Here is a 42,475-nt window from a genome sequence, read left to right as displayed (position 1 = left end):
TGAAAAAGTCTTGAAATGATCTTCAGCCTAAAGAATGGGGAAACATTTCGAATCGTAAGTTCTTGATACACGTCAGGTCACAATTTTGTTTTCACAAAATCAAGACCTGCCGCAACACCCGAAAGGGGTTTATCAACAAGCCCCAAGCAGCGGGACACCTGTGCTTTCGAGATATGACCTTCTCTTAATACACCAGTGGGACGCACACCGCAGGGCCCTGATATCCTTAACTATACGTTGGTCTGGGGACACCTATAATGAGTCGTACAGCTGGATGCAACAAAGCTTGTCGATTTAGCCGAATGGATTGTCTCTTAACGAATCGAACCCAAACAATCTACGAGTGTCGTTTCTACTGTGATATTTTATAGATTTGCATGATCTATCAAATATTTATCAATAAACAGATAATCGATTTCAGAATTTCTGAAACAATTCCATGCATCATTTAAGTCACAAACAATAGGCTCGCCTTTCCTATTAAATGAAGTATTAAGAAGGACAGGAATTCCTGTAAGTTTTTTATAATGCAGAAGCATATGAAAGAGACCGGGATTCATTCGCTCATCAACAGTCTGAAGCCTTGCTCTGCCGTCTACGTGAGTAACAGCCGGGATTTTCTTTCTAAATTCTTCTCCAACTCGAAAAGCAAAACTCATATTAGGTGAATGATTATAAGTTTCAAACCATCCGGGAGCATCTTCTTTTAATATTATTGGAGCAAAGGGACGGAAATTCTCTCGGAATTTTACTCGCTTATTGATAATTTCTTTCATTTTTTCAGGAAATGGGGGGGCGATAATGCTCCTTGAGCCTAATGCTCGCGGACCGAATTCCATTCTGCCCGTGAACCAGCCAATTATTTTCCCACGGGACAAAAGCTCCGCGGCTCTTTGTTCAGGATTCGGGGCAATAGAGAACTTAACATGTTTGGATAAAAGGAATGATTTGTATTGATCCTCATATTCCGGACCCCATAATGGAGCCAGATTTTTAATATCTGGTCGATGACCATTAAATTTATGAAACAGGTAAAGCGCCGCTCCAAGAGAAACTCCTGCATCTGACGGAGCTGATGGAACGTAAATATTTTCAAATGACGTTTTTTCCTTGATTTTTGCGTTCATCACACAATTTAAGGCCACTCCGCCTGACAAACATATGTTATCCAACCTTGTTTTTTTATGTAAGAAATCCGTCATTCGAATGACGATATCTTCAACTACCGACTGTACACTGGCGGCAATATTTCTATGACGATCATTGAGCTCTTCTCCCGGTATTCTCGGATCGCCGAAAAGATCCAGAAATTTCGGGGGAAACTCGCGTAAGAGAGAAGATGAATAATCGAAATACTTGGGACTAAGAATAAAGTGGTAAGATCTCTTATCAAAATCAATTAGGTTTGCTATTTTCCTTGCATAGGTTGGATTTCCATAGGCGGCCAATCCCATTACTTTGCCTTCTCCGCTATTGGGGGTAAATCCCAAAAACGATGTAAATACGCTGTATAAATGACCCAGGGAATCAGGATATTTATTTTGATAAAGTCTCTGTAGATGCCCATTCAAGTAGGTACCCATGGTACTTGTTTGATATTCGCCCGTCCCATCGAGCGTTATATAGGCGGCTTTTTCAAAAGGCGAAAGAAAACATGCGCAGGAGGCGTGGGCAAGATGATGATTCACATAATGTACAGGAAGCCGTTTGCCACCAAAATTAGATTCCAAAATTCGCCCTGCCAAGAGCTGTTCTTTGATCGTCTGAAAATATCCAATTCCTTTAGAAGCTTTACGCTTCCAGGATTGCTGTCGGACCGTTAATATCAATGAAGAAATTACGCGATGCGCAATACCTGAATAAGGAATCCATCCTATCGCAACATTATCGACATCGCTTATTTCGATGCCTGCGATCTTTAGACAATTACATATTGAATTTATTGGAAATGATTTTTCGTGTTTTTTTCTTGTAAATCGTTCCTCTTCGCAAGCAGCCAATATATCGCCATCACCAAGTATCACGGCTGATGAATTATCAAGATTGCTCAGGCCTAGAATTACCATTATTTTCCATCCCCTGCAATAATGTGTCCATATCAATGTCCTCAATTTTGGAAGAAAAAAAGCGATACGCATTTCTTTGATATTGAGGCAGGCCGAATAAAGGTTTATAATAAATTTGGGAATGCGCGTGAAGCAAAACTCCCAGCAAACAAGTGTGCTGGGTCGAGTATATCAAATGTTGCTGCTTAACATTCGGATTTTGAATTATTCCCATATCAAATAATATCTTATCTGTCCTGTCTTTTCGGTATACCGGAGTTTCATATGCGATACCATAGTTTTGGTATATCTTTTGAGTTCTCTCTATAATCTTAGGCATTTGAGCCGGAAAAATATGGGCCGATTCTTCATGCGCTCCGCAAAAAACGTGGCAAATATTATTGGAGCCACAAAACGCGATTGTTTTCAGGTGCATTGATAATTTGCAGGCTCCGCAAATCCACGGTATTACCATGCTTCCATATTTTTTGATATATGATACATATTTCCCAAAATACAGTCGCTTGTATAGGGAATTTATTTTTTCCTTATGATAAATAAAGTTACAATCCGGATATTTTCTCCTAAGCGCTGAAATATTTATATTTATTTTGTCATGGCGCAACATAAACGGATGCTGAAAGGTGACAAGATATACTTGGCGGAATCGCTCGGCTGCAATAGCAGCCGCCAGAGTCGAGTCGCTGCCGCCTGAGAACAAAACTGCTATCTTATTATTCATCGACGTAACCCTCTTGGTTTATTTTACGAATAGAGAAAACAATAGCGGGCAATAATGAAAGAGTAATCACATTGTCAACATATAACTTATTTGCATCTACAATTGCGCGAACATCTGCGTCCCTTATGTAATAACTGTTGAATCCAAGAAGGATCTTTCCATTGGAGGTTAAAGCCTTTGGCACTTTATCGAGAAAATTCCTAATGCAATCAAGACCATCTCTGCCCCCTGACCATGTTTTAATCTGATCTTTCGGAGATAATGGCAATTTATTATTAATCCCTTGAATATTACCCCACTCTTCTGGAATATAGGCGGCGTTAAAAGCAATGATATCAAATATCTTACCCGGAATGCTATCGACAAAATCGCTCAAAATGACATCAGCCTTAACGCCGTTTCTCTCCAGAAAACCTTTGGCTGACTTTATGATATCGGGGATTATATCAATTGCAGTAATTGACCTGCACTTCATATGAAAAGCATACAGTGACAAAATTGCATGGAATCCGCATCCCATATCCAAAAAACTGTTTATTTCCAATTTTTCTTTTGATAGAGCTTTCCGGAGGCATAAGGTTACCCAATCCCAATAATATTTTGGGTTTGGATCAAACACTTTCACACCAAATACGCAACCACTGAGTATTTTTGATTTTCTTAAAGGTGCGATTATTTTTCGATAAAACGGATGAATTTTGAAAATATTTTTATTATGCAAGGATGTCAACTTTTCCCAACCTTATATTCCAATATCAGAATTTTGTCGAGTTTCTTACTAACGCTCGGAACACCGATCTACATTAATGAATTACATTTGTTGCCAGTAAGCACCAACAATCTTGTAGTAAATAACCAGATAATGACAAAACACACCCAATCTGCTGGATGCGAATCGGGTTTGTTTAATTACACGGAATTTTCGAAAGAAAAATGTGGGTGACCTATAAAATATTAAATCATGTAAATAACTCGTACAAGTACTGCCAACTACACATCCAGATTCCGGATGTAGGTTGCCGGGTGCCTTAAGTCATCAGGGCGTGGGATTCGTCCCATCACTTGTCAAATTGTAATCCAAACGTTTTGTTTATTCAACATTATCGCTGATATACATATACTATTTTCACTTGACTTTATATCATAATATCATTAACATAAATTATAAGTTTAAATCATCCTAATGAATTTTGTGCGCAACCTATTATCAAAATTTTTTCCTGGGGGAGATTTATGAAAACTGCTTTAGTCTTAAGCGGAGGGTCCATTAAAGGCGCCTTCCAGGCCGGGGCCATTCAAGAGGTCCTCGAATCGGGAATTAAGCCTACGGCCATTTATGGGATCTCTGTTGGCAGTCTTAATGGGGGTTTTCTCGCCGACAAAGCGGGGCGAGATTTTGCCCAAAGTCAGAGTATCGACTGGCCCAAAATTGGGGAAGAGCTGGCTGATTTTTGGCGAACGAAAATCACGTCGTTTGATAAAATCGGCAAAAAACACGGTTTTTTCTCACTCGCGAAAAGTTTAGTATTTTCAACATTTGACGGCATGATCGACACAAAGAGATTGCGAGATCTGATTAATTCGATCATGACTGAGGAAAATATCCAGAACGCTCCCATTATTTACAAAGCCGGCACCGTTAACATTGCCAACGGCAAACTTATTTTGGCCGATAAGACCACAACCAACCTGGTCAAATATATTATTGCCAGCACCGCGATTCCGGTTGTTATGCCGGTTTCGATGATTTCCAAACAACCGTTCGTGGACGGAGGGGTGCGCGATGTGGCAACCCTGAATCCAGCGATTGAGGATGGCGCCGATGAGATTATTTGTATTCTGTGTCAGCCCAAAGACCTGTCAGCGACCAGCATTAATCTTGGAAAACTGGAAGAATTTGCCGAACGGATTATGGAAATTGTCGTTAATGAAACCGTTAACAACGATATCGAATGGGCGCAGTATATTAACGAACACTGCCCCGAAGATGGAAGTCCCGTTACATCCGGCCCCTTTGAAGGATACCGCCATGTGAAATTAACGATTATCCGCCCCACCGGACCGCTCGATATCAAATTAACTGATTTCAACGCCAATGATATTAAGCGAATCTATGACAACGGTCGGGAAATTGCGAAAAAGGCACTCCATCCGGAACCCGTACCAATAGTTTGACAATTGTTGTGAGATTATCTCTGCATTGATACTTAAATGTATTTCTAATATTGATTGAATGTGAAAGCAGATTGGATGAGTGCACTCTCCAAATTCGATTGATGTCGCTTTACAATTGGTATATTTGTATCCCACCCATTGGGTTCGTTTTGTTAAAGAAAAGTTTTGACCCTTTTAAATCGATGGTAAATCGGAAAATATCCGTTTATTCTCCCCTTCTCCAATACATCCAAAAGTCAGTTTTATTTTACTCATCGCATCAATCCACCCTGTCTTATAAAATGTGTATTGATTCGGAAATAATGGCGGAGTTAACGGAATTTTGTAAAAACTACGCAATTTTAGGCCTAAAATGCCTTAAAATATGGTAAAAACCCGATAAGTGACAAATAAATTGGATATTTTGCTTGTTTTCTGCAAATATATCAGTTATTTTGACGATACACAGGAACAAATAGCATAATACGCGGGTAATATGTATAAATGCGTGTTTAGTTGTATGTGAGGATAAAATGATAATAGATTTCAAAGTGAAAAATTACCGGTCGTTTGCCAAGGAGCAGACTCTTAGCATGGTTGCGTCTTCAAATAAAGAACTCAAAGAGAATTATTGCGAAGTCGGCGATTTCAAACTTTTAAAATCTGCCGGTATTTATGGTGCGAATGCGTCCGGGAAAAGTAATTTGATCCGCGCTATAAAAGATATGCGTGCAATAATCTTAAAATCGGCAACTATAGAGCCAAACACCCCCAAACCAATTAAACCATTTTTACTAAATAGTAAACTCGCCAAAAAAGTAACCATGTTTGAAATAACTTTTATCCATGATGGTATTAGATATCAGTATGGATTTAAAACTGGTAAAATAACCATTCGGGAGGAATGGTTAATTGCTTACCCCAAAAATCGAAGTCAAATATGGTTCCAACGGATTTATGATAAGCGAAAACGGAAGTCTATTATTGAATTTGGTCCGTCTTTTAAAGGGGAGAAGCAAAGAATAAAAAGAGTGACCCGAAACGATTCGTTATTTTTATCCACTGCTGCTCAATTTGGGCATACTGCCCTTACTGAAATTTACGATTGGTTTAAGGTGAACTTAATTATTATCAACACCAATGACATGACATCTCCGCCTAAAGATTTCATCTTTGAACAAGATAATAAAAATATAGTATTGTGGAATATTACCAAAACTGAATTAACGAAGTTATTAAATGCCGCTGACTTGGGAATTGAAGGAATTCGAATCTCGCCAATAGATATAAATAAATATATTGAGAATTTGCCTGATGATTTTCCAGAAAAACTTAGAAAAAAAATCATTAATGAGTGGAAGGAAAATCCCCCCATTCAAATTAATACTATTCATAGAATGTCTGATACAGGCAATGAAGTTATTTTTGATCTTGATGAGGACGAATCGGACGGGACAAAAAGATTTTTTGATTTATTGGGACCTTGGCTTTTTGCTATAAAATATAATGCCACAATAATTGTTGATGAAATTGAATCAAGTCTGCATCCACTTCTTTCGCGAGCATTAATTAAGATGATTAATGATTCATCACGAAAAAATGGATCGCCCCAATTAATATTCGCAACTCACGATGTTACACTACTATCAAATGATTTGCTAAGACGGGATCAAATTTGGTTTGTTGAAAAAAATAAAATACAAGCCTCAGAACTAACACCCCTATTAGACTATAAACCAAGAAAGGGCGAAGCAATCTTTAAGGGTTATATGTCTGGTCGATATCATGGCGTCCCAAATATAAAGGATTTTGCGTTTGAAAAACGAGGGAAGTAGGCGAGCACAAAGAGAAAAAGACAGGCTCAGGAGTAGGGCTGATTTTGTCCGTAAACCAGGAAAAAAGAAACAGCGCCAAACAATCTTGATTGTATGTCATGGCCAAACTGAGGAAACCTATTTTAAGTATTTAAAAGAAAAACTTGATCTATATAGAATGGGAATTGTTGTAAAAGTTGTTGCGAAGGGGGAGATGGCTATAAATGTTGTCCAGCGTGCATTAAGTGAAAGAGAAAAACTTGCGAAGAGTTTTTATACTCCTTACAATTCTGTCTGGTGCGTGACAGATGTAGAGATTACGCCAAAAGATCATTCGATTCCAAGGGCTGCTTCTTTAGCCAAAAAAAATAAGATTAACTTTATACTGAGTAACTCATGCTTTGAATATTGGTTTATCCTTCACTTTGAAGAAACCGCAAGCGGATTCAATTATAATAAACAAGTAATAAGTCGATTGAAAACTCACCACGCCGGTTATACCAAAAAGGGCAATATAGAAAAAGTTGTAAAAGAGATTTGCAAATGCATCTATGATAAGACAGATTTCGCAATCAAAAATGCCAGAAAGTGCCGCAAGGCTCACAAATGGGGCAAAGACCTTACCGATCACAATCCATCCACAGATGTTGACAAGGTCGTTAAAAAACTGATTGCAATATCAAAAATGTAAATATCTCTTACAATCGTTACCAACTACACATCCAGATTGCGGACATAGGTCGCGTTTTCCTGAATGAACTTACGTCGGGGAGCTACTTCATCGCCCATCAGCATCGAAAACAGATGATCGCATTCGGCCGCGTCTTCCATTGAAACCTGAAGAAGCGTCCTCGTTTCCGGATTCATTGTCGTCCGCCACAACTGTTCCGGGTTCATCTCACCGAGACCCTTGTAACGCTGCATCGTAATCTTTTCGCCGCCCATTTCCTTGAAAATCTTATCTTTCTCATCATCGGAATAGGCGTATTTCTCTTTCTTGCCTTTTTTCAAAAGAAACAGCGGCGGTTGAGCAATATAAATGTATCCGCGCTCAATCAACCCCTTCATATGGCGGAAGAAAAATGTCAGAATCAGAGTACGAATATGAGCCCCGTCAATATCGGCGTCAGTCATGATAATAATTTTATGATAACGGGCTTTGTCGGTGTTGAATTCGGTCGTGCCGAAACCGCAACCCAAAGCGGTAATCAGCGATTTGATTTCCTGGTTGGCCAGAATTTTGTCAATACGGGCTTTCTCGACATTCAGAATCTTGCCCCGCAATGGCAATATCGCCTGAAACCGGCGATCTCGACCTTGCTTGGCCGACCCGCCCGCCGAATCACCCTCGACGATATAAATTTCGCTTTGCTCCGGGTCGGCACTGGCGCAATCGGCCAGCTTGCCGGGAAGAGCCGCACTATCGAGAGCGGTTTTGCGCCGCGTCAGCTCTCTGGCTTTTCGGGCCGCCTCACGGCTCCGCGCCGCAGCGAGGATCTTCTCAACGATTTTTTTCGCGACCGACGGCGTTTCCTCGAAATACTCCGAAAGATGCTCGCCAACGACTCGTTCTACGATGCCTTTGACTTCGCTGTTGCCCAGTTTGGTTTTGGTCTGACCCTCGAATTGAGGTTCAATAACGCGCACCGATATAACCGCCGTCAGCCCTTCGCGACTATCCTCGCCAATCAAAGACAGTGTATTGCCCTTGCCGTTTTTGCCGTTTTTTAAAAGTTTATTCTTTTGAACATAGATGTTTATCGAACGAGTCAGCGCTGTTCGGAAACCGACGAGGTGGGTGCCTCCTTCGGTCGTGTGAATGTTATTGACATACGAATAAACCGATTCGCTGTATCCGTCGTTGTATTGAATCGCCACCGAGACATCGACGTTGTCGAGTTCTTTCTGGAAAAATATCGGCTTTTTGAAAATGCTGGTTTTATTCTCATTCAGATATTCGACAAACGACGCCAGACCGCCCTTATACAAGAATGATTTTTCTTTCTCGCGCCCGGTCTGTTCCGATTTCAACTCGATTTTCAATCCGGGATTCAAAAAGGCCATCTCGCGCAGACGCCCCGCCAGTACATCAAAAGAATATTCAATCTTGTCGAAAATTTTGTCATCGGCCATAAAAGTTGTTTTGGTACCACTTTCTTTGCGCTTGCCGATTTTGTTGACCGGAGCTTTTGCCTTACCGATTTTGTATTCCTGAAAATATACTTCACCGTCCCGGCAAACTTCAACTTTGCACCATATCGACAGAGCATTTACGACCGATACTCCGACTCCATGCAAACCGCCGGATACTTTATAAGAGCTGTGCTCGAATTTGCCTCCGGCGTGAAGAGTTGTCATAACAACTTCCAAAGCCGATTTTTTCTGGGTGGGATGTATGTCAACCGGAATGCCGCGGCCGTTATCGATAACCGTTACCGATTGATCCTCATGTAATATTACCTGGATATAATCACATTCCCCGGCCATAGCCTCATCGACGGAATTATCCACGACCTCATAGACGAGATGATGTAATCCCCGGCTGGAAACATCGCCGATATACATCGCCGGCCTTCGCCGAACCGCTTCCAGTCCTTTAAGTACCTGTATTTTTGACGCGTCGTAATTTGTCGAAGTTTTCTTTTTATCAGTACTACTCGTAGTCGCCATTCTAATTCTCCCTGATACTGCCGGCCTTAAGAAATATTTTATCAACCGCTTTTCCTCCGCGGCGCCGACGGATCTTTATTAATATTTCTTCCCGCTGCATCTCCAATTCCTGCCGCCAGGCATCCTGCTCGACGATTACCGTCAGGATACCATCCTGAAATCTTATTGCCCGAGATATTTTCGCAATATCTTTTCCAACAATGTCCGGCCATTTTTCGACAACCTGCCAGCCATGAAAAGATTTTTTCAATCCCAGCGAGGCCATCAAATTATCGACAATATTGCCCAGCCGGTCAGGCTTTTGTTCCATAACGCCAAACTCCATTAAGGCGATAATCAGTCAAACTAATAAAATACAAATGTTTACGGCTTACGGCAAGAAAAAAACGCCTTTCCGCGAAAATAGTGATACTCGTAATTTCTTAATATACAAAGAATTAGCATGCTACCGCATATAGTTGCTTCAATATGTAAAATGGCAATCATGTAAAGATGTCATATGCTGCCGAATTTTGGAAATTTACACTTATTTCGGGCCCCAAAACAAGATAATATTAATCCTAATTAATGGGTAATATGCTCCATTTTCATCTTGACATTTTACTTTTGTGTCTGTATTATTAGATAGAATCGATAAAACAGATAAATTCGATATTTCATCAACAGGACAGTTTATGAAAACCAATGAGACATTTAATCTACCGGATAAGGAATATTTTACAACCGGCGAAACGGCGGCAATGTGTGCCGTTACGGCCAATACGGTATTAAAGTGGGTTGTTGCCGGGAAAATTCCGGCAGCGCGAACACCAGGTGGTCATCATAGAATTCCCCGAAGTGCGATAATGGAGCTTATAAAAAATAAGGAGCCTATTAAATCAATGGGCTCAAAAAAACCCGTTGTTTCCAGAAATAACAAAAAGGCGTTTCAATACTGTTGGGAATTTAATTCCCAAGGCGGAAAACTTCCCGAAGGATGCAAAAATTGTATCGTCTATCGGTCGCGAACCGGCCGATGCTATGAAATCGCCGGGTTGGGAACAGTCGCCGGTCATGCCGGAGTTTTCTGCCAAAACAGTTGCGATAAATGTGAATATTATGAAGCCGTTCGCAACAATTATTCTAATGTACTGGTTGTTACCGATAAGCCTGGAATTCGCGAAGCGTTGGAAGTGGATAAGAAACAGGCCAATTTCAAACTTGAATTCAGCGATTGCGAATACCGTTGTTCCATGATGGTAGACAAATTCGAACCGGATTATATTGTTGTCGATTGCTCTATGGGTCAGAAACGCAGCCGTGAATTTGCGCAACATCTCAGTGTTGATCCTCGGATTCCATACGCAAGAATCATTTTGGGGGGCGGGGAATCTGAAATTCCCTCGGAATGCAATCATTTGGTATTTGCCTTTTTGAAAAGGCCGTTTTCCATTAAAGCTATTTCTGATTTAATTGACGGCCTGCACAATGAGAATGAAAAGTAGATTGCCACGTTACAATATAATTTAAGGAGGATATATAGAAAAATCTCAGGGAGAAATAAAGGGCCCGACGGGTGTTCGTGCAAGAGTTCCCCGTCGAGCCAGACACCGGCTGGCCTGTCAATAAGGATTGATGGGCCCGCCGTGGTCTAACAATATATAGAGGAACGAAATTTCGTCAACCTTAAATTCCTCGAAATCTCCCAAAAATTGGATAGCGGAAAAAATGTTTTGATAACACGGATTTGATGCGTTGGTGATATAGAAAATGTCAATAATCCATAAAATCTGGGAGGACAACATGTCAAGATTAAAAGATGGTCAATCACATGAAGATCATGATGGTTTTCTGGTTGATATGGCGAATTGGTCCAGAGAAATTGCTAAGGAATTAGCCAGGAAGAATGATCTTGGGCCGCTTACCGAGGATCACTGGAAAATAATCGAATATGTCCAGCAGTTTTATCACGAGAATCACATTGGGCCGCCAATCGTCAAAATAAGTAAATCAACAGGCTTCACCAGCAAATATATTTGTCAATTATTTCCTTGTGGTGTGGCCAGAGGTGCTTATCGATTGGCCGGGCTGCCGCGTCCATCGGGATGTCTCTAATTAAAACAACATAAGAAAAACGAAATATGCCGCGGCGGATTCACAAGGGCGTCATGATGAAGGAGGATATGCTTTGAATTACTTTCTTTTCGTTATTTTGCCGTACATCGCGTTTGCGATTTTTATAATAGGCATGCTATATAGAATTAGAATATGGGCGAAATCTCCCATGCCAGGAGCTATAACCCTGTTTCCCGCCCCACAGCCGGGAGCAGGTTTATTTATGGGTGTCATAAAAGAGTCGTTCTTATTTCCCGGTTTGTTTAAAGGCGATAAATTTTTCTGGGCCACAGCCTGGTTATTTCATGTTTCTTTGGCGCTGATTATTGTCGGGCATCTCCGCGTCCTTACCGGTGTTTTTGATAAAATGTTTATCAGCTTTGGAATGAATCAGGAAGGGATCAACACCATGAGCTCGGTTTCGGGCGGTATCGCCGGTATTGTAATCATGCTGGCGGCTTTTATCTTGATTCTACGAAGGATGTCATCGATACGAGTTCGCGAAATATCATTGCCGTCTGATTACCTGGCGTTGATATTCGTTCTGGCCATTCTCATTACCGGTAATTTAATGCGCTTCGGAGCTCATTTCGACCTTGAATTAACGCGCGTCTATTTCTCCGGTATATTTTCGCTTTCGGCGACCGAGGCCACAATCCCTCAAAATGCAATGTTCCTTGTTCATTTCTTCCTGGTTCAAATACTGGTGATCTATATACCATTTAGTAAAATATTGCATTTTGGCGGCATCTTCTTCACCCAAACCCTGATTCAGAAATCATAAGAAAGGAAACGAGTTGTGGCACAATTAAGGACCTCAGAATCGAATAAAAATGTCGAGAAAAAAACCAGCGCCAAACCAAAAATAACTGAAGGACTACGGGAAAAAGTAATTGAAGCGTGTAAGGGAATTGATAATGGCCCTCGGGTGTTGAAATTATATATGGAAATGTGTGCCCGGTGCGGCACCTGCGCCGACCAGTGCCCGGTTTATCAAGGCGACCCCACCAAACTGCGCAATCCATCAATTCGCTCGGATTTAATCCGTTCAGTATTCAAAAAGCACAAAACACTTTCCGGAAAAATGTTTGGTTCTTTTGTCGGCGCCGAGGATTTTGAGGGCGATATGGAAAAATGGGTGACCGCATTTTACGAATGTACCGGATGCCGTCGCTGCGCCACATTTTGCCCGATGGGAATCGACAACTCAGTGTTGACCAGAAAGGGCCGAGGTATTGCCGACGCGTTGGGTTACACTCCGGAGCGTCTGGTCAAAGTCATCGATATTTCACTCGAGACCGGTAACACGGACGGAGCCAATGAGGTGGCCTTTGTTGAAGCGGTAAAGTTTCTCGAAGAGGAAATTAAAGACCATTGCGGCATTGATGTTAAGATTCCATATGATCAAGTTGGCGCCGAGGTCTTTTTTGTCCCGCCTTCGGGAGATCTACTGGTCAATCCCGAGGCCGTGATGGGTATCGCCAAGGTTTTTCACAAACTTGGCATTTTCTGGACATTGAGCTCAAAGGCGTTTGATGGAGCCAACTACGGCCTGTTTACCGGCGACGATCCATCGATGAAGGAAGATAATAAATTGTATGTGGAAGAGGGAAAACGCCTGGGCTGCAAAACATTGATTATGGGCGAGTGTGGTCATGCTCACCGAATCATGAAATTCATAATGGAAAAGGCGCAATGGTGGGGACCATTGCCGTTTGATATTACCAATGTCCTTCAATTTACGTCGAAAATGGTTGACGATGGAGCCATTACGTTCGACAAAAGCGCCAATCCTGATCCGGTTACTTATCACGACCCCTGCAATTTTGGTCGGAGCTGCGGCATTATCGACGAACCCCGTAATATTATGAAAGCGGCCTGCGCCGATTTCCGCGAAATGACTCCCAATCGCCATTGGAATTGGTGTTGCGGCGGAGGCGGGGGGCTCTCGGCTATGGATGATATATATGAATTTCGTATGAATATTTCAGGAAAGATGAAATTGAAGCAAATCGATGATACTGGCGCCAAGTTCGTGGCGGCTCCATGCTCCAATTGCAAAAGGCAGTTATTGCAATTGATGGAGTATCATAAGCGTGAGGTTGTCGTCGGCGGCGTTCATGACGCCGTTTTCAATGCCATCATCATGTGAGAAGGAGCACGCTTCCGAATGTATTTCTTGGGGGCAACCGGCGGGAGGGGTTTTCAGGAAACTCCCGCCGGATTTTATAAATTGAAATCACATTATATTAAATTGCAATCCAATTCATATTGTTCCATATTATATATTTGAGTAAATGAATGGATAGAGGTTTTACCGATGGAATACCAGAACAAACTCCTGAATAATAAGGAATATCAGTTGGATAAATTCGGTTTTCTTGACCCACCCCAACAGTGGGATGAAAATTTCGCCGAAAGTCTGGCGAAAGAACTCGGTATCCATGAAGGACTGACTGAAAAACATTGGGAATTTATCAATTATTTAAGGCAAAAATTCCTGGATGAAAATTCAATCCCCGTTATAGTTTTGGCCTGCTCCGAAAATAAAATCACTCTATCCCAGCTGCGGTCGCTGTTTCCAACCGGGTACCATCGGGGAGCCTGTAAAATTGCCGGCATCAACTTTTCTTTCATGAGCGATCTCAATATTTGGCTAACCTATGAAACTCCGCCACTGAAAGATGCGGAATTTAAGGTAAATCAGGTCGGTTTTCTCCTTGATTTCAGAAAATGGAATGAACGTTTTGCTCACCGGGTGGCCCGGCGTTGGAACTTGCCCGACGGTTTAACTGAGCTTCATTGGAAAATTATTCGTTACCTGCGAGACTATTATATCAATTCAAAAAACACCCCCACCGTGTATGAGCTTTGCATATTCAGCGAGATTACACTGGATCAGTTTGGGCAATTATTTCCCGATGGGTATCATCGTGGAGCTTGCCGCGCAGCTGGTTTACCGTTCGAATAATTTAGAAATCATCGCATTTTGGGGAAATCAAGTAGGATTAATTTGGAGATTTGACCTAAGCTCCAGGTGCTCCACGGCCACTAGTTGCGGTGGTTCCCGCGTTTTGATCAACTAAAAATTCTTTAATTTAATTGCACTATTTCCACTCAATGAACGTCTTAATTGGTGCAGGAGACTATTAAGGCAGGAGAAATCAATGATCAAAAATATAATGTACATGGCAGGTTTAGTGGTTTTAGCTCTGCCGCTACTATCTCATTCCCAGCAGTTCTACGGACCAGAAAGCGCTGTCTATGATATGCCCAGAGAGCGATACCTTATATCAAATTATTCCAACGGACAAATAATTGCCATGGATTTGAATGGACAGCGAAGTGTATTCGCCCAGGGTAAGAATTCATCCGCCGGATTGCATATTATTGACGATACCGTTTACGTTGGATGTGGAGGTCAGGGGGTATTGGCTTATAACTTGGTAACGGGGGAAGAAGTAATGGATCTTCTGATTCCGGGAAGCATTTTACTTAATGATGTTACATCTGACACTTCTGGAAATTTATATGTGTCTGATCCCTATGGAAATAAGATTTACCGGATCCAAATGGATGATAGATCATACTCCGTATTAGTAGATTATATTTATTGGCCAAATGGTCTATTGTTTGATAAAATAAATAACCGTCTTTTGGCATGCAAATCGACTACATACCGAATATACTCAGTTAATATGAGTGATGGATCGCTTACAGAACTAGTGAATGTGGGAGGGGGACATCTCGACGGCCTGGCTGAAGATAATACCGGTAACATTTATGTCTCTTCGCAAGGACCTGAGGCTGTATATCGTTACAATAATGATTTCACCTCATATCGTGAATTAGTATCGTCAGGACATAGTGGTCCCGCAGATATCTACTATAATAAATGGCTGGAGGTGCTTGTCGTACCAAATATTAGTAACAGTACCGTGGATTTTATTGATATGCCAAACTCTTTCAGTTTAATAGAATATAATTTTTCAGATGATACTTATGGGGATGGAGACGGCATTTTGGAGGGGGAAGAAGAAATTGAACTTACTTTTACTTTCGAGAATACTAAACCGGTGTCTGTGGTAAATACCTTCGCCAATCTTTATTGTGAAGATATATCACTTATTGTTAATAATGGCAGTGTTGATTTTGGCGAGTTAGCTCCCGAAGAGGTTGCTGACAATGCTTCTTCACCATTGAGATTTACCATTCCAGCTGATTATAAACCCCGCATCGATAGTTTTTATATCGAGATATCCTATTCTTTTATTGAAAGCGAAAGAACCGATACTTTTGTAATTTTACAGGGTATGGGCTTCCCTGATATTTTATTGGTAGATGATTTTGCAGGTGGGGAGATATCCGAATATTATAAAAGAGAATTGGATAATTTATTAATCCCATACATTTTGAGGGATGTTCAGTCAGAAGGAATACCTCAATTGAGTATATTAAATGAATATGAAGTTGTTGTATGGTTTACCGGAAACGATGGCGCGGATTCTTTTAATAGTGAGAAAATTTCGAGTCTGCGAGGATATATGGATGGAGGAGGTAATCTGTTTTTGACAGGACAGGGCATCACGGCCAATATTAATTTATTGGATGTCGGTTTCTTAAATGATTACCTAAAATGTGAGCATATATCGCCCTTGTATATTGCCATGCTAAATAACGCACCGACGTCTCAAGTTTTTACCGAGGGTGATACTCTTATAATTTCCATGGGAGATGGAGCGCCAGGTCAAACAAATACGGATCATATTTCCGCATTAAACGGGGGAGTAGAAGAATTCAACTATATAACCACTTCGAATTGCGCGGCAATTTCATTTAACGGGGTTTATAAACTGGTGTTGTTCGGTTTTGGATTTGAGGCTATCAGCAGCAGTGATAGCAGGTATTTAACGCGCAAAAATACTCTAATGAATATCTTGAGTTTTTTTGAATTTGAATATCCCAATAGCACTCCCACCGCGTCTAATTTGATTATTGAGCCGGGCGATCCAACTCATATGATAGACCATGCGCCAGAAATATCATGGATGTACGTGGATGATGAAATGTCCCCTCAGGCATATTATCAAGTACAAACAGGAGATGACGACGATTGGCTGGTGTGTGAGATGTGGGATAGCGGTCCCGTATCCGGCTCAGAAATTAGTGTCTCATATTCGGGCATAGAGTTAATCGATGGGGAAGATTATTATATACGTGTTCGATTGTCTGATGGCACATTATGGTCCGATTGGATCTATGGAACCTTTCACATGAACTCGGTGCCAATCCCGATTAATCTCACCCCGAATAACTCAGAAGAATTTGACGTTAATCCTCCCATATTATCACATGCGACTATGACAGATATTGAGGGTGATGCTTTGTTCTATGATTATCAATTATATGACGACATCGCAATGACGGAGCTAGTAGACGAAGCCTCCGGCTTAGATGGTGGACCGGGCGATAATACAACCTGGTCAGCCGGACCAGTCTTGATCGAATATGAAGATTATTATTGGCGAGTTAGATGTCGAGATATTTATGAAACCGGGGTATGGAGCGAATTGGCTTCATTTATTTTAATACCTGCTTATAAATGCGGCGACGCCAATAGCGACGAGGAAGCAAATGTTGGCGATGCGGTATTTATTATCAATCATGTTTTCAAGGGCGGCCCTGCTCCGGATCCATTAGACGCGGGAGATGCCAATTGTGATGGACAATGTAATGTTGGTGATGCTGTGTACTTGATTAATCATGTTTTTAAGGGCGGTCCGGCGCCATGCCAATTGTGTGAGTAGAAATTAATTAAATCCCATATTTCCGGCTTTCGGTATTGTGAGACGTAAGGCTCACAACAAAATGTGATCAAATAGCATATAGTTCGGTCGTAAATGACTAAGTTTTCTTTTGGTTTATTTAAAATTCCTACATTTTTCTCTTAACATCCACTGTTAGCCCACTGCAACTTGTGGCGGTGGGTTGCCGGGTTTCGATATAGATATGTTTTAGTCACAAATGTCGGCTTCAGCGCTTCGGATGATTGAATTGTCTGTGATTGTAGCTGTTGCGGCTGGGTATATATAAATCAGGGCCTTCTTTGCGGCGCATTCGAACGGTGTAATCCTGACACGATTGACATCTGCGGATTAAATGAGCGTCATTTTTCTTGACCCATCTTTTCTTAACGTGACGAGGGCCATGTACCGGCCGCTTGATAATTTCATAACCCTGAGTCGGATCATTATTATCAATATATTTGGCGCCGACCTCAACCTCATTGGAGTCCTTGTGGTACAGTGTCGCTCCCGGACATTCAATTAGTACCATATCCGAATTTTGGGCAAAATCGTTGATAGCCGAAGTCAGCGAATTATAATATTCACCGCGGTTATCATTACATTGGGGGCAAATCGGTAAACCACCAATAACCTCCAATGGATTTCCGCAGTGATCGCAGAGTCGCTTTACATTACCCATGATATGACTCAGTTGATGCTCATGTCGGCGTTGCCGGCGTCACGAGCATAAACTATTTTCCCCCCAAAAGAAGTTGTTAGCTTATCAATAAGCTTCTTTTCCTGCCGGGTAGTAGTACCCTGGGAGTTGTAAAGAATTGCTCGCCCGCCGCAATGAACTATCGCCAGCAGGGAGGCGACTCCGGGGTAAAACAAATCACCGTTCCTAAAAATCTCAAATTTTGATAGATCAAATGCTACCGTCATGATAACTATTGATTGCAACTGTCATGCCTTTTTATGGTATAATGGCTAATTGTATAACCGTTAACAGGTTAGCTTGATTCCTACGGTATTTTAAATCTGGCAGGCGTGCTGAAGTTGTCGGATTGCCCCCACAAGGATGGACTCAAGCACATATATTGCGGATCGAAGAATTTGCTTGTCCAAAAAGGGCTTGCCCGCGCCTGCCGTATCTTCTATATTTTCAAATTGTATTTAAACTTACGGGGAACCACCAGTTGCCCTGTTAGTAAAATATCGACGGAAGCAAATAATCATTAGGAGTAATGAATGAAGCGCAAAATCGCTAATGAACTGATTTTCATACTTATCCTGGCCTTGACAATATCTCTCTCTGGATGCGGAAAAAATGAAAGTGAAATAGTCGCCCAAGTTGGCGACCGAGTTATAAAAATAAGCCAGATATTGGGACCTATCGAAAGATACGATGTCAAGTATATTTCTGCCGAGGCGGAACTCGAAACCAAAAGAATGATGCTCGATTCACTTATCAGTCGGGAGCTTTTGATTATAGCCGCCTATGAAAACAATATGGAAAACGAAAATGAAGTTGTCCGGGTTCTCGAAGGCGAATCAATCAAATTCCTGCTGGATGCCTTATTCGAAAAAGAGATAATTTCCAAAGCCAGGCCGTCGGAGGCGGAAATTAAGGATTACTATAACCGTCTTAGCGAAGAAATAAAAACATCACATATTGTCGTCGATTCATTGTCTGAAGCCAATGATATTCTGGAAATGTTGAAGCAGGGCGAGGTTTTCGAAGATCTCGCCGTCAAATTTTCCATTGACCCGACCGCCAAGCGAAACCAGGGTGATTTGGGGTGGATCAGTTGGGGTATGATGATTGATGATTTCCAGGAAACGGCTTTTGCTCTGCAGCCGGGAGAAATATCCGCTCCCGTCAAATCTGATTTTGGGTTCCATATTATTAAGTTAATCGATCGCAAACCTATCGAGCGCAGACCTTCATATGAGGAACAGAAGAATCAAATTCGTAACATGATTATAGAGCGCCGACGACGAGTACTGATGCGGGATTATGTGGCCGAAATGCAAAAGAAATACCCGGTTACGGTTGAGAAACCGACCTGCCAGTTTGTTTTAAATAAACTGGCCTATTTGTATCCCGATACAATCGGAACCCGCCCTCGCTGGAGAGACATTATCGATCCCAAGCAACTTGATCGGGATGAACAGGCTCTGGTTATCGGAAATTATGAAGGCGGCCAGTTAACCTTGGGTGAATATATTAAGCGGGCCGAGAAGATGCCCGAAAAGAATCGACCCGATTTTGATGACTACGATTCACTGGCAACCGTTATCTTCCAGATGGCCCTCTGGGATATACTTGGGGTTGAGGCTCGTAAAATGGGACTTGAAGAAGATGAGGATTATATTCGCAAGGTTACTCGCCTGCGAGAATTTGCTATGGCGGATTTGATGCTCAACGATTCAATTCCCAGCAAAGTTGAGCTGACCGAAGAGGACCTCGTTGAATATTATAACACGCATCCGGAAGATTTCACTTCCCTGTGTAGATACCATCTTCTGGAACTCCAGGTTGCCTCACAAGAAGAAGCGTTTAAAGACAAATCCACTATTTCTTCAGAGGAAGAATTTAAAAGACGAGCCGGTCGAAAAACATTACGCCCCGGTAAAAAAAGTATCGGGGGGGATCTGGGAATTATCGTTCGCGATCAATACCCGGAATTATTCGATGCCGCCGAAAAGGTATCGGTCGGTCGAATCACCGATCCGGTAAAAATGGGATCAAAATGGTCAATCGCCCTGGTCAAACAAAAATTCGAACCGGAATTGATAGATTTCGAATCAGTGCGTCTGGTAATTATCGATAAACTTACCAAGGAAAAAGGCGACGCCATTTACAGGGAATGGGTCGAGGAAATGAAAAAGCGGGTCGAAGTGATAATTTATGATGACGTATTAACCGGCACAATCGATGAAAGTATTTACGAAAACGTTGCCGATACCTCCCAGGCAGGATAGCCGCTTATGAAGAAGAAAATTCTATCAAAAACGGCTCTGATTTTATTCGGAGCCGTCCTTTTATGCAGCCCAATTAGGGGAGAAACTATTGAGGGCATCGTTGCGGTAGTTGGAGATCGAGCCATCTTATTATCTGAAGTCGCCAACCAGGTCCAAATGATCATGATGCAAATGGAGCCCGGAGTTGATGTGGATATTGATGAGTTAGCCACGGACGTTTTGAATCAAATCATAAACGACGAATTGATTCTCTCCGCGGCGCGAGAAGATACTAGTGTTACCGCGACTCCCGATGAAATAAAATATGAACTGGACGAGCATATTGCCTCGATCGTTGCCCGATTTCCTTCCGAGGGAGCGTTTTTGCAGCAATTATCCCAGGAAGGCCTGACCAAAAGAGCTCTCGAAAAACAGCTGCGGCCTGAAATCCGAGATCAGATTCTCAAACAGAAAATCATCGCCAATAAACTGGCCAACGTATCCATGGCTCGTAATGAAGTTGAAAATTTTTATAATGAAAACATCGATTCATTACCCGAAATTCCCGCTAAAATCCGACTAGCCCACATCCTCATCAAATTCAAAGTCTCTCCCAAAACTGATGACTCATTGAAAGCCGCCGCCGAAGCCGCCCGTGAAATTGCCCTGAAAGGACTCGAATTTGCCGAAGTTGCCGATAGTTTCGCAATCATCTCGCCGGGAGCTGTCGGGGGGCGGATAGGGTTCGTTAGAAGAACGGAAGTTGTCGAGGAATTCGGCCGGGCCGCTTTTGCCCTGCAACCGGGAAGTATCTCCGGACCGGTGCGAACCGAATACGGCTGGCATGTTATTAAAAATCATGCTCGAAGAGCCGACAGCGTTGACGTCAGTCATATTCTTTTCCCGACTATACCATCGGCCGCCGATTCTCTCTGGACAAGACTTGTCGTCGATTCGCTCCTAAATGAACTGCGTAACGGAGGTAATTTCAAAGAGTTGGCCAAACTCCACTCCGATGATGATGAGTCCCGGGCAACCGGAGGAGAACTTGAGGAGATGACAGTTGATCAACTGCGTCCGGAGTTTGTTGCGCCTTTGGAAGCGGTTGATGTGGAAGGTGTCACGCCGCCGGTAATTTCTCAGCTGGGCTTTCACATTCTCAAACTTCTGGAAAGAACGCCCGGCCGACCGCTGGATATTGATGAAGATTATGACATCGTCCGCAATTTCGCTCAACAGCAAAAAACGGCGACTTTGGTCGAAGAATGGGTCAATGATTTGAAAAAATCAATATATTTCGATATTCGGGAATTTACTCTGAAATAATGAGAATTGACAATTACATATCGGATCTCGGAATCATCAAGCGGCGGACAATCGCCAAAGAAATGGCTGACGCCGGTCATATCAAATTAAACGGCCGAAGAGCCAAACCGGGGCATAAAGTAAAACCGGGTGATATTATTGAAATAACCGGAAAGAGAAATCTAAAAATGAATATTCTAAAAGTTCCCGAAGGGAAATCGGTTCCCAAAGAAAGACGTCAGGAATATTTCGAAATTATCGAGGAAAGCCAACCAAAATTCGATCTCTGATTTTTCCAATAAATAAAAACCCCGCAAAGTTCGTTTGCGGGGTTCATCACATAGAAGTGCAGGTGATAGGGTTATTTTCCCAACAGCGTGCTAATGTTTTTCCTGCATATTATGAGCCATCATTTTTTCCATTTCATGTCGGGTCTTCTCGCTCCAGGACTGAAGACGCGAAATCGATTCGGAATTGTCGGAAGTCAACAACCAGATACTGCCGTGCCGAGTATTGACTTTTTCAGAGTTGACTCCCTTCTCGAAGATGGAGCCGAGATCGGAACACATTCTGCAAGAGTTAACCTTTTGACCGCTTTCGAGCTTTTTGGCGACCATGTCCATATCCATCTGAGCCTTGCGATACGCTTTCAAATGAGAAGGCTTAACCGTACTGACGGTCATAATGCCGTTATTGATCGAATGTTGCTCCCAGGTCATATTTTCCTTGAGACCGTCATACTTGTTGATCGATTTACACATATCGCAATTGTCCATGTCAAACCATGGCTTTTCACCGGCAATTACTACCGAAAAAGAGAGACCGAAGATCACGGCCATGCTTAAAAATATTTTAGAAAAAGTCTTCATTAAGTCCTCCTGGCGACAATTTGATTAATTTTCGGCGAGCCTTCAATATGGATAATTATAATCCATGTTGTTGGCCCGCCTTTATTCATTGTACGGATTATCTCTATTTACAATTGGCCTTATTTTTAATTTTCGATAGATATTGTGTGTTTTGCTCACTTGGATATAAGTCCGGCAACGGATTACCCAAAGCGAGTTAAATTGTTTATTCTTTTGCGGTTATGAAACACTTTCAGGATTCTCACCCTTTCTCTGATTAAACAATATACATTTGAGTCTCGAAATTACTCTCAATATCGGTCTCTCCTAAAGTTGTGCTGAGGTTAGTCGAAATTTTCTAATAATGGGAAAATAACCTTTTATGCTTGAGGTACAGTCATGTCCGACCGTTCACGATTTTTATCCGTTCTAATTTTGACGGCCTTTATTTGTATCCTGACAATCCCGGCTATGGCCGCCGATAAGCCGATAAGCGCTCCGTTGCCGGAACAGTATTCGGGTCAGATGCCCGAGGGGCGCGGTTTTATTGCGCCGAGGCTGAATATGTCTCATATCGTCAGCGAGAAACCGACGCTGAAATTCGCCACCGTTGATGTTGATACGATTGATCAGTTCGATTGGCGCACAACCGGTAAAGTCACGCCGGTTAAAAATCAGAGCTTCTGCGGAGCCTGTTATTCATTCGCTTCCCTGGGCTGTTTTGAATCCAAAGTTCTGATCGATTCCAATGTTGTCTATGATTTTTCGGAGAATCATTCTAAGGAGTGCAACTATTTTGGTACCAGTTGCGGTGGAGGTAATTTCGATTACCTGGCCAGTCTCTATTCCATCGAAGGCACCGTATTGGAATCGTGCGATCCTTATGTAGCGTCCGATGTCGCCTGCAACAGCACCTGTGATATCCAGAAAGTTCTTCTGGATTGGCGGATCATCTCAACTACCAACATCCCAACGCCGTCGGCTTTGAAAAGTTACATCTATAATTATGGCCCGGTTTACACGGCGCTTTATACCGGCGACACCGATGACATCGCCTGGCAAAGCGAGTTTAACATTTATGACGGCTCTTATACTTTGTATTATAACAATTTGTCCTATTCTCCCAATCATGCCGTATTGCTCGTGGGCTGGGACGATAGTCTTTCACACGCGGGAGGCACCGGCGGCTGGATCGTCAAAAACAGCTGGGGTACGTCGTGGGGCGGTACCTGCGGTTTTGGCGGTGAATCGGGATATTTTACGATCGCCTACGGCTCAGCCAATTTCGGGCAATGGTCTTCTTATGTTCATGAGTGGCAGAATTACGAAGCTACCGAAACCCTTCTCTATTACGATGAAGCCGGCGCGACCCAGTACTGGGGCTATTCCAACGTCACCGGATACGGTCTGGCGGGATATACACCTTCATCCGACGGATATTTGACCCGCGTCGAATTCTGGACCAATGACGCCTGCACCGACGTGGACGTTTATGTTTATGATGATTTCACAACCGGAACGTCCAATCTCCTCGCTTCTCAGCTTGATAATTCTTATAACGAGCCCGGGTATCATTCGGTGCTGCTCGATTCGCCTCCGGCGCTGACATCAGGTGATGATATTTATATTGTTGTGAAATTAACAAACGTCTCTTATGGCTTTCCGATTGTGGGCGACCATATGAGCCCCAACGAAAGTTCGAAAACTTATATCAGCTCCAGCGGTCTGGCCGGAAGCTGGTATGAGATGGGAATAAATGAAGGGTGTGATATTGCGATTCGCGGACGCACGAGCCCAAATCTTTCGGTTGATGTCAATGATGACATTTCTCCCGGACCGGTAATGTATTCGCTGAAACAAAACTATCCCAATCCGTTCAATCCGAGCACGGTTTTTGACTACACCGTTGAAACTCGCAGTCATGTTACGATCTCAATTTTTAATATCCTGGGCCAGCCGGTTAAGACACTGGTGGATGAAGTCAAATCGGCCGGAACTCACAGTATCTCATGGGATGGCACGAACGAGGACGGCAAACCGATGTCAACGGGCATATATTTCTATCGCATCACCTCCGGTGATTATACCGAAACGCGCAAGATGATTCTGTTGAAATAATTGAATCGCAAATCACACCAATTAAACCCCCGGATGCACTTCCGGGGGTTTTTTTTGAACTGCTTTTTTTAATTGTGTGGATTTTGATCTGTCTCGGAGAGTTTTTTCTTAAATTGTCGAGAATCGATATTTTCGATGATTATTTGCCAACAGGAAGCGCTTTTTCAACCAATAAATGATACAATAAGAAAGATGGCGAGCCATCTTCTCGATGTTCATCGCAATCGCCGTCATCAAACATTGCTCGGTGACATTCTTCAACTCGCGATACCGAGCATACCGCAGACCATGCAACTCTTTGGCATCGGCAAAACAACGTTCTACTGTCTCCCGACGCTTCTGACGAAGATATTTACCCAATGGTGTTTTCCGTATCTGTTCCCGATATCTCTGCCAGACATGACCGGTGATAACTCGAACATGATTCCGTGACTCGGTGCATTCCGACAACATATGACATTTACAGCATAGCCTGGGATCGGAAACATACTCATACGAGCCGGCTCTGAGACGATTCCTGCCGTTGAAACAGTACACTCCTTAATTTATCTGAATTATAATATTGACTGTTTCTAATAATGAAGGAAAAACAACATCGATCAACTAAAAAAGGGTGTCGACTAACTTTGTCAACAGTCAGAGGCCTCGAAAACGAGGCCTCTTGAGCATTCAAATATACACAATTATTTATTTTCTGCCACAGGGTCCCGGACCTGACTTAAAAACATGCCTGATCAAATAAACCGCATCACCGACATCGCAGTCTGAATCGCAATTGGCGTCGGCCGAAATTATTGACGCCGGTTCCGGGCCGTTCCGAAAAACATAATTGACAATAAACACCGGATCGCCAACATCGAGATTACCGTCACCGTTGGCATCGCCCGCGACTTCTCCTCCAAATGTAATCGCACCGTTGTAGAATGCAATGAGTTGCGGATCATATCCGTCGTCAACAAATCCAATCAGATTTCCGTCAAGATCTGAAAATCCGGTCCATTGAGGAAAAGCATTGATTAAGACACCTACGGTAGTATTCTCAATCAAGTCGGGAATCTCGGCAGAAGTGTGTAAAATCAATCTCAACAATAATCCATTTTCCTGAGGAAAAATGCTGTTTGCAAATGGTGGTGTCGCATTGGCAAGAGCCACTATCTGGATATTATAACCTGCATGATCCGAAGTATGATAGCTGACAAATTCCCAGTTATCAATAAGGCTCCCGGTAATATCAATTGCCGTTGTATCGTCGGGTGACTTGCCAAATTTTACCAGGTCGGGATTATCCAATTGAATCAACATATTGAATCCCGGAATTGTATCGCGGAAATTTGTCATATATACATCAAGATGTATTTCTTTTTCCCCGGGCCGGGCGAAGACGCTATCGATTGAAACAACCAAACGCAGATTGTCGCCTGCCCCGATCTTAACACCCCCATTTTGGAAATCAATAAATCTCTCCGGAGAGTTTTCTCCCAACTCAAAGCAGACATCCGAAGCCCCGTCATAACTGGGAAAGCCCGTTTCGGGATTGGAAATATCCTGACCGTGAATATTATAAACATGGCGCGATAACGCCAATTTTTCGCCGACCGGACCGTAAGCGATGGCATTATCGCCGCATTCCATCCAGATAAATGAAACCGGAATAATAAGTCCGTTGTATGTCGGATCGGCGGTTATCTCACCTTCAAGCGAGAAAATCACCGTTTCATCCGGAATTTCTGTCCTCAAGGCATGGTGCGAGCCATTATTAGTTTCAGCCATGCCAATAACCCGTAATAAACTCGCCGTACAAATGGTATCGGGCAAATCGCAAGTCTCAAATCGATATGTGAAATATTCCCATTCATATTCACCGGGGATATCAAATGGAATTGCAGGAGTGACATGGGTGATATTCAAAATATTCGCGTCATAACCAATTAGAAAATCGAATCCGCCGATACCTTCCGAACCGGCTGTTTTCGAAACCGGCAATGAAAAGGCTTCGCCACCCGCCGCGACGTTAATCATACCGATTTTGATCATATACGGTAAGGTTAAATCATTACCGCTACTATCAATCTGAATATTAAATATATGATCGTTATAGTCAGCCGCTGATACACTAATTAACTGACCGTTGCCGGTATAGGAGAGGAAGGGCCCGTCAATTACAAAATGTGGCTTATGGGAAGTAACTTCCGGCAGGATTAAGATTCGAGTATGATTTTCCGAATATCCGTAAGCCCATATTATGCCGGGAACATTTATACTCACGCTTGGAACGATTTCGCCTTCAAACACAAGATGAACCGCAGCCAGTTCACCGGTATAATCCATTGATATTATTTTTGCGTCAATATCCTGAAACGCCGCCACAGTTATCGTTTCATGGTCAAATTCATCGACCAACGGAATCGCATCACCGATTATGATGCGATAGAGATAAATTAAATCTTCGAGCTGTAAATAGGTACCATCGGCATTAACGTCTGAATGATATTGACTGCATTCACCCATGTCCCCAAACGCCATCGAACCGAATAGAAAATAATTCGAAAGAACCACAAAATCAGCTATTTCATATTCCAAGCCATTGCAGTTGATATCGCCTCTTAAATTTACCATGGTATCGCAGGAAACTTCTACCCCGCCATTATATAAATCTAACATGCGAACGATTGACTCATTCGTCAGGCAATTATCAGAAACGCCATAAATGCCCGGAATCCCGTATCCATAATCACTAATTTCAGAATATTCGTTCCCGTCCCAATCATAAACGAAGCGTGATACTCCCAATGCCCCCGCCATGTCATTAATCGCCAGAGCATTATCCCCGCATTCTTTCCAGTAAAATTTAATCGGATTCCATGAGCAGTTCGATTCGGGATCGGCTCCAAAAACAAAATTGAGAGTAAATAAAACCGTGCCGTCCGGGATCAGATTTTCCAGGGAATGATGATCGCCGTCATTAATATCGGCAACCCCGACCGCTCTAACCAAGCCGGTCGATTCACCCTCGCTTCCGGAACGGGAATTAAAGTACTCCCATTCAAAAGACCCGGGGATATAAAATAATTCACCCGGCGTTACATCAATTAAAAATAAAGCCGTCGTATCGTAAAGCATTAGGAAATCGAAACCGAATAGTAAATCGTCTCCGGAAGTCTTAACAACCGGGACGGATACAACCGAGTCGGTGGTGACGTTTTCAAATTTCCCAATAGTTACCGTTGTCGCGGCAAAGGCAGTCCGTAAACAAACAACCGATGCCATAAATATTACGAGAAAAGCGATAAGAAACGGCTTGCGCAAGCTGTTGCTCCCAAACATAATTCCTCCTTTACTACTAATGATGGTGGTTTCAAGCATTTCCTTATCTTACGATTTACATAAACCTCCCTTAATAGCCGCATAAATCTAATGCACAATAAGTCTATATACCGGGCGAGAAAAAATACAGAGATGATACAAAATATATTCACGCCCCATCGCAATTCCCACAAACCACAAAATGATCCAGTTTGCTTTACAATCTCTAATATGTATATAACACGGCGTGAACAGTTGTACACTGACATAATAACCTCTTAACACAATTATGTCAACGATTTTTTTTATATTTAAATAATCAATGCGGAATCTGTATCTCTGCGGAGAGTTACTCAAAAGTCGACTTTTTAATCCAATCCGCGATTGACTGAAATGAAAAAATGACGTATTTTGAGCGATTAAAGTTACTCTAAATTCTATCGCACATCACGAAAAGGGAGTGACAACCATCAAGAATTCTGACAAACCCGGCTCAAATAATTTCCAGCCATATATTGGAAAAGAAGAATCAATCGCCGAATTCACGGTTAAATCGGTAATTGCCGGTATAATTTTCGGGATTCTGTTCGGCGCCGCCAATGCCTATTTGGGATTACTCGTCGGCATTACGGTTTCGACTTCGATACCGGTTGCGGTCATGACCGTTGGCGTGTTTCGATTGACTAAAAGACTACTCGGAAGTACAACTATTCTTGAGGGAAACACTTCTCAAACCATCGGTTCCGCCAGCTCATCGCTCGCTTCTGGTGTCATCTTTACTTTACCGGCTTTATTCCTATGGGGAATGAATCCTTCAATTTTTCAAATGGCGGGCTTGGCCGTTCTCGGTGGTCTTCTTGGTATTCTCTTTATGATCCCATTGCGACGATTACTTATCAAAGATGAGCACGGCAAATTGCCGTATCCGGAAGGAACCGCCTGCGCCAAGGTTCTTATGGCCAGCGACAAGGGAGGAGCCGGAGCCGGAAATATCTTCCTTGGTTTAATAATCGGCTTCTTTTACAAATGCTGCTACGCCATCCTTCATCTCTGGCCCAAAAGCGTTTCTGTACAACTGCCGTTCATTAATAAAGCTCAAATAGGAATCAAGACTTATCCCGTACTCCTGGGAGTTGGATATATCCTAGGATATCGCATCTCCGCTATCATGGTTGCCGGCAGCCTGGTATCATGGATGGTCTTGATACCGCTGATAGCATATTTTGGCGAAAACTTATCGCTCCCGTTATTTCCTGAAACTACTAAAATTTTGAGCGACATGTCTCCTGATGAAATTTGGAATAGATATATCCGATATGTTGGAGCCGGAGCCGTCGCCTTTGGCGGAATTACAACGATTATCCGGTCCATCCCAACAATGATTAAATCTTTCAAAATCGGATTTCGGGAAATTGGTACTCGATTTAGAAATAACACTTCAACGGAAACAAATGAAAACGAAACCAGGAGTCGCACCGATATTGATATTCCTCTTTTATATGTGATTATCGGAATTGTTGTAATCACAGGAGTACTGGCAATCATTCCTGGCATATTGAGCGGTTCGCCATCATTGACGATGAGATTGATAGCAGCCCCCGCTATTGCCATCTTTGCCTTTTTCTTCGTAACGGTCAGTTCGCGTATTGTGGGATTGGTGGGAGTCACATCCAACCCGACTTCGGGGATGACAATCGTAACCCTAATCGGCATTAGCCTTGTCTTTGTCGCCATTGGCTGGACTGATGCTCTCGGGATGGCCACCGTCCTGACAATTGGAACGGTCGTATGTGTCGCGGCATCAATTGCCGGTGACACATCGCAGGATCTAAAAACCGGATTTCTTGTAGGAGCGACTCCATATAAACAACAAATCGGAGAGTTAATCGGAGCTACCACCAGCGCTTTGGCGGTATGCGCTTCGGTTGTGATTCTGCATAATATTTATCAATTTGGCTCTCCCGATTTACCCGCTCCCCAAGCGACATTGATAAAAACAATTGTCGAAGGATTAATGCAGTCAGGTATTCCCTGGGGGCTTTTTATGGCGGGATTTTTCCTCGGAGCGGTAGTGGAACTATGCTCCCTGCCGTCGCTGCCGTTCGCGGTCGGGCTATATCTTCCCGTTTCGACTATGACTCCAATTTTCCTCGGCGGATGTATCAGGCAATATGTTGAAACGCGTTTTAAAAACGACGAAACGGAATTGAAAAACCGGAGAGAAAAAGGTATTCTTTTCGGATCGGGACTTATCGGAGGCGAAGGACTTCTCGGCGTTGGGTTGGCCCTCTATGCGTTCTATTTTGAAAAGCCGACCGGAATCGGCTTAGTCTGGCCGGAACCAATGGGCGAAATCGTCTCTCTGGCTCTTTTTGCCGCACTGGGATATTTATTGTATCGACGAACAAAATAGAACCTCTAAAAATTAATACTTTGATGTATTGAAATAGCCGTTTCCGTTTATTATCCTAACACACTAAATACACGGTAAACAATTTGGATTTATTTGAAAGGCGAAAATTGAATGCAAAAGAGAGAACACTTAAAATTTATACTGGAAAGGTGCAAAGGCGGCATTGACGCACTTTTAAAGAACATTACCGAAGAGGATTCTTTGTTTCGTTTGGACGGCTACCCCAATCATATACGCTGGGAAGTCGGACATATGGCCAGGGGACTATCTCAAATATTGAACTGCTTGACTGATGAAACGGATTTCCCCAAAAATTGGACCGAACTTTTCTCAAGAGGAGCCGTTCTTGCATCTGATTCGTCGGTCTATCCGTCATTGGAAGAGATAAAGCTCAAAATGGATTACCTGTATGATAAAATCTTCAGCGTCCTTGATAAAATTGAGGATGAAAAACTTGAAGAGGAAATTCAAATCTTTACCGAATGGAAGAACAGTCGCATACATGGAGCCCTATTTTTGTGCATGCATGATTTTCACCACGGTGGACAAATCATGGTATTAAGACGGGTAATTGGGAAAGAAAGAGTCTTTGGATAAAATAATGACCGAAACCATTATCTGAATAAACGTTAAATATTGTAATCAATTCGAAATGGTAAATTACTCCACTTCTTTCTGAGCTCTTCTGAAATTTCTACTTTCTCCCGATTAGTTCCGTCTTTTGATTTAGATTTTGGCTGTCCAATTGTACACCGATCAGGGGAAATGTCTTCAATTGTATTAAGCAATTTCTCGAGCACATATGCAGAAGTATTTATTCCTTTTATTAAGACAACATCTATCCATAATATGCCACGAAATTCCTTTCTGAATTGCTTTATGCTGTCAATTAACTCGTCAAATCGGAAATCCCGATGAGGTCTGCAAATTTTCAAAAGGATATCCTCATCAGCTGAATTTAAATTTATGATCACCTGATCAATTACTGAAATTTCCTGCCTAACCTCGCTCCTTTTGAGAAGAGAGCCATTTGAATACACTATTAGCTTTAGTCCCGGTATATTCGATTTTATGAGTCTGGCGAGACGCCCTAATCCAAGATATAACATCGGTTCGCCACTGCCGGTCAGCAAAGCGAATTCGGGCTGGCTGTTTTCATCAATCCAATCCCGTATTTCACCATATACTTCTTCGACGGGATAAAATTCCTGTCTAAGCAGCGTTTTATCGGTCGTGCGGCCGACACCGCAATAAATGCAATCAAAAGAGCATATCTTTTTAGGATTGAAATCGACAGAGAGGACGCTGCCAAGATTGTCGCTTTTACTTAATCCCTTGACATAATTATACGGCTTTTTGCTATTCATAAACGATTTTCCCTTTGCCTGCAAAAGTTACATAGCATCAAATGTCCGGCATTATGATGAACCTGCTTCTCACATAGGTGACGAGAAAATACGATAAATCGTTCAAACCTTTTAAATCATGATTATGAATAAATGTAAAACAAAAATATGAAGATTGTAAGATGCCATCGCTCAAAGAATCGGTATGTCGCGGTGTAATAATTTCGATTTGGGCATATCAAGTTATTAGTACTTAGTTCTGCCACTTGGTATTAGAAACGTCCCCTGTGGTACGTTTAGCCTCCTCAGGTACACTGAATATCAAAATCCAAATCGACCTACTTTTCAACCTGTTATCTCGCACTAAATTATGCATAACAAAAATCCAACTTATCCCGGCATAGAAATTGAATGCTGTTACTGAGTTGTGGTGTGAAGGATTCAGCGAAGTAACAATTTTATAGATTATCGTGAAGGGGGTTTATGACTATGAAAAAATTCCTGCTTCTATTTTGTTTGCTGCCCTGTCTGGGCTACGGGCAGTATTGGGGTGAACGAGTTACTGAAAAAAGTTTTGAGCAATCCAGCCTCTATTTCAAAAGTTATTTTCTCAATCCATACGGTCTGCACCGTTTCGGTGATGCCGCCGTAGGGCTAATAGACGACTCATTTCTCAGATTACATCTCAATCCCGCGAATCTACCGGAAATAGACGGTAAAGATTATTTGATATACCTCGATTTTCGAGGCGATCGTACTGAAGAAGAAGTCATTGGTAATTACTATGCCATGCCTGTCTACGACATGTATTATTATCCCGACCGAAGATGGTATAACATAACTCGGGACGAGCCGCAACCGACCCTGTCTTTTGGAATTCTATCGTATCCGATGGGCCGTAAAAGAAACGGTCCATTCCTGGGGGGAACATATCAGATGATATATAAGCAGGAAAAATATTACACTGTCCCAACCTGGAATTATATTTATCGTTTTGGATATGACGCCTTCGGTGAGAATACTCTTGTAGATGCTCCTATAATCCCGGTTGAGGATCGCTATTTCGGAAAAGATGAACTGCTGACTCAGGCGCATTTGTTTTCTCTATTTACCGGTTTCGCGCCATCCGAAAAGTTGACATTTGGCCTATCTCTGAATCGAACAATTCACAGCCGCGATGGCGGATATATCAATTCCCGCAATGATGAATACGGCGTATCTTACGATTATGAATGGCATCGATACGAAGAAGAATCACGCAATCAGGATTATGATCACATTGATATCAGCGGCGGGATCATATATCAATTTTCCAAAGAATTAACAGGCGGCGCCAAGATAGGGTATTTGTCCGGCTCCGCCGACCAGAGTTATCTGACCCTGGATTCATCGGAGTATTCATGGAATAACCCCGATGTGTCGACTCGTTGGGGATACAACATCAGCTCGTCGCGAACCGATAAAGCCTGGAACCGAGACGGAGACACCTGGTACGGTCGAATATCTCTGGAACGAAAAATAGATACGGATAAGAAAATCTCAGCCTATTATCGTTATGGCCGTTCCAATATAGATATAACAAATTCTTTGACAGTGCGTGACACATCATATTATGCTTCGCAATATTCATATGATATGATGACTTATAATCATGAAGGATTTTCCTGGACACACGATGACAGGGCCGGATACGGTTCCCGCAAGGAATATTCTCATCAGGCCATGATAAGCAATCAATGGAGACTCAAGAATAATCATACTGTTTATGCCGGTTCGTATTTCGCCCGTAACAAAACCGTTCAGCATAGTAATGAACCGGTTATAGCAGAACGATGGTCCGAATCTCAATATGAAGTAAACGGTAATCCATCATATTCATACCAGCGCGGTATGTTTGAGGATAAATTCCTGGTGTGGGAATATGAGTCAACCTATTGGACGTTACAAATTCCGGTCATGCTGAAAATTAAGACCGCGGATTTTTTACATATTACTTTTGGAGTTAATCGCATTCTGGAAGGCTGGAAAACCTCGGATATTACGACGGCCTACTTTACCCTCCGCGAAGAAAACGATAATGGAGCAATTGATTCGGAATCGTATTTCGGAGAAAGATATACCCTGCCCGAAGAAAACATTACCGAAGATGAAACAGCGATAATAACTAATTTTGACATATCAGTCTCGGATCAATTCAATATTCGCCTGCTTATAAATCCCGAAATTGAAGACGATTTTCGTATCGCTGAATGGTGGTTGAGTTTTCAGTTCAAACCGTAATTTTCAGATTAGAAAGTGATTTTTATAAAAAGCCCCGGTTGTACGGGGCTTTTTTTTTATTATTTGTAGCTGATGCGAATTTTCATCGCATGATAATAATGTCGATGCGGCGATTCTTTGATCGTCCTTCTTCGGTCTGGTTCGACGCGATGGGTCGATCACTTCCATATCCCATAAACATGATTTTATCCGCCGAGATTAACAAACTCTGCCTTAAATATTGCATAACCGCAAACGCGCGTTTCTCGGAAAGCTGCATATTGGACAACGGATCGCCGGAAGCGTCGGTATGCCCTTCGACCACCAACTCAGCCTCGGGAAACATCTTAATTATCTCTTTTACTTTTTCCAATAAGGGAATATGCTCATCTTTGATTTTACTCTTGCCAATATCAAATGACAAGCCCCCGAGACGCAGTACAACATCGTTTGAGGAATTAAATAAAACCTCGCCTTCCGAAGGATTTAGCAAGGTTTTGGCTTTTTTGAATTTTTCTTCCTGTTTAACTCGAACGGCCAAAGCCGCCTCGACTTGCTCATGACTTGATTCAAGTTCCGTCAATTTTTGCTGGGCCGAAACCAGTTCATCTGAGATACCGGCTTTATCCTCGAGCAAATTATCAATCGCTTCATTGACCGCTTGCGCCATGGGTACCGGATCGGATTGGTCGGATGATACTCCCAGTTTCGTTAGAGCCGAGCTTAATTGATCGTTGATACCGGAAGTGAGGTTTTCGCTGTTTTCTGAAAGAGACGAATTTCTATTTTCGAGCTCCGTAATCTTTCTGATCATCAATTCCGCCGCGGCCGAAGGCCCTTCGTCAAAGGGAAGAAAATCCATTCCCAATGACTGTCCCACCCGATTCATTTGAATTTCATAAAGCAACATCAGTTTTTCCCAGGCCTGGTCATTCCGATTCAATGACCGAACGGATAATGCGATATCCGAAGCGTGGCGAGCTTCATATTCGGCGCGATTCGCCTCCTCAACTGATTCTTTTCGATTATACCTGTCCCCGGAAAGTAAGGCATCAGTCTTTTGCCTTGCTGTTTGGGCTTTGTCCAGAGTTGAAAGGGCGTATTTGCCGGCATCATCCGCAATCGCTTTGGCTATAAGCTTATCGGCTTTCCCCATAATTTCAATCTTTATAGCTTCCAATTCCGCGACATCAAAAAGTGAATTCGATTTTTCAGCCTCCTTCAAAGCACCCTTAACATCGCCCTTTTCAGCCTTTAATGTCGCCTTGAGAAATTGTTGTTCCGCTTTGCTATAAAGACTCAGGACATGAATCGGCGCCTGAGCTTCAATCGCCTTGTTGCGAGGCTCCAGGTATTCCTTCAAAGTCAGCTTTCCGACCTCAGCGGCTTTGATTGCGTTCTCCACGTATTCGGTCGCTTTGGAAGTGTTTTTGTCAACCTCTTTCTGCTTTTTCCTCAAATCGACTGATTTTTTGGCCTTTTCGTATGATTGCTGAGCCTTCTTCCATACTTCGGGAGCGAAGATATTGACTTCATTGACCAATGCGGAATCCATCAATGCCGTCAGCTTTTCATATTGCTCAAGTTCCAGGGAATTTGCCGGACCGGCCAGAACTATGATTCCCAATAAAGTTAAAATAATCGGTTCGAGAATTCTAAATTTGATATTACCGGATATCATGATAAACCTCCAAAAGGTAAACAAGGGATTAGTCCGGTTGAATGTGCAAGAATTCTGTTATCAATATTAATTTCGACAGCGATGGCTATGTCCTTTAGCTTTCACATTACTACAATATGGTATTGAATAATTCAACCAAAAATAAAACCCCGCGTAACACGGGGTTTTGAAAAAGACGATAAATATAGATTTATCAGGGACAGGATTCACAGGGACCGGCCCCGCCCTTAAAGACATAATTGATAATATATACCGCGTCGCCGACATTAGTAGAGCCATCGCAGTTGGCGTCTCCCGCTTCAACCGGATTGGGCGCCGAGCCGCTTTTAAATACATAATTAATCAGATAAACGGCGTCGCCAACATTCGTTGTTCCATCACCATTGGCATCGCCACACGCGAATTGCACGTCAGAAGATGACAGCGTGAACACTTGCTGATTATTTTCCATATTTTCATCCGACGCCAGAACTGAGGTAACTGTAACGGTATATTCGACGCCTAAGTCGGGACCGACCAGCCATAGATTAAAATTCGCGTTAGTTATACCGCTAAAATTGGTAAAAGTTCTTGTATCCGAATAAACCTCAACTTCATTTGCTTCAATTTTACAGGTGACATCAAAAGTCTGACCGTCACTCCTGAAATTATGAATGCTGGCGGAGGGAACGTAGGAGACTTCTGTCTGCACCATACCAGGCATATCTATCGAAGTGACGCCTACATCAGGCAAACCGGTGCCCAAAACGTATAGTGTCCCGCCAAACGTACCAATATAGAGATTTCCCTTATCATCAATTGTGGGTGAACATTCCGTACCGTCGTCAAGCGGAAAAGTCCATTTCACTGAGCCATCGGGATAAAGGGCATATAAAGTAGAATCCCGGGAACCGAAATATATGACGCCGTCACCACCGACCGTTGCCGAACCGTCAATCTTTCCACCGGTTTTGAATTTCCACTTTTGAACTCCCTCGTTGCCCATATCAGTCAATGCATAAAAGCAGCTGTCATAAGAGCCAAAATAAATTGTTCCATCCGGTCCGATAGCCGGAGATGATTCTACTCCGTCACCGGTTTCAAATATCCATTTAAGAGTTCCATCGGAATTGACGGCCCAAAAACTCGTGCTCGTTGGTTGCTCGAAAGGTCCTTGACCCGAGGCTCCATAGGGATCTGAACCGACATAAATCGTACCGTCCTCGGCAATAGCCGGAGAGCAATCGACTAAATGTCCATCAAAAAACGTGCCGGTCGGAAATTCCCAGATAGGTCCCTTGAGAGCATCGCTAAAAGCGCGCAAACGATGATCCTTTGAACCAACAACTATGGAACCATCGTCTCTAATGGCTGGAGATGAAATAATGCACCATCCGGTTTGATAGCTCCAATTAATCGTCCCGCTTGAGGCGTCAATGGCGAAGAATTTAAAGCTTGGAGTACCGGCGTAAACAGTTGAGCCGTCATCGCTGATCGCAGGAGAACAGAGGCTGAACGGATAATCCAGGAATGTACGCCATTTTTGCTTGCCGTAAGTAACCGAATCTTCAATCGCGTATATATGCCCATCGATACAGGTTATATACAGAGTTCCATCCGGTCCCAATACGGGTGTTGAGAAAAACCCCGCCTGCCCCTTAAAACACCATTTTACGTTGCCGTCGGGTGTAAGAGCATACAGGCATGAATCCGTTGTGCCAAAATAATGCCACCCCGCCCCGACGTAAATTGTACCGTCATACCCGATGATCGGCGAGGACACGATCCCGTCATCAGCCTGAAATGTCCAGACTACCTCAGGCGTAGAAGGACCGGTGTAAGGCGTATGTCCCGTATTCTTTTTATCATGACGAAATTTCGGCCACGGACTTTCTTGCGCCGCCACCCCCGTCGCTATAAAAATTGCCAAAATTGCCCACAGGGTTAGTGCTCTGTACCTCATAAAAAACCTCCAGGTTTTTTTAAGATGCCTGCCAACATCTGTTTGATTAAATCCATTTAATTTTTTGTTCAGTCCAAATCATTTGATCCGACATGTTTATTCTCATCGGTTTATTCCCAAAACTTCATTTAGTCCCGGCATACCGTCTATAATTGGAATGCTTCGAGGCATATACCCGGGATATTCCAAATCCTCCCGATAAAATAAAATCGGATGCATTCCGGAATAACGCGCCCCCAGCATATCGACGCGATAACGATCGCCGACATATATCATTTCATCCGGCGCCAACCCCATTTTACCGGCGGCATAAAAAAATATTCGCGGATGCGGTTTGCGGAATCCGACCTCAGAAGAATAAATCTTCGCATCAAAAAGTCCATCCAGGCCCAGCATTTCCAAATCGCCATTCATAAGTTCCGGCGAAAATAGAGTGTTGGAAATCAGACCCAATTTATATCCATGTTGCTTGAATAAAGTGAGAGTCTCGATAACTCCATCAATTAATTTCATATAATGTCTGGACACTGAGTATGTACTCTCGATAAATCTCTTGCTGATTTCAGACGGCTTATCTATACCCAATTCGGCAAATAATTTATTGGGAGCGTCGGTAGCTTTCCATTCTTCCATTTTCCATTTATCAGTTGGTCGAGTATTTTTTTTCAAATCTTCAAGGCGAACATGAAATTCCTCGAAATCGGGCAAATCAAAACCGGATTCCTTCAGATCATCATATCCCCGTTTATTGCCCTCAAGATCAATCTGTTGCCAATTGTGAGTTTTGTAATCGATCAAGGTATAACCGAGATCGAAACAAATTCCCTTAACCTGTGCGTATCGCATCACACCCTCTGTAAAAGCCAGCCACGATACATGGCGAAGTCCGGCCTTGACAAAAATGAATTAAATTTTCAACAATTCGGTTGAAATCTTTCTTCAGGTGTAAAACCTAATTAACCCGCAATTTCAACATCCCCGCGTTATCACATTACGATTTTTAACTTGCACAATACATACGTATTGTGGACTATTTCTACCTGTGTTATTATTAACCGATTTTCAATGCGATTGTTCCCTATTAATATCACGTTAAGTTAGGAAGAGGAATTTTGTTTTCGCCTGAACCGATTCATTCGTATAATAATTAAGGTAAAAAAAAGAAGAAATGAGGTTATCTTATGCAAACCTTTATACTAATGACCAAGCTTTCGGCCGAATCGGGAAAAAAGATAAAAGAGCGGGCTAAATTAGGCCATATCTGGATGAAGCAGGTCAAAGAATCCTGTCCTGAAGTCAATTTTATCGCTCATTACGCTCTATTGGGGAGTTTTGATTTTTTGAGTATTTATGAAGCGCCCAATCCCGACGTCGCCGCCAAAGTCTCAATGATTAGTCTCGCCAACGGCGCTTACCAGGCTCAAAGCTGGACCGCGATAGAATACAAAAGATTCATCGAACTAACCGAAGAACTGTAGAACAATAAGCATAGTACCACAGCTTTGATTTTATGCTATTAATTTTACTGCTCCATCTCTCGGCATACATTAAAGTACGAGCAACCGATTCAATAATTACGGACATGCCGCGCATGGGTCCGGCCCGAATTTGAATATGGTATTAATTATATACACTGCGTCGCCGACATTACAATCTTCGTCACAATTAGCGTCTCCAGCCAATATTGGATCAGGCGCAGAACCGCCCCTGAAAACGTGATTAATTATTTTCACAGCATCACCAATGTTGAAATCCCCATCGTTATTGGCATCCCCGCAATTATAACTTAAAACACCGTTAATATCTTCAAGCGCTGCCTTCAAAGACAAAAACCCATTTCCAATTTCCATAACAAATAGCGGAAAATTAAAAACGATCAATTTATAGGTATCATTCATGACGCGATACCCATTTAACTGATTGTGGTTAATCGTATCTGGAACAGAAGATTGATATTTGTATAATCCGGTCGCCTTATCATTAGCATAAACAAAACCGCTCATCGGTATATATCCATCAATTGGGAATAAGGCGTCGTCCAGTTTATTCTGATCGGGTATCAAATCCGGGTAGTGCGTAGGAATCATTGATTTGCACTGAAGTAAATCCCCTGGTAAAGCACCATCGACAGCCATCACATTAAGATTTGTGACGCAGCTATCAATACCCAAATATTCCGGTTCGAATCCATAATAAGGGAAATTGGTTTTTACACCATCGGCCAAAGTCAATAAACTTAGGATAGCATTACCGCCAGAAGAGAGGTATGCTTCCAAACCAGTTCTTAAATGATCTACAAATTCATTTAAACTAGAATATCGAGATCCACCAAGAAATATTATTGTCGAATAATCTGCCATAGTCTTAAAAGTCAAAAGACTGTCCTGATAGTCAACTCTCTCTATATCAAAACCTACGGCTAAAGAATCATAAATCTCATCAACATATTCCAATTTATAAACTATATTAAAACCGTTATCATAGTTCATATTAAAAAGGAGTAAATCCTTGTGTTTTGACGAAGGATAAACAGTAATTAAATCCGTTGGAACAGATTCCAATCCTGAAATATCTTTGGCAGTTACTTTACAATGATAAGCCATTCCGGAGGTCACATCAAAATCATTATAGAAATTCGACGTGGTTGAATCAAAAACAATGAAGTTATCCGCCGGCTCCCCAAATTCTGTAACCTGTCTGTATATCAAATATTTCTCAACATTTGGGTCCGGATGATTGTCCCACGATAAAAGTACTGTAGCCCCCTCCGACTCAGCGTTAAATCCGGTAACAGTGGTAGGGCCGGTACTCACTGAAATAGATTTTTCAGATTCTCGATCCAGGTTGTCAACCAGCGTAACTGATAAAACGTAATAGTGATTGGGATCGGGCACAGTGAAAGAATAATTTGAAGGTAAGATCAAATCGTCATTTACCTTGTGCCATTGATCGTCTATCAGGGAATCTGTGTAATGGACATTATAGCCGGCGATATCTGACCGTTCGCTTGCGCTCCAGGCAATAGAAACTTCTCCCTGACTATAGGTGACAAGCTCTAATCCAACCGGAGGTCCGGGATGAGGCAATAATAATCCCGAATTATAGACCGAATCGGCCCGCTGATGATGCTTTATCAAATCGGAAAAATCAAGTTGAGCAACAAATGCCTCGGGATTATAGGGATCAAAAGTATTTACAAATCCATCAGGATCGGAATGAATCCCACCCGCGGCAGCCAGAGCAAGCCAAAACGTCGTTGATTCGCCGGGAAGCAAATCAAACGGACCAAAAGAATAGAGAAATCGAGTATCATATCCATCCGCAAAATCACGAGCCTGCTCTATTCGTGTAGGCATAAGCCAGCCGTTATACTCAGTCAAATTGGCGCTTTGCACTTGGTTAAAATCAACCTCAGGATGCGATAAAATATAGTATCGATCGCCATCCGTGACTGGAGTACCGACATTATCGCTATCAAAAAGCCGAAAAGGAACCTCTAATTGTCTAGGGCCATAATCCAAATAAGGACTACTATTTGATATCCACCAATTATAATTTACTTCCAGATTCTCGACATCAGAATCCAGAACCCTCATTGAAATAGCGCTTCGTATTGATGCGGTATCCCAGCTATTAGCTGTAGGATCTCCATCATTATCTATTATGTATGGTATAATTGTTGAACTTGAAGGATCACCATCATAAAGATCTATATTCAAGGCCCCGGTTATATCGTCTGCATAACCCATATATATATTTGACTCATGATATATATCACCATCGAAATAAAATCCACTCCATCCATCATATATTTCCTGCGAACCAATATTGCGAATTTCATATTTCAGAATAATAAAATCATCATACAGCGTATCCGCCCAACTGTAACTGGTTCGGACAACCTCGATATTCAAAGGATTTTCCGAATCCAAAATAGCATCCGAAAAAGTTGTAACGAATTCATCATCGGCAAAATTCCCCGAACGATAAGCGCCACCGACGGGATTATCCGGTCCAAATTCATGGGCGCCTATAGCCCAACCATCGGTTCCCATCGATACTAATGTATCTTCTCCGACCAAACCTCCAACCCAAAGTACCCCACTGAAAATATGATACAGTCCGCTTGATTTAGGATACTCACATGGCTTGCTATCTTCTCCAGTTTCAGGGTCGAAAATATTAAGGGAATAACCAAATATACCGTCACTTCCAAAAGGCAAATTTACCAGTCCGGCATTATGAACGATGTAAAACCTTAAATCATCCGTTCCGCTTGAATATGATTTTGATTCAAGGATTTTCAATTCACCCGTTTTCGGTACCTGTTGAAATTCTGATCGAGCTGAAATATTGGTATGAATTGTACTTAAAAGAATTAATACTGACAGGACGTAAATTCCCCACCTCATGATATCCCCCTTCAAATAATTGTTTTCAATGATTCTTTCTTGTCGCATGTCCCCTCCTTATTTTGAACGTAGCTAATATAATGACGAATATTAGTGCTACTTTGTTTAATGGATTTATACTGGCAACCTAAAAGAATGTTCCAAAAATATCTATCGTTTACGACAAAGCAATAATCCCTTGCCAATAGGAATAACAAGCGCGTCAACTTTTGGGTCTGCTAACACCTCATCAATCCACGGCTGCAAATCTGCCTTATGACTGATAACATTATCGGCGATCAATATCCCGCCGGATGCGAGTACGGGAATAACTTCTTTATAGCACGCGGCGTAAATTTCCTTCTCAGCGTCAAGAAAACAAAAAGCCACTCCCGAATATTTATCAATATGATTTAAGGCATCATCGGCAATTAGCGAAACCACATCTTCCACCGCCGCTTCGGCAAAAGTTTGCCGAGCCAGCTTTACTTTTTTCTCGAGTAGTTCAAATGTATATATTTTACAATTCCTTTCTCGCGCAGCGAGAGATAACCAGAGAGTGGAATACCCGGCGCTGGTTCCGATTTCAAGAATATC

General features: G+C 42.4%; 33 protein-coding genes (1 of these 33 running past the window's edge). 17 read left to right on the top strand and 16 right to left on the bottom strand.

Annotation, left to right across the window (positions count from 1 at the left end):
- Window positions 1-365: 365 nt before the first annotated feature.
- Genes V3V99_11670 through V3V99_11660 form a run of 3 tightly spaced genes read right to left on the bottom strand, consistent with a single transcriptional unit; the run spans window position 366 to window position 3,508 of the window.
- The gene (locus V3V99_11670; protein ID MEE9443311.1) at window positions 366-2,066 is read right to left on the bottom strand and encodes a carbamoyltransferase C-terminal domain-containing protein; all 1,701 of its coding nucleotides are present in this window, start codon (window positions 2,064-2,066) and stop codon (window positions 366-368) included.
- A complete protein-coding gene (locus V3V99_11665; protein MEE9443310.1) occupies window positions 2,038-2,787 on the bottom strand; it encodes a 7-cyano-7-deazaguanine synthase in 750 nt (249 codons plus the stop codon). The genes V3V99_11670 and V3V99_11665 overlap by 29 nt, the downstream gene beginning before the upstream one ends.
- A complete protein-coding gene (locus tag V3V99_11660) occupies window positions 2,780-3,508 on the bottom strand; it encodes a 50S ribosomal protein L11 methyltransferase (GenBank protein MEE9443309.1) in 729 nt (242 codons plus the stop codon). The genes V3V99_11665 and V3V99_11660 overlap by 8 nt, the downstream gene beginning before the upstream one ends.
- A gap of 512 nt (window positions 3,509-4,020) precedes the next feature.
- Here V3V99_11660 and V3V99_11655 point away from each other — a divergent pair.
- The 3 genes from V3V99_11655 to V3V99_11645 all read left to right on the top strand — a co-directional run bounded on the left by V3V99_11655 (window position 4,021) and on the right by V3V99_11645 (window position 7,446).
- Window positions 4,021-4,962: a patatin-like phospholipase family protein gene (locus tag V3V99_11655; GenBank protein ID MEE9443308.1), complete on the top strand. Its 942-nt coding sequence runs from the start codon at window positions 4,021-4,023 to the stop codon at window positions 4,960-4,962.
- A gap of 512 nt (window positions 4,963-5,474) precedes the next feature.
- Window positions 5,475-6,776, top strand: a complete 1,302-nt coding sequence (locus V3V99_11650) for an ATP-binding protein (protein ID MEE9443307.1) — start codon at window positions 5,475-5,477, stop codon at window positions 6,774-6,776.
- Window positions 6,757-7,446, top strand: a complete 690-nt coding sequence (locus tag V3V99_11645) for an RloB family protein (GenBank protein MEE9443306.1) — start codon at window positions 6,757-6,759, stop codon at window positions 7,444-7,446. The genes V3V99_11650 and V3V99_11645 overlap by 20 nt, the downstream gene beginning before the upstream one ends.
- 23 nt (window positions 7,447-7,469) lie before the next feature.
- On the opposite strand, the gene gyrB is transcribed toward V3V99_11645, so the two are convergent.
- Both gyrB and V3V99_11635 read right to left on the bottom strand, forming a co-directional pair.
- On the bottom strand, window positions 7,470-9,425 hold the full coding sequence (gyrB, locus tag V3V99_11640; GenBank protein MEE9443305.1) for a DNA topoisomerase (ATP-hydrolyzing) subunit B: 1,956 nt from the start codon (window positions 9,423-9,425) through the stop codon (window positions 7,470-7,472).
- A 1-nt stretch (window position 9,426) separates the two neighbouring features.
- Complete coding sequence (locus V3V99_11635) at window positions 9,427-9,735, bottom strand: DUF721 domain-containing protein (GenBank protein MEE9443304.1); 309 nt, start codon at window positions 9,733-9,735, stop codon at window positions 9,427-9,429.
- A gap of 364 nt (window positions 9,736-10,099) precedes the next feature.
- On the opposite strand from V3V99_11635, the gene V3V99_11630 reads away from it, so the two are divergent.
- The 6 genes from V3V99_11630 (at window position 10,100) to V3V99_11605 (ending at window position 17,326) form a co-directional block, all read left to right on the top strand.
- Entirely contained in the window at window positions 10,100-10,909 is an 810-nt protein-coding gene (locus V3V99_11630; GenBank protein MEE9443303.1) for a helix-turn-helix domain-containing protein, read from the top strand.
- 298 nt (window positions 10,910-11,207) lie between these two features.
- The gene (locus V3V99_11625) at window positions 11,208-11,519 is read left to right on the top strand and encodes a TusE/DsrC/DsvC family sulfur relay protein (protein MEE9443302.1); all 312 of its coding nucleotides are present in this window, start codon (window positions 11,208-11,210) and stop codon (window positions 11,517-11,519) included.
- Between the two features lie 223 nt (window positions 11,520-11,742).
- Complete coding sequence (locus tag V3V99_11620) at window positions 11,743-12,303, top strand: respiratory nitrate reductase subunit gamma (GenBank protein ID MEE9443301.1); 561 nt, start codon at window positions 11,743-11,745, stop codon at window positions 12,301-12,303.
- A 15-nt stretch (window positions 12,304-12,318) separates the two neighbouring features.
- Window positions 12,319-13,671 (top strand): (Fe-S)-binding protein, encoded by a 1,353-nt coding sequence (locus tag V3V99_11615; protein MEE9443300.1) that lies wholly within the window; start codon window positions 12,319-12,321, stop codon window positions 13,669-13,671.
- A gap of 168 nt (window positions 13,672-13,839) precedes the next feature.
- On the top strand, window positions 13,840-14,490 hold the full coding sequence (locus V3V99_11610; GenBank protein ID MEE9443299.1) for a TusE/DsrC/DsvC family sulfur relay protein: 651 nt from the start codon (window positions 13,840-13,842) through the stop codon (window positions 14,488-14,490).
- A gap of 196 nt (window positions 14,491-14,686) precedes the next feature.
- Window positions 14,687-17,326, top strand: a complete 2,640-nt coding sequence (locus V3V99_11605) for an SMP-30/gluconolactonase/LRE family protein (protein MEE9443298.1) — start codon at window positions 14,687-14,689, stop codon at window positions 17,324-17,326.
- A 226-nt stretch (window positions 17,327-17,552) separates the two neighbouring features.
- Here V3V99_11605 and V3V99_11600 read toward each other — a convergent pair whose 3' ends face one another.
- Both V3V99_11600 and V3V99_11595 read right to left on the bottom strand, forming a co-directional pair.
- A complete protein-coding gene (locus tag V3V99_11600; protein MEE9443297.1) occupies window positions 17,553-18,005 on the bottom strand; it encodes a hypothetical protein in 453 nt (150 codons plus the stop codon).
- A gap of 8 nt (window positions 18,006-18,013) precedes the next feature.
- Window positions 18,014-18,268, bottom strand: coding sequence for a hypothetical protein (locus V3V99_11595; GenBank protein ID MEE9443296.1), 255 nt, complete (start codon window positions 18,266-18,268; stop codon window positions 18,014-18,016).
- Between the two features lie 288 nt (window positions 18,269-18,556).
- On the opposite strand from V3V99_11595, the gene V3V99_11590 reads away from it, so the two are divergent.
- Genes V3V99_11590 through V3V99_11580 form a run of 3 tightly spaced genes read left to right on the top strand, consistent with a single transcriptional unit; the run spans window position 18,557 to window position 21,867 of the window.
- On the top strand, window positions 18,557-20,293 hold the full coding sequence (locus V3V99_11590) for a peptidylprolyl isomerase (protein ID MEE9443295.1): 1,737 nt from the start codon (window positions 18,557-18,559) through the stop codon (window positions 20,291-20,293).
- Window positions 20,294-20,299: 6 nt separating this feature from the next.
- Complete coding sequence (locus tag V3V99_11585) at window positions 20,300-21,598, top strand: peptidylprolyl isomerase (protein ID MEE9443294.1); 1,299 nt, start codon at window positions 20,300-20,302, stop codon at window positions 21,596-21,598.
- The gene (locus V3V99_11580; GenBank protein ID MEE9443293.1) at window positions 21,598-21,867 is read left to right on the top strand and encodes a S4 domain-containing protein; all 270 of its coding nucleotides are present in this window, start codon (window positions 21,598-21,600) and stop codon (window positions 21,865-21,867) included. Before V3V99_11585 ends, V3V99_11580 begins: the two co-directional genes overlap by 1 nt.
- A gap of 90 nt (window positions 21,868-21,957) precedes the next feature.
- On the opposite strand, the gene V3V99_11575 is transcribed toward V3V99_11580, so the two are convergent.
- A complete protein-coding gene (locus V3V99_11575; protein ID MEE9443292.1) occupies window positions 21,958-22,446 on the bottom strand; it encodes a hypothetical protein in 489 nt (162 codons plus the stop codon).
- Window positions 22,447-22,824: 378 nt separating this feature from the next.
- Here V3V99_11575 and V3V99_11570 point away from each other — a divergent pair, with 378 nt between their 5' ends.
- Window positions 22,825-24,543, top strand: coding sequence for a C1 family peptidase (locus V3V99_11570; protein MEE9443291.1), 1,719 nt, complete (start codon window positions 22,825-22,827; stop codon window positions 24,541-24,543).
- Between the two features lie 108 nt (window positions 24,544-24,651).
- Here V3V99_11570 and V3V99_11565 read toward each other — a convergent pair whose 3' ends face one another.
- Window positions 24,652-25,080 (bottom strand): transposase, encoded by a 429-nt coding sequence (locus V3V99_11565; protein ID MEE9443290.1) that lies wholly within the window; start codon window positions 25,078-25,080, stop codon window positions 24,652-24,654.
- A gap of 150 nt (window positions 25,081-25,230) precedes the next feature.
- Entirely contained in the window at window positions 25,231-27,867 is a 2,637-nt protein-coding gene (locus V3V99_11560) for a hypothetical protein (protein MEE9443289.1), read from the bottom strand.
- A 439-nt stretch (window positions 27,868-28,306) separates the two neighbouring features.
- Between V3V99_11560 and V3V99_11555 the strand changes: the two genes are divergently transcribed.
- Together V3V99_11555 and V3V99_11550 are read left to right on the top strand one after the other, a co-directional pair.
- Complete coding sequence (locus V3V99_11555) at window positions 28,307-30,259, top strand: oligopeptide transporter, OPT family (GenBank protein ID MEE9443288.1); 1,953 nt, start codon at window positions 28,307-28,309, stop codon at window positions 30,257-30,259.
- Window positions 30,260-30,370: 111 nt separating this feature from the next.
- Entirely contained in the window at window positions 30,371-30,856 is a 486-nt protein-coding gene (locus V3V99_11550) for a DinB family protein (GenBank protein ID MEE9443287.1), read from the top strand.
- Between the two features lie 32 nt (window positions 30,857-30,888).
- Here V3V99_11550 and V3V99_11545 read toward each other — a convergent pair whose 3' ends face one another.
- Complete coding sequence (locus tag V3V99_11545; GenBank protein MEE9443286.1) at window positions 30,889-31,626, bottom strand: radical SAM protein; 738 nt, start codon at window positions 31,624-31,626, stop codon at window positions 30,889-30,891.
- Between the two features lie 462 nt (window positions 31,627-32,088).
- Between V3V99_11545 and V3V99_11540 the strand changes: the two genes are divergently transcribed.
- On the top strand, window positions 32,089-33,885 hold the full coding sequence (locus tag V3V99_11540; protein MEE9443285.1) for a hypothetical protein: 1,797 nt from the start codon (window positions 32,089-32,091) through the stop codon (window positions 33,883-33,885).
- An 82-nt stretch (window positions 33,886-33,967) separates the two neighbouring features.
- On the opposite strand, the gene V3V99_11535 is transcribed toward V3V99_11540, so the two are convergent.
- The 3 genes from V3V99_11535 to V3V99_11525 form a co-directional block, all read right to left on the bottom strand.
- On the bottom strand, window positions 33,968-35,545 hold the full coding sequence (locus tag V3V99_11535) for an OmpA family protein (protein MEE9443284.1): 1,578 nt from the start codon (window positions 35,543-35,545) through the stop codon (window positions 33,968-33,970).
- Between the two features lie 193 nt (window positions 35,546-35,738).
- A complete protein-coding gene (locus V3V99_11530) occupies window positions 35,739-37,487 on the bottom strand; it encodes a PQQ-binding-like beta-propeller repeat protein (GenBank protein MEE9443283.1) in 1,749 nt (582 codons plus the stop codon).
- A gap of 102 nt (window positions 37,488-37,589) precedes the next feature.
- Complete coding sequence (locus tag V3V99_11525; GenBank protein ID MEE9443282.1) at window positions 37,590-38,333, bottom strand: HAD family hydrolase; 744 nt, start codon at window positions 38,331-38,333, stop codon at window positions 37,590-37,592.
- A 335-nt stretch (window positions 38,334-38,668) separates the two neighbouring features.
- Between V3V99_11525 and V3V99_11520 the strand changes: the two genes are divergently transcribed.
- Complete coding sequence (locus tag V3V99_11520; protein MEE9443281.1) at window positions 38,669-38,965, top strand: GYD domain-containing protein; 297 nt, start codon at window positions 38,669-38,671, stop codon at window positions 38,963-38,965.
- A gap of 96 nt (window positions 38,966-39,061) precedes the next feature.
- Here the strand turns inward: V3V99_11520 and V3V99_11515 are convergent, their stop codons facing one another.
- Both V3V99_11515 and V3V99_11510 read right to left on the bottom strand, forming a co-directional pair.
- Window positions 39,062-41,947 (bottom strand): hypothetical protein, encoded by a 2,886-nt coding sequence (locus V3V99_11515; protein MEE9443280.1) that lies wholly within the window; start codon window positions 41,945-41,947, stop codon window positions 39,062-39,064.
- Between the two features lie 102 nt (window positions 41,948-42,049).
- Window positions 42,050-42,475, bottom strand: partial view of an O-methyltransferase gene (locus tag V3V99_11510; protein ID MEE9443279.1) — the 3' portion only. Its footprint extends 165 nt past the window's final position; 426 of the gene's 591 nt are visible here — the last part of the coding sequence; its start codon lies beyond the right edge, outside the window; its stop codon occupies window positions 42,050-42,052.

It is taken from the genome of Candidatus Zixiibacteriota bacterium (genome assembly GCA_036480375.1).
Lineage (GTDB): Bacteria > Zixibacteria > MSB-5A5 > GN15 > JAAZOE01 > JAZGGI01.
This window is presented reverse-complemented; position numbering and strand designations above follow the sequence as displayed.

Excerpts from the sequence above, each read along its gene's own strand:
- V3V99_11670 (MEE9443311.1), bottom strand. The coding sequence starts at position 2,066 with ATGGTAATTCTAGGCCTGAGCAATCTTGATAATTCATCAGCCGTGATA.
- V3V99_11665 (MEE9443310.1), bottom strand. The coding sequence starts at position 2,787 with ATGAATAATAAGATAGCAGTTTTGTTCTCAGGCGGCAGCGACTCGACT.
- V3V99_11655 (MEE9443308.1), top strand. The coding sequence starts at position 4,021 with ATGAAAACTGCTTTAGTCTTAAGCGGAGGGTCCATTAAAGGCGCCTTC.
- V3V99_11650 (MEE9443307.1), top strand. The coding sequence starts at position 5,475 with ATGATAATAGATTTCAAAGTGAAAAATTACCGGTCGTTTGCCAAGGAG.
- gyrB (MEE9443305.1), bottom strand. The coding sequence starts at position 9,425 with ATGGCGACTACGAGTAGTACTGATAAAAAGAAAACTTCGACAAATTAC.
- V3V99_11635 (MEE9443304.1), bottom strand. The coding sequence starts at position 9,735 with ATGGAACAAAAGCCTGACCGGCTGGGCAATATTGTCGATAATTTGATG.
- V3V99_11630 (MEE9443303.1), top strand. The coding sequence starts at position 10,100 with ATGAAAACCAATGAGACATTTAATCTACCGGATAAGGAATATTTTACA.
- V3V99_11625 (MEE9443302.1), top strand. The coding sequence starts at position 11,208 with ATGTCAAGATTAAAAGATGGTCAATCACATGAAGATCATGATGGTTTT.
- V3V99_11620 (MEE9443301.1), top strand. The coding sequence starts at position 11,743 with ATGGGTGTCATAAAAGAGTCGTTCTTATTTCCCGGTTTGTTTAAAGGC.
- V3V99_11610 (MEE9443299.1), top strand. The coding sequence starts at position 13,840 with ATGGAATACCAGAACAAACTCCTGAATAATAAGGAATATCAGTTGGAT.
- V3V99_11605 (MEE9443298.1), top strand. The coding sequence starts at position 14,687 with ATGATCAAAAATATAATGTACATGGCAGGTTTAGTGGTTTTAGCTCTG.
- V3V99_11600 (MEE9443297.1), bottom strand. The coding sequence starts at position 18,005 with ATGGGTAATGTAAAGCGACTCTGCGATCACTGCGGAAATCCATTGGAG.
- V3V99_11590 (MEE9443295.1), top strand. The coding sequence starts at position 18,557 with ATGAAGCGCAAAATCGCTAATGAACTGATTTTCATACTTATCCTGGCC.
- V3V99_11585 (MEE9443294.1), top strand. The coding sequence starts at position 20,300 with ATGAAGAAGAAAATTCTATCAAAAACGGCTCTGATTTTATTCGGAGCC.
- V3V99_11580 (MEE9443293.1), top strand. The coding sequence starts at position 21,598 with ATGAGAATTGACAATTACATATCGGATCTCGGAATCATCAAGCGGCGG.
- V3V99_11575 (MEE9443292.1), bottom strand. The coding sequence starts at position 22,446 with ATGAAGACTTTTTCTAAAATATTTTTAAGCATGGCCGTGATCTTCGGT.
- V3V99_11570 (MEE9443291.1), top strand. The coding sequence starts at position 22,825 with ATGTCCGACCGTTCACGATTTTTATCCGTTCTAATTTTGACGGCCTTT.
- V3V99_11560 (MEE9443289.1), bottom strand. The coding sequence starts at position 27,867 with ATGTTTGGGAGCAACAGCTTGCGCAAGCCGTTTCTTATCGCTTTTCTC.
- V3V99_11550 (MEE9443287.1), top strand. The coding sequence starts at position 30,371 with ATGCAAAAGAGAGAACACTTAAAATTTATACTGGAAAGGTGCAAAGGC.
- V3V99_11545 (MEE9443286.1), bottom strand. The coding sequence starts at position 31,626 with ATGAATAGCAAAAAGCCGTATAATTATGTCAAGGGATTAAGTAAAAGC.
- V3V99_11540 (MEE9443285.1), top strand. The coding sequence starts at position 32,089 with ATGACTATGAAAAAATTCCTGCTTCTATTTTGTTTGCTGCCCTGTCTG.
- V3V99_11535 (MEE9443284.1), bottom strand. The coding sequence starts at position 35,545 with ATGATATCCGGTAATATCAAATTTAGAATTCTCGAACCGATTATTTTA.
- V3V99_11530 (MEE9443283.1), bottom strand. The coding sequence starts at position 37,487 with ATGAGGTACAGAGCACTAACCCTGTGGGCAATTTTGGCAATTTTTATA.
- V3V99_11525 (MEE9443282.1), bottom strand. The coding sequence starts at position 38,333 with ATGCGATACGCACAGGTTAAGGGAATTTGTTTCGATCTCGGTTATACC.
- V3V99_11520 (MEE9443281.1), top strand. The coding sequence starts at position 38,669 with ATGCAAACCTTTATACTAATGACCAAGCTTTCGGCCGAATCGGGAAAA.
- V3V99_11515 (MEE9443280.1), bottom strand. The coding sequence starts at position 41,947 with ATGCGACAAGAAAGAATCATTGAAAACAATTATTTGAAGGGGGATATC.